The following is a 53,534-nucleotide window of genomic DNA, read 5'->3' as shown; positions in this document are numbered from 1 at the left end:
GTGATCGCCTTCCTCCGCGAACACGGGGACGACCTCGTCCTGTGCGTCAACAACTTCTCCCGGTTCGCACAGCCCACCGAACTGGACCTGCGGGCCTACGAGGGGCGGCACCCCGTCGAACTGATCGGCGGGGTGCGGTTCCCGGCGATCGGAGAGCTGCCGTACCTGCTGACCCTGGCAGGACACGGCTTCTACTGGTTCCGGCTCTCCCGAGTCGCCTCCCGCATCGGCCGGCGCCGTTGACCGCGCCCCGAGGAAAGGACGCGTGACCATGCCGAAGACCGTCACCCTCGCCCCGAGGAACCACGGCCTGGACGGGCCCCTGACCTCGCTGGCGGGACTGCTGCGCGAGTGGCTGCCCCGGCAGCGCTGGTTCGCCGGCAAGGACCGGCCCGTCACCGAGCTGGGCGTGCTGTCGGCGACCGAGCTGTTCCCGGGCTGTCTGCACCTGCTCGTCCACACCGGGCAGCCCGCGGTCCCGGCCCCCGGCGGCGCTCCCCCGAACGGCGACTGCTACCAGCTGCTGCTCGGGGTCGGCGACCACCTCACGCCGCGCCTGGCCCGCTCCCTCATCGGCCGCGCCACCCGGGGACCGCTGGCCGGCAAGGTGGTCTACGACGCCCTTCAGGACCCGCGCTCGGCCACCCTGCTCCTGGAACGGCTGCGCCGTCCCGGCCAGATCGGCCCGCTGCGCTTCGAGGCGGACCCGGCGGCCCGGATCCCCGGCCGGCTCGCCCCGCGGCTGCTGGCCGCCGAACAGTCCAACACCTCGCTGGTGTACGGCGACGCCTTCATCCTCAAGCTGTTCCGCCGCATCCAGCCCGGCGTCAACCCGGACCTCGAGGTCCCCGGCGCACTGGCCGCCCAGGGCTGCGGCCGGGTGCCCGCCCCGGTCGCCTGGTTCAGCACCACGGGACCGCACGGCGGCACCCTGGGCGTCCTCCAGCCCTTCCTGCCCGGCGCCTTCGACGGGTGGACCCTCGCCCTGGAGGCGCTGACCGCCGCCGACGGCTTCACCGGCGCCGCACGCGAGCTCGGCGAGGCCACCGCCGACGTGCACCTCGCACTGGCCACGGCGTTCCCGTCCGGCGGCGCCGCGGAGAACGGGCACACGGCGGTGGCGATGGCCGCCCGGCTGGACGCCGCCGCCCACGCCGTACCGGCACTGCGGCCGTTCGTGCCCCGGCTGCACACCGCCTTCGCCGCGCTCGCCGGCTGCCCGAGCGGACCGCCCGCACAGCGGATCCACGGCGACCTGCACCTCGGGCAGGCGCTGCGGGCCGGGCGCGACTGGTTCGTCATCGACTTCGAGGGCGAACCCTCCCGCCCGCTCACCGAACGGCGCACGCCCCAGTCCCCGGTGCGGGACGTCGCGGGAATGCTGCGCTCCTTCGACTACGCGGCCCGGCACCGCCGCCCGTGGCACCCCGAATGGGCGGCCGGCTGCCGGGAGGCGTACTGCGCGGGCTACGCGGAGCGGGCCGGCTGGGACCCGCGCGAGACACACGCCCTGCTGCGTGCCCATGAGACCGACCGGGCGGTCTACGAGGTCGTCTACGAGGCCAGGAACCGCCCCGACTGGCTTCCCGTACCGATGGCGGCGATCGAACGCCTCGCCGCCCGAGGAGGCTGAACCCATGGCCCTGCGTGACACGTCGCCGCCCGAGGCGGCCGGGCCCGTCCCGGCCGCCGCCCCGCCGCTCACCGCCGACGACCGCGCGCGGCTGCTGTCGGGCGCCCACCACGATCCGCACGCCCTGCTCGGCGCGCACCCGGTGCCCGGCGGCATCGCCTTCCGGACGCTGCGCCCCTTCGCCCGCGCGGTGGACGTCGTCGTCGACGGCGGCCCCACGCCGCTGGTCTCCGAGGGCGACGGCCTGTTCTCGGTGGTCCTGCCGCTCGCCGCGGTCCCGCCGTCCTACACCCTGCGCGTCGCGTACGACGAGGGCGCCCCGCAGGAGACGCACGACCCGTACGGCTTCCTGCCCGCCCTCGGGGAACTGGATCTGCATCTGATCCGCGAGGGACGCCACGAGCAGCTGTGGCGGGCGCTGGGTGCCGAGCCGATGACCCATCAGGGCGTGTCCGGCACCCGGTTCACCGTGTGGGCGCCCAACGCCCGGGGCGTGCGGGTGGCCGGGGACTTCACCTGCTGGGACGGCACGGCGTTCCCGATGCGGTCGATGGGCGCGTCCGGGGTGTGGGAGCTGTTCCTGCCCGGCATCGGCGAGGGCACCCGCTACAAGTTCGAGATCGTCTCCCGGCACGGCGACCGCTTCCTCAAGGCCGACCCGATGGCCCGCCGCACCGAGGTCCCCCCGGACACGGCGTCCGTGGTGACCGCCCCGCACCACGAGTGGGGTGACGCGGAATGGCTCGCGCACCGCGGGGACGTCCCGGTGCACGAGGCGCCGTTCTCGGTCTACGAGGTCCACCTCCCCTCCTGGCGGCCAGGGCTGACGTATCGTCAGCTGGCCGAGGAACTGCCCCCGTACGTCAGGGACCTGGGCTTCACCCATGTCGAGCTGATGCCGGTCGCCGAACACCCCTTCGGCGGCTCCTGGGGTTACCAGGTCACCGGCTTCTACGCGCCGACCTCCCGGCTCGGCCCGCCGGACGACTTCCGGTACCTGGTCGACGCCCTGCACCGGGCGGGCATCGGCGTGATCATGGACTGGGTGCCCGCGCACTTCCCCAAGGACGACTGGGCCCTGGCCCGCTTCGACGGGGAGCCGCTCTACGAGCCGGGCGACGACCGGCGGGCCGAGCATCCCGACTGGGGGACCTACGAGTTCGACCTGGGGCGTACCGAGGTGCGCAACTTCCTGGTGGCCAACGCCGTGTACTGGTGCGAGGAGTTCCACATCGACGGGCTGCGGGTGGACGCCGTCGCCTCGATGCTCTACCTCGACTACTCGCGCGAGGCGGACCGGTGGAGCCCGAACGCGTTCGGCGGGCGGGAGGACCTGGACGCGGTGGCGTTCCTGCAGGAGATGAACGCGACCGTGTACCGCAGGGCGCCGGGCGTGATCACCATCGCCGAGGAGTCCACCGCCTGGGAGGGGGTGACCCGGCCGACGGACAGCGGGGGCCTGGGCTTCGGGCTGAAGTGGAACATGGGCTGGATGCACGACACGTTGCAGTACATGACCCACGAGCCGGTGCACCGCAAGTACCACCACCATGAGATGACCTTCGCCATGGTGTACGCGTACAGCGAGAACTACGTGCTGCCCGTCTCCCACGACGAGGTCGTGCACGGCAAGCAGGCGCTGGTCTCCAAGATGCCCGGCGACTGGTGGCAGCGGCGTGCGGACCACCGCGCCTACCTCGGCTTCATGTGGGCCCACCCCGGCAAGCAACTCCTCTTCATGGGACAGGAGTTCGCCCAGGGCGCCGAGTGGTCCGAGGCGCACGGCCCGGACTGGTGGCTGCTGGAGGCGGCCTACGGCGCCGAGAGCGACCACCGCGGCGTGCGCGACCTGGTCCGCGACCTCAACTCCCTCTACCGCGCGCACCCCTGTCTGTGGCAGCGGGACAGCGACCCGGACGGCTTCCGCTGGGTGGCGTGCCACTCCGCCGACGACAACGTCTTCGCCTTCCTGCGCCACGACGCCGCCGGCAACCCGCTGCTCGCGGTGTCCCACTTCTCCCCCGCGGTCCGCCACGACTACCGGCTGGAGCTCCCCGGCGACATCCCCGCCTGGAACGAGATCCTCAACACCGACGCCGCCCGCTACGGCGGCGGCGACGTCCTCAACCCGGACCCGGTCAAGACGGAGAACGGCGGCATCCGTCTCACCCTGCCGCCGCTCGCCACGGTGTGGCTGACGCCCGACGTACGGTGACGGCGGCCGCCCCGCAGCGACGGAAGGAGATCACGGAACGCTCCCGGATCACCCGTTCACGGCCCCAACTGCCGCCCCCCGGGCTACATTCGAGCACTGCCGACACGGTAACGTTCGGCGGAGTCACACTCCGTACACCACGGGAGCAGTGCATGCGCGACTTCGCCCTCGCTCCGGCAGGCGCCCCTGTGGGCATCCCCGCCCTGACCGGCGGGCTCGCCGACGGCCTCTTCGACCGGGCGGCCCGTGAGCCCGGGCTGCCGCTGGTCGCGCGCCGCACCGGCGACGCGACCGGGTGGGAGAAGGTGACCGCCGCGCAGCTGCGGGACGAGGTCGCCGAGGTGGCCAAGGGACTGGTCGCCTGCGGGGTCACACCCGGCAGCCGCGTGGCGATCATGGCCCGCACCCGCTACGAGTGGACGGTGCTCAGCCACGCGCTGTGGGCGGTGGGCGCCGAGCTCGTCCCGATCCACCCCTCGGCCGCGCGCGACCAGGTCGAGTGGATCCTGCGGGACGCCTGCTGCGTCGCGGTGGTGGTCGAGGACGAGCAGGGCGCCATGACCATCGGCACGGTGTGCGCCCGGCTGCCGCGGCTGCGGCATGTGTGGCAGCTGGACGACGGGGCGCTGGAGCGGCTCGTGGAGCGGGGCAGGTACATACCGCTCACCACCGTCGAATCGCTGCGCCGGATCGTGCTGCCGGACGCCACGGCCGCCGTCGCCTACACCTCCGGCACCTCGGGGCGCGCCATGGGCTGCGCGCTCAGCCACCGCAATCTGGCCGGATCCTGCGACACACTGATCGCGGGCTGGGCGCACACCGCCGCACAGCCGGGCGAGCAGCCGTCCGTGCTGGCGTTCCTGCCGTTCTCCCATGTGTACGGCCTGATGATCCAGGAGCTGTGCGTGCGCGGCGGGCTGCTGATGGCCCATGAGCCGGAGACGACCGAGGAAGCGCTGTCGTCGGCGCTGCGGTCCTTCCGGCCCACCTGTGTCTACGGAGTGCCGTCGCTGTTCGAGCGGGTCTACAAGACGTATCTGCGCGCCGCCCACCGGTCGGGCCGCGGCCCCCTGTTCGAGCGGGCCGCGGAGACCGCCCGGGACTTCGCCGCCGCGCTGGAGCGGCAGCGGCTGGGCCGCGGGTCCGGTCCCGCCCTCGATCTGCGGCTGCAGCACGCGCTGTACGAGCGGACGGTCTACCGGAAGCTGCGCGCGGCGCTGGGCGGCAGGGTGGTCCGCGCCACGTCCGGCGGCTCCCCGCTCAGCCGTGAGCTGTCCCTCTTCTACGAGGGCATCGGCATCTTCGTGCACGACGGCTACGGGCTCACCGAAACCGCCGGCGGCATCACCGCGCAGCCGGTCGGGCGGGAGAAGTCGGGGACCGTGGGCCGGGCGCTGCCGGGCACCGAGATCCAGGTCGCCGGGGACGGGGAGATCCTGGTGCGCGGCCCGTCGGTGTTCCAGGGGTACGTCAACGACGAGGCCGCGACCAGGGCCGTGCTGCACGGCGGCTGGCTGGCCACCGGTGACCTGGGGCGTCTCGACACCGACGGGTATCTGACCATCACCGGCCGCAAGAAGGACGTGATCATCACCAGCACCGGTACGAGTGTGGCTCCGGCGGCGCTGGAGCAGCGGCTGCGGATGCATCCGCTGGTCCATCAGGCGGTCGTCGTCGGTGACGACCGGCCCTGTGTGGGCGCCCTGATCGCACTGGACCCAGACTTCCTCGCGGACTGGCGGGCGACGCTGGCGATGCAGGGCGACACGCCGCTGCGGGAGGCCCGGGAGGAGAACGCGCTGCGGGAGGAGATCGCGCGGGCGGTGACGGCGGCGAACAGCGTGGTGTCGCGGGCCGAGTCGATCCGGGTGTTCCGGGTGCTCACGGAGCCGTTCGCCCCCTCGAACGGGCTGCTGACGCCGTCGCTGAAACTCCGCAGGGACGCCGTGGTGAGGCACTTCGCCGCCGAGATCGACGCGATGTACCAGACCCGGGCCCGCGGCTCCCGGCCGGCGGTGGACGAGTCCGGCGAGTGGGCCGACTGGGACGACTCCGACAACGTGTTCCGCTAGCGGCGTCCGTACCGGCCGGCGCCCCTGCGCGGCGCCGGCGGCGGGCGGCTCACGACGGGGCGGGCCGGTACGCGTAGCTCGCGCGCTGCTGGGAACCTGCTCAGGTGCCGGTGGAACAACCGGCGGCGAGGAGCACCGGCGGAGGACCGGGGCCGGGGAGAGCGCGGCGGAGCGGCGGACGTTCCGGCGCGGAAGGTCAAGGACGGCGGCATGCCCGGCCCTGCCGGGCGGACGTCATGGCACGCGAGCCCCCACGGGACGGAACACACTGGCTTCCGACGGCATTCCGAGCCGCAGCGCGGACTTCGCGGGCGAGTTGCACGACGTGACGGGTGCGCGGCTCGCGGCGGAGGCGTTCCTGCGTGAACTGGCGCCCCTCGCCCCGCCGGCGGCGCCCGAGCACTGGGACGACATCCTGCTGGTGGTGACGGAACTCGCGGCCAACGCCGTGCAGTACGCTCCGGGTCCCTTCGTGCTGCGGCTGCGCCGCACCTTCGACGGAGTGCACGTCGTCCTGCGCGACACCAGCACCGCGCCTCCCGCGCCCCGTCCCTTCCACCCCAGCAGGGGCGGCGGCGGGATCGGCTGGCATCTGATCCAGACCCTGTGCGACCAGGTCAGCGTGGTCACCGACACCGGCGGCAAGGACATCCACGTCTTCCTGCCGTGGTGAGAGCCTTCCGGCCCGTGCCGCTCTCAGCGGGCCGGGCCGGCTCCTCCGGACGGTCGCGGGGCACCGCGGAAGGGCACGAGCACGCTGACGGTCTTGCCGCCGTCGGGGCGCCGGACCACGCTGATCTCCCGGGCCAGCCGGATGACCAGGGGCCAGCCGTAGCCGTTGCCGCGGTGCTCCAGGGGCAGCGCCCCGGATCCGTAGGCCGCCTCGGGGACGACGTCGCTGTTGTCGTGCACGGCCAGCCGCACACCGCCGGGCACGGCCCAGGCCTCGAAGCCGGCGAGCCCCGCGCCGTGCCGGACCGCGTTGGTGACCAGCTCGGAGACGACCAGCTGGAGATCGATGAGATCCTCCTGCCCGGCCCTGTCCAGGACCGGGCCCCAGCGTTCCCGCACCAGGTCGCGCGCGTACTCCCGGGCGAGGGCGGCGGTGGCCACGGTCAGCGGTTCCGGCCGCCCGGCGAGCTCCTGCCGTTCCTGCCGCTCCGGCCCGGCGCCCCGGTCCCCTCGTTCGTCCTGCCTCACCGGTCGGTCATTGCCGCAGGCACCTCCATGGCGGACGCCACGTCGGCGGCGAGGACGAAGAAACCGGCGGTCCCGGTCACGTCGAGCAGTCGTGCCACGCCGTCCTGGAGCGGCCCCGCCAGCACCAGCAGCGCACCGAGGTCGCGGTGCGCCTGCTGGGCACCCAGCAGGACGTGCAGGATGGCCGAGTCGGCGAACGGCACGCGGGACAGGTCGACGACGGTACGCGGCCGCGCGGCACGTGCGGCCGCGTCCAGCACCGTCCTCAGCCGTGGCGCGCTCTCGGCGTCCACGTCACCCGCCACCCGCACCAGATACCCGTGCGGGCGCTCCGACCAGGTGACGGCGGCTTCCCGCTCGTCGGGCATCGGCGTTCTCTCCTTGTTCGACGACCCGGGAACCGCGGGCGGTACATCTGATGCCCCGCCGTCCCCTCTCCACTCCCACCGGGCGGAGAGCACCCCGGAGGCGCTCTCCGCGCACCGGTCCGCCACGCCCGGGACACCGACGCCGGCGTTCATCCCGTGCGCGGGCCCCGCCGGTCACCGGAGCGGTCCCGGTCGGCGGTGAGGAACTTGACGGTACCTGTCACGTCCAGGAGACGGTTCAGCGCGTCGGGCCGTTCGTCCAGGTGCAGCCGGACCCGCGCCTCGTCGGTGCGCCGCCGGATGAGCAGCAGGACGGAGAGCCCGGAGGAGTCGACACTGCCGAGCCGGCCGAGGTCCAGCCGGAGCTCGGCGGCGGCGGACGGTGCCGCGAGCCACCGGTCGATGAGCGGGGCGACGGCGGCCAGCAGCTCGGCACAGGTGTCGTAGTCGAGGTCGCCGGCGACACGCACCACCGCGGACGCGGGAGCGGCCTCGACGGTCAGGGTCAGCGGCGACGGATGCCATGCGGTCATACGGTCTCTCCGGGGCCGCCCTCGTGCGGCGCTTCGTCGACGTGTCCGAGCGTCTCCCGGCCCAGGCGCAGGATGCGTCCGGCCCGGGGGAAGTCCTGCAGCTGCCGGCCCAGCAGGTCGAGTGCCGGGTCCAGGGCTCTCGCGGGGACCCCGCGGGCGGTCAGGACGACCGCGGTCCATTCCAGGAAGCCGCGGAACAGATCCGCGTCGTCGACGTACAGCGCGGTGGCCAGGTGGTCGACGACATGGGCGAGGTCCTCGGCGGTACGGTCCCGCTGCCGGTCGGTGTAGGCCCGTACCGGGGGGAAGAGATCCGCCAGCTGGGTGAGCGTGTCCCTGACGAGTTGCTGCCGGGTGCCGGCGACCAGCGTGTACTCCTGGTCGGCCAGGTGCGGCAGGTCGTCGACGGTCTCGCGGAGGGTCAGCGGATCGGGCCGGCGCACGCCCTGCGCCACCACGGCGGCCTGCCGGGCCTGGGCGGCCCAGCCGTCGGCGCCGAAGGCACGGGCGTACCGGCCGTCCGGCCCGAACGCGGCGCCACCCGTGATCACCGGGACACCGGCCGCCTGGCAGGCCGTGACGGCCGCGTGCGCGAGGGGCAGGTGGGGCGCGAACGAACAGGACAGCGCGACCAGCCCGGGGCCCGTCCGGTGCAGATGCGCTATCAGGTGGGGGGTGGGGACGTGCGCGCCCAGGTAGTCGACCGCCCAGCCCCGGCCGCGCAGCACCTCCGCCAGCAGCCGGGCGGGCAGTGCGTGCCATTCGCCGTCGACGCAGACCACGGTGACGCGCGGCGCCCGCGCGTCGGGGCGCCGTGGGGCACGGCGGTGGGCCAGGGCGGCCAGCACCCGCTCCTGGATCGCCGTGGCGGCGTGTTCCTGGGCGACCGTGATCCGGGCGGCGGCCCATTCGGCGCCGATCCGGGCCTGCAGGGGAGCGACGACGTCGAGCAGCAGCGCCTCGGTGTCCAGGCCCGCGTCCACGGCGTCGAAGGCGGCCCGGACGGCGGCGTACTCGTCGGCGTCGCGCACGGCGGCCCACAGCCGCTCGCGGGCGAGTTCCGCCCCGGCGGACGCGGAGACGGAGGCGGACACGGCAGGCGAGGGGGCGGCGGGGTTCGCGGTCATGCCGTGTACCTGCCCGCGGTGCGGCCGTCCACGGCGCTCAGATGGGCGTGGCGGGGCGCGGTGATCGCGAGCAGGGCCATGTCGTCGTGCCTGCCGCGTTCGGCCCACTGCTCGGCGAGCATCCGGATGTGTTCCACCACCGCCTCGGCCGGCATCCCGGCGCACTGCGCGAGAGCCTCCTCCAGCCTCCGCTGCCCGAACAGCTCACCGCCCAGCGGGCCGCCCCGCGCCTCGGTGACGCCGTCCGTGTAGAGCAGGCACAGTTCGCCCGGGGCGAGTTCGACGTGGGCGGTCGTCGAGGTGATGTCCTCGAAGACGCCCACCAGGGAACCGCGGGTGCGCGCCCTCTCGACGGTCCCGTCGGACCGCAGGATCAGCGGCGCGGGATGCCCCGCGCTGGTGAGGCGCAGCCCCACGGTGCCGCCGCGGCGGGTCACCGACGCCAGGACGAGGGTCACGAAGCGGGTGTGCCGGGAGTTCATCAGGGCGCCGTTGAGCAGACCGAGGAGCCGCTGGTGGTCGTCGGCCATCGGCAGCACGGCCTGCAGCGTGTTGCGGATCTTCCCGGTGAGCACGGCGGCTTCGAGACCCTTGCCGCAGACGTCGCCGAGGACGGCCAGGGTCTCCTGCCCCTCGTCGGCACCGGGATGCACGTCGTAGAAGTCGCCGCCCACGCGGTCGCTCTCGCCCGAGGGCCGGTAGGAGCCCGCGAACTCGACGCCGTGCACGGTGTGCAGGTCCGGGGGCAGCAGCTCCCGCATCAGGGTGCCGGTGATGGCGGTCTGGTCGGCGTACATGCGGGCCGCCGACATGGCGGCTCCCGCCCGGAGCGCGAACTGCCGTACCAGGGTCTCCTCGTCCTCGGTGAAGCAGCGCTGCTCCTCCGGCCGCAGCAGGATGAGGGCGCCGGCCGGCACACCGTGTCCGGGCAGCGGGGTGACCACCACCGAACCGACCTCACCGGGGAAGTCCTCGGGGACGATCCAGGAGGGCATGCCGGCCGGGTCGATCCAGCGGGACGGCACGGGCGGATAGCCGCGCAGGGCGTCGGCCAGGCCCGGTACGTCCTCCGGGCGCGCCCGGACCTGGCGGTGCGCGGGGGCGCCGTCCGCGCCGCAGAAGGTGAGGGGAAGGCCGGGCCCGCGGGCCGGCGCGACGACGACCGCGGCCCGCGCGAGGTGGGTGGCGGCCAGCCGGGCGGTCTCGTCCATGCAGCGTTCCACGTTGAGCGAGGAGAGCAGGACACCGGAGACGAGCGACAGGAAGGCGGCGTGCTGCCGCTGACCGGCCAGCGCCGCCTCCGCGGTCCGGCGGTCGGTCTCGTCGACCAGCCACCACATCACCGTGCCGTCGGCGATCGGCGTGGGGTGCGCCGCGAACATGCGCTCGCCCACCGGTCCGTGGACGGCCCGGTCGGTCTCCGCCGCCCGCGGGCCGTCACCGGGGCGTGCCACGAGCCGGCGGTGGGCCCGGGTGATCCAGGCCGGGGCCACGTCGCCGAGCCGTGCGCCGTCGCCCGCGCCGGACAGCAGGGCGGCGGCCCGCGCGTTGAGCCCGGTCAGCTCCCCGCCCGGGCCGGCGATCAGCACGGGGCAGGGCGCGTCTCGCCACGCGGCCTCCATGGCCACGCCGTACGGTGGGACGGGAGCTTTCTGGGGTGTGTCCACGAACACGGACGCGGCGTACCGCGCCCACCACCTTTCCGGAATGCGGGGAAATCGTTTCCTCGGCCAACCATCTCCCGTCCGGTGGGTCCGCCGCAAGCTTTGCAGGCAGACACGGTCACGGCCGTTCCCGGCCGCCCCTTCCCTGGCCAGGCGGCCGGGAACGGCGGCGAAATATGCACGAGTACCCCGGATCACAAGGGGTATTCCGAGGGAAAACCCGGCCGGTCCGCGGCACTGTCACGGCGGTCATCGGGCCGGAGAGATCCCTTTGTTCACGGATCAACGGATCGGTTAGCCTGCCACGTATTTTCTCGTCCGACCGGACCGTGATCCGCGCGTCGTGCGCCCACGGTGCGGACATTCCTGGGGAGCAGGAAAAGGGTGCGCATGACCAGCGACACGGCGGAAGTCACCGACGCGGTTCCGGGTGACCCGGAGCTGCGGCAACTCCTCGCGGGGCCGGGGCAGCTGCTGTCCTGGCTGAACCTGGTGGCGCACCATCTGACGGGCGAGGTCACCGCGACCGCCGTCTGCGGGCTGTACGAGCCCGCCGGGCGGACGCTGCGCTGGGCGAGGGCGGGACATCTGCCGCCGGTGCTGGTCCGCGGGCCGGAGGCGACCGCGCTGCCGCTGGTCAAGGGTCTGCTGCTCGGTGCGCTGCCGCAGGCGCAGTACGAGGAGGGCGAGGTCCGGCTGGCGGTGGACGACACGCTGCTGATGTACACCGACGGGCTGATCGAGCGCCGGGACCGGTCGGTCGAGGAGTCCCTGGCCCATCTGCTCTCCGCCGCCCGGTCCGCCCCGCGCACCCTGGACCAGCAGCTGGACCGGCTGCTCACCTACAGCAGGTCGGACACCGACGACGACACGTGCATCGTGGGCATCCGGGTCGCGGAAGCCGTTCCCGGGAAGTTCCCCGGAACGGGTGCGCATGGAACGGCGGCGAGGGGGTAATCGGGCCCGGGCGGTGAGCGCACCGCCCGTCGTACCGAAGGAGAGGGTGATCGTCCGTGGCCCATGCCCCGAATCCGTTGACCGTGGAAGTGACGCTGCCCGGGGAGGACGTCGCTCTTCTCGAGGTCGGCGGGTATCTGGACATCGACACCGGGACCGCGCTCAGGCACCACCTGGCCGTTCAGCTCGACCACGGCAGGCGGTACTTCCTGCTCGACCTCTCGGCGGTCCCCTTCATGGACTCGTCCGGGATGAACGTCCTGCTGTGGGCGTACCAGCAGGTGCGCGGCCTCGGGGGCGGTGTCCACGCGGTGGCCCCCACCCCGGCGGTGCGCCGGGTGCTGGAGCTGACCGGCGTCAGTCTGACGGTGCCGGTGTCCGAGACCCTCGACGAGGCGATGGCCCTCGTGGCGGAGCAGCGGGAGGCCCGCACGGAGTCACCGGCCTGACGCTCCGGCCCTGCCGGTGACCTGCCCATGCCCTGCCGGTGCTCCGGCGGGGCCTGTCACTGCGGGCGGTGGGCCACCACCCCGAACATCGTCACCGACATGTGCAGCGCGCCGCGGTCGGCGGCCTGGGACAGCTCGGCGTACGCCGTGTCACGCTGCGGCTCGGTCAGGCTGCCGCGGCGTACCGCGGAGTCGCCGAGCATGCGGATCAGGGGCCACGCCACCGAGGTGTGGTCCTGGAGCAGGGACTGCGAACCGCGGTCGTCGATCACGAACCCGGCGGCCGACAGCAGGCCGACCAGCCGGCGCCCGGAGTAGGGGTTGGCGGCCCCGGTGAGGGCGCCGGAGGCGAGGGCGGCCATGAGGCCGGGGTCGCCGGGGTGCAGGACGGTGGTCGCCCAGTCCGTGTCGATCAGCGCCACCCGTCCGCCGGGCCGCAGCACACGGGCCATCTCGGCGACCGCCCGTTCCGGCTCGGTGAGGTGCTGCAACAGCCGCTCGCACCACACGACGTCCACCGTGCCGTCGGCGGCCGGCAGGGCGAGCGCGTCGCCGTCGGCGAAGCGGGCGGTGCTGCCGACGGCGGCGGCCCGCTCCTCGGCCACGGCCCTGAGCCCGGGGTTGGGTTCCACCCCGAGGGCCGCCCCGGTGCTCCCCACGGCCGCCGCGAGCATCCGGGTCTGCGAGCCGGTGCCGGACCCGATGTCGAGGGCCCGTTCCCCCAGGCCCGGCGCGAGGGCCTCGTAGGACCAGTCGCGCAGCCGCCTCACTCCGTCGTTCGCTTCCTGCAGGTCGAGGGCGGCGACCAGCCGCGGCACGGTCTCGGGGTCGATGTTCCGCTTCTGGAAGCCCGTCAGGGGCTCGGTGTGCGCCATGGCGCGCACTTTACGACGCGCGCTCCCCGGTGCGCGCCCCGTAGCGCTCTCCGGGCGGGGTTTTCCGCCCCCGTCGCGCCCACCCGCCCCGTCCCCCGCCCGCCCCGCCTGTCCGGGCCGTCCGGTCCGCCCGGAGCGCCCCGTCCGCCCGGGGCATCCGGCCTGCCCCGAAGCATCCGGTCCACCCGAGGAGTCCCGTCTGCCCGGAGCGTCCGGCCCGCCGGGGGCCGTCCCGTCTGCCCGGGCCGTTCCGGCCGGCAGGGGGCATCCTGGGCTCAGGCGTGCGTCCGCCCGGCCCTCCCGACCCTCCCGGCTGGCGCGACGGAGCGCGGCACGGTGGGATCGAAGAGGTGCGAGCGGGCGATCGCGGGGCATGCGAACGGCGTCGGACCAGACCGCCCGGAGCCGCAGGAAGGATGGACACCGTGACACGACCGAGGATCCTGGTGGTCGGCGCGGGCTTCGCGGGAGTCGAGTGCGTGCGCCGGCTGGAACGCAGACTCACCCCGGACGAAGCCGACGTCACCCTGGTGACACCCGTCGCCTATCAGCTCTATCTGCCGTTGCTGCCCCAGGTCGCCTCCGGTGTCCTGACCCCGCAGTCGATCGCCGTGTCGCTGCGCCGCAGCAGGCGCTACCGGACCCGGATCCTGCCGGGCGGCGCCATCGGCGTGGACCTGAAGTCGAAGGTCTGTGTGATCCGTACGATCACCGACGAGGTGGTGAACGAGCGCTACGACTACCTCGTGCTGGCCCCGGGCAGCGTGACCCGCACCTTCGACATCCCGGGTCTGACCGAGCACGCCTTCGGCCTGAAGACGCTCGCCGAGGCCGCGTACATCCGCGACCACGTGATCTCCCAGCTCGACCTGGCCGACGCCAGCGACGACCCGGCCGAGCGTGCCGCGCGTCTGCAGTTCGTGGTGGTCGGCGCCGGGTACGCGGGCACCGAGACGGCCGCGTGCCTGCAGAAACTGACGCATGCGGCGGTCAGGCGTTATCCGCGGCTCGACCCGGCGCTCATCAAGTGGCATCTGATCGACATCGCGCCCAAGCTGATGCCCGAGCTGGGCGAGAAGCTGGGCCGCAGCGCGTCGCAGATCCTGCGGCGGCGCGGTGTGGACATCTCGCTCGGGGTCTCCGTCGCCAAGGCCGGGCGGGAGGAGGTCACCTTCACGGACGGCCGGGTGATCCCCACCCACACCCTGATCTGGACGGCCGGAGTGGCGGCGAGCCCGCTGGTCGCGACGCTCGGCGCGGAGACGGTGCGCGGCCGGCTCGCGGTGGACGCCGAGATGCGGCTGCCGGGCCACGACGGCGTGTTCGCGCTCGGCGACGCGGCCGCCGTGCCCGACGAGTCCAAGGACGAGCCGGGCGTGATCTGCCCGCCCACCGCGCAGCACGCCATGCGGCAGGGCCGCAGGGCCGCCGACAACGTCATCGCGACCCTGCGCGGCGAGCCCCTGCGCGGCTACTTCCACGCCGACCTGGGTCTGGTCGTCGACCTCGGCGGCCACGACGCCGTGGCCAAACCGCTCGGCGTCGAACTGCACGGCCTGCCCGCCCAGTTCGCGGCCCGCGGCTACCACTGGGCGGCGATGCGCACCAACGTCGCCAAGATCCGCGTCGCGACGAACTGGACGCTCAACGCGATCGCCGGGGACGACTTCGTCCGCACCGGCTTCCAGGCCCGCAAGTCGGCCCGGCTCAGGGACTTCGAGTTCACCGACGCGTACATGTCCCCCGAACAGGTACGGGAGCACCTGGCCGCCACCGAGCAGGGGAATCCCTAGCCGGCGGGCCGGAGGCCGGTCCGCACGGACCCGGCGCTCCGGGACCGGGGCGGGGCGTGCCATGCTGGCGGGGATCATGACGGACGGCGGGAGAGAGTACGGCGAGTGGGAGAAGCGGCGGCGGCACGACGGCCCGTCCGGGCGGATCTGCCGGACCGGATCGCGGCGTCCGACCCGGGTCTGCTGCGGCTCGCGGCGGGACTGCGCACGGTGTCCGCCATCGCGCTCGCCCTGCTGGTGCTCAGTCTCGCCGGGGCCGACGTACCGCATCTGGTGGCCGGGGCGATGGCCGCCATGGTGGCCACCTTCGCGATCCGGGAGAAGGAACGGTCCCGGCAGGCCGTCACGCTGGCCCTGGGTCTGCCGGTGGCACTGGCGTCGGTCACCCTCGGCGCGCTGCTGCGTCCGCATGTGCTCGCCGGTGACGTCTTCTTCGTCGCGCTGATCTTCGGCGCGGTCTACGGCCGCCGGTTCGGCGACCGGGGCACCGCGCTGGGTCTGATCGGCTTCCAGGTGTACTTCCTGTCGCTGTTCGTCGGCGCGAGCGTGTCCGCGCTGCCCCGGCTGTACGGGGCGATCGCGGTCGCGTTCGCGTGCAGCGCGGTGGCGCGGTTCGTGCTCGTCCCCCAGTCGCCCACGGCCACGCTCGGCCGGCTGCGCCGCGCCTTCCGGGCCCGGTTCGCCCAGTTGCTGGCCGCCCAGTCGGCGCTTCTCGACGCGGGGCCGGAGGACGCCAGGAGCGCGGAGAAGGCTCTGGCGGACGTGCAGACCAGGACCGCACGGCTGCACGAGAGCGCGCTGATGATCCAGGGACGTCTGGAGGACGGTACGTCGGACGAGGCGGTGGCCCGGCTGGTGCAGCGCCGGGTGGCGGACGCGGAGATCGCGGCGGAGCGTCTGGGTCTCCTGCTGCTGAGGTCCCGCAGCGCGGAACGCACCGACACGCTCACCCTGCATCTGCCGGGCGCCGCGGTGCCCGTCGGGGGCGCGCTGCCGTCCGCCGGGGAGGCGGGCGGGACCGTGGAGGCCGTCGCCGTGCTGCGCCGGGACCTGGCCGCGCTGCGGCTGCTGGTGCTGCGGCCGGTGTCCGCGGAGCTGGGCACGGGCCTCGCCCGGGTGCGCAACCGGCTGCTCGGCTACCGCGACGACGAGAACCTGCCCGACGCCCCGCCCGCCGTGCAGGACGTCTTCCGCGGCGTCGGCGAGACCGCGCGCGCCGTCCTCGGCCTGCGGATCGCCCTGGACGGCCCGCAGGACGAGTCCGACGACACGCCGGCGACGGCGCGTTCCCGCGAGGAGCTCGACGCGGAGGACGCCGCCATCGCGGGCGCGCCGGAGAGCGAGCCGGAGGAATCCGGGCCGCGCGGGCTCGAGCGCCCCACCACACGGGCCGCCGTGCAGGTGGCCGCGGGTTCGGCGCTCGCCATCGCGGGCGGTGAGCTGCTGTCCTCGCAGCGCTGGTACTGGGCGGTGCTGACCTGCTGGATCGTCTTCATCAACACCTCGTCCACCGGGGAGATCCTGGTCAAGGGCTACCGGCGGCTGCTGGGGACCGTGCTAGGGGTGGTGGCGGGCCTCGGGCTGGCCGGGCTGGTCGGCCATCACACGGTGACGGCGTTCGCGCTGATGCTGGTGTTCGTGTTCGCGATGTTCTACACGGCGCCGCTGTCGTACACGCTGATGTCGTTCTTCGTCACGGCGGCGCTCGGTCTGCTCTACACGCTCCTCAACACCTACAGCATGTCCGTGCTGGTGCTGCGGATCGAGGAGACGGCGCTGGGCGCGGCCTGCGGGGTGCTCGCGGCGGCGGTGATCCTTCCGGTGCGCACCGACCGCCGTACCGACGAGCTGCTCGCCGAGGTCCTCGCCCGGCTCGCCGACGTCACGGACGCGGCGCTCGACCAGCTGAGCGGGGGCCCGCACCGGGACCTGCTGGACCTCGCCCGTGAGCTGGACCAGGCGCTGGCCGAGCTGCGGGCCTCCACCCAGCCCCTGACCCACCCGATCACCCCGCTGCGGGCCCGCCGCGACACCGCGCGCTACGTCGTGGCGCTCCTGGACACCTGCGCCTACCACGCCCGCTCGCTGGCCGCGACCGCCGAGCTGCTGCCCGGCAGCACCTCCGTCGCCGCCGACCCCCGGCTCGGTGAGGCGGGCCGCCGTATCCGCGGGAACATCGCGGCGGTCACGGCCCAGGTCACGGACGGACGCACCCCGGCGGTGGTGGAGACCGGCCCGAGCATCGCGTCGCTGCTGGGCGCGGGTTCGTACCGCTCCCCGCGCTACGGCAGGGTCACCGACCGCGTCCTGCGGCATCTCCAGCGCCTGGACGAGGCGGTGACCGGCCTGGCGCGTCCGCTGGGCGCGACGGTGCGGACGCGGGAGGGGTGAGGGGCGCGGGGCGCCGATCCGGGCGGGGACCGGACGTCCGTCCCCCGCCCGGGTTCAGAAGTCCGTCGGCATGCCGCTCGCCGCGGCTATGCCCCGCAGCTCGGCGTCGTCCCGGTGCCGGCGGCGCAGGCACTCGGCGATCGCGTCGCGCCGTTCCGGGTCGTGTGCGCTGGTCACGTCGGTGACGACCCGGACCAGGCCGGTCTCCTCGGTGTGGATCTCGATGACCTCGTTGTCGCGGCGCCCGGTGATCGCGGTGGCGACGACCAGGGCGGCGGCGTCCCGGACCTCCTGGGGGACACCGTCGGAGCGCTCGTCGTCGTCCAGTCCGAACCCGGCGTCGTCGAAGCGCTGCTCCCACACGGCCCGCAGCGCCGGACCGAGGAGCTCGAGCAGCAGCGCGTAGTCGTCCGGGTCCATCCGCAGCCGCAGCTGGTCGAGGTGGGCCCGCACTTCATCGTCGTTCGGAGGCATGCTCATCTCGTGGTCGCTCATCCCGGTCGCGTTCCCCGATCGGCGCGTCGTGCACCTGTGACCGCGAACGGCTTCGCCGGTTCGGCCCGGCGATTCCCCCGCCGGCGGTCTCACACCCGGCGCCAGCGGGACAGGGCGAAGGAGAACAGCCCGAACAGCATCAGGCCGGCCGCGACGCAGCCCAGTGCCCAGGGCCCCATCGGCAGGGCGGCGAAGGAGCGGAGCGTGTCGTCGAGGCCCTTCGCCTTGCCGGGCTCGTAGTCGACCGCCGCGCGGACCGCGAAGCAGCCCACGGCGGCGAAGACCAGTCCGCGTGCGACGCCGCCCCCGACGCCCGTCACGTCGACCAGGCGGCGCACCCGGCGGGACATCTCGCCGAGGCGCAGGTCGTCGTGGTGGTCCCGGCGCACGGCACGGACGCCGATCCAGACACCGGCGATCACGACACCGATCCCGGCCGCGCCCACGAGCCACTGACCGGCGGGCAGGCCCAGGGCACGCGCGGTGACGTCGCGCGACTGCTGGTCGCTCGACCGGTTCCCGCCGCCCGAACCGGCGGCGAACGCCAGCACGGAGTACGTGGCGAAGACGTAGACCACGCACCGGGCCAGGGCCAGGAGCCGTTTGCCCGCCTTCCCGCCGTCGGGGCCCGCGGAACCGAAGAACGCCTCGGACAGCCGCCACAGGGCCATACCGGCCAGTCCGGCGCCGAGGGCCCAGAGCAGCACCGCTCCGAACGGGTGGTGCGCGATCTCCTGGACCGCGCCGCTGCGGTCGGCCTGCTTGCTGTGGTCGCCCAGGGCGATGCGCAGGGCGAGCAGCCCGACCAGCAGATAGATCACGCCCCGGGCGGCGAGCCCGGCCCGTGCCGCCCCCTCGGTCACCGGTCCCCGGGCGGCCTCCCGGGCCCGCTGCCGGCCCTCCCCGACCGTCGTACTCATGTCCATTCCGACCTCCTGCGCCTCCGGATGCCCCGTGGCCCCGGAGCCATGCCCTGCCCGGGGCCCGCGGCGGCCGGCCGGCGCGCGGCACCGCGGTCCGCCGCCCGCGGGACGGGGACGCTCCGCACCCGCGCGGTGGTGCGGTCGCGGGGCCCCGGTCACCCCCGCCGGAAGCTGCGCCCCCGGCCGACCTGGCCCAGTACGTGCAGGTACTCCAGCGCGTCGCGGACCACCGTGCGGTCGTACCAGGTGAGCCAGCGGCCCGCCTCCGCGCCCAGGGCGTCCAGAGCCTCGGTCCGGGCCTTCGTCAGGGGCTTCAGACGGTGGCCGGCGTGGGCGGAGACCATGCCGACGCACAGGCCGGTCCGGACGGTCAGCGGGACGCTGTGGCAGGACCGGCTGCCCGCGGCCAGGATGGCCGCGCGGGCCGGCTCGGTGAACACCGGGTCGGACTCCACGTCCCGCACCGTCACCTGCGCGACGTCGCGTGCCGCGAGCGCGCACGACGTGCCCTCCCTCCCGACATGGCCGAAGAAGTCGACGAAGTCGGCGGTGAGGCCGGTGTGGCGCTCCATGCGCAGCCCGCCGGCGGCCCGGTCGGCGAGCTGGACGTTGCCCATCTCCGCGTCCACCACGGCCAGGGTCCGGCTCAGCACGGCAGACAGCACGGCGCTGCGATTGCCGGGCTCGGGACGGGCGAAGCCGAGGGCCGGTTCCGCGGCCCGGACGCGGCGCGGGAACCACAGTCCGCTGCCCGGCTCGGGGCCGGGGACCGTCACGAGGACGCCGGCCAGGGTCCGCAGCTTGACGTTGTAGCGCTGGGAGGCGCGCTGCAGCAGTGCGAAGGCGCTCTCCGCGTCGGGGAGGGCGTACCGCTCCCGGAGGATGCCCTGGGCCTGCGAGATCAGCGGGTACACACGGGCCCGGGCCCGCAGATCGTGCACCTCGGCACGCAGCCGCTCCAGTTCCTCCCGCGCGGCGCGGCCGTCCGCGGCCTCGGGTGCGTCCCGCGCCCCGGCGGTGTCCCGCTCGTCCGTCGGCCGGTACCGCTCCCCTGCCTGCCGGCCCGGTTCCCGGGCGTCCGGCGGGGTCCGGCCCCGGTCCGCCCCGCCGTGTCCCTCCCCCGTTCCCGCGGCCTGTCCGGCCCCGGCCTCCTGCGGCCCCCGCCGGTGTTCCGCCCTGCCGGGCGTCCCGGCGGCGGCACCGTCCGGCACGCTCATCGTCCCGCCGTCACACCGCCGCCGCCGCTGCGAGCCGCAGGCGCGCGGTCTCCAGGGCACCGGCCACGTCGCGGGTCCCGGTCGACACGCACAGCGTGTACGCGAGGTCGCGCAGTCGCGCGGCCCGCTCCGCCGTGGTGCCGCCCGGCTCGGCGCCGCCGCCCGCCTGCAGCGCCTCGTACTCGGCCACGAGCTTGCGCAGGAATTCGGGATGGGGCATCAGCATCGGCATCGGCATGTGCTTCTCCTCGGTCACTGGCGCGGTGGCGGGAGCGCCTGCACGCCCGGCCTGCTGGCGTCTGCCCGGCCCCCTGGGGGCCAAACGTTGCCGTGCGACAATATTTGACCACCTTTGACGTGAAACCGCTCACTCGGGGTGCCCACGGTTTCACACCATGACCGCAAGTGGTTTATCGTTCACGCATACGTGGTCACGGGGTCGACCGGAACCGTCCCCCGCAGGCCACGGCGTACGGCCCTGGCTGGTCTCCCCCGTCCAGCCAGGGCTTTTTCCATGCCCGGACACGTGCCCGGAGCCTCCCGACATGCCCGGCACGCCGCCAGCCGCTGAAATGGGCGTAGGGAAAACACACCACCGCACCCGGACCGACCGCCGGCGAGGAGCCCCGCCCCATGACCAAAGCGATAAAGCTGCTGACCGCCCTCCCCCAGGTGCAGCGCGAACGCCTGATGGAGCTGGCCAAGGAGGTCTCCTTCCCGGAGGACACCCGGATCTTCGAGGCCGGGGGCAACGCCGACCGCTTCTGGGTGATCCGCTCGGGCGCCGTCTCCCTCGACCAGCAGGTGACACCGATCCAGCGGGTGACCGTGGCCGGCCTCGGCGCGGGCGATCTGCTCGGCTGGTCATGGCTGTTCCCGCCGTACGAGTGGGACTTCGGCGCGGTGGCGTTCAGCCCCGTACGCGCCTACGAGTTCGACGCGACGGCGGTGCTCGCCCTGTCCGTGGAGGACCCGCTGCTCGGGCTGTCCCTGGTGCGCACGGTCGCCGAGATCCTCGCCCACCGTCTGGAGGCCACCCGCGTCAAGCTGCTGGACAGCTACGCGTCCCGCCGCCGCAGCATCCCCTGACGCCGCGGCGGTCGGCCCGGGTCCTCGGACGCGGCAGCGGCTCCTCAGACGCGGTAGCGGCGCAGCGCCGGTACCGCCGCGGCCAGGCCGAGCATGACGACGACGACCAGCAGGCCGCCGCCCGTGACGGCCGCGCGGGTGCCGAGGACCGAGCCCGCGGTGCCGTGCAGCACGTCGGCCAGGCGGGGGCCGCCCGCGACGACGACCGTGAAGACGCCCTGCATCCGGCCGCGCATCTCGTCGGTCGCCGCGGACAGCAGGATCGCGCCGCGGAAGACCATGGACACCATGTCGGCGACTCCGGCGGCGGCCAGGAACGCCACCGCGACCCACAGATTGCGGCTCAGCCCGAACGCCGCGACGGCCGCGCCCCAGCCCGTCACCGCGGCGATCACCATCCAGCCGTGCCGCCGGGCCCGTGAGAACGTGCCGGAGAACAGCCCGCCGACGACGGCACCGATCGGGACGCCCGCGAACAGCAGGCCGAGCGCGAAGCCCTCGCCGTAGGAGCCGTAGGTCTGCGCGGCCAGTTCCGGGAACAGGGCGCGGGGCATGCCGAGGACCATGGCGACGATGTCGGCGAGGAAGGACAGCAGCAGCACCTTGTGCAGGGAGATGTAGCGGAACCCGGCCGCGATCTCCCGCACTCCGGCGCGGCGGGCGGCGGTGCCCTCGGCCGGGGGCAGCGCGGGCAGCCGTACGACGGCCCACACGGTGACGCACAGGGCCACCGCGTCGACGAGATACAGCACGGGCAGTCCGGTCACCGGGATCAGGACGCCCGCCAGCATCGGGCCGACGACCAGACCGGTCTGCATGACCGTCGAGCCGAGCGCGTTGGCCGCGGGCAGCTCGTGGGCCGGGACGAGACGGGCTATGGAGGCGTTGCGGGCCGGTGAGTTGAGGCCGAAGAACGCCTGCTGGAGGGCGAGCAGCAGCATCAGGACGGCCACCGAGCCGAGCCCGGCGGCGGCCTGGACCCAGAAGAGCAGCGAGGTCACCGCGATACCGGTGTTGGTGACCAGCAGCAGCTTGCGACGGTCCACACTGTCCGCGACGGCTCCGCCCCACAGCGCGAACACCACCATCGGCACGAGGCCGGCCAGGCTGGCGTAACCGACCCAGGCGGAGGAGCCGGTGATGTCGTAGATCTGCTTCGGGACGGCCACGGCGGTGAGCTGGCTGCCCACGGCGGTGACGATGGTCGAGGACCACAGCCGCCGGTAGGCGGGGCGGCGCAGCGGGCGGGTGTCCATCGCCCAGCGGCGCCAGCCGGTCCGCGGCGCGACCTCGGCGGCAGGGGCGGGGGCGGCGGCCGGGCTCGCCGGGGGCTCCGGACGCGTCCCGTCGGCGGGGTCGTGCTGGGTACTGCTCTCGCTGGTGTCCACACTCTTCCTGGTTGCTCGTTACAACTTTCGAACCAGGGTTCACTATCGCAGCTCGGATCACGCGGGGGTCCGCCGCGTTCCGGTCAGGTGCTCCGCTCCGGCGCCCGGCCGGCCGTCGGCTCGAAATGTTCGTTCGGTCCGGGGGTCGACCGGCGCCCCGGACGCGAGTACACAGATGCAAGGGCGTGAACGACATCGAGCGCAGGTGACGTGATGAGCAACTGGCGAGAGCTGGCCGAATGCCGCTACGAGGACCCCGATCTCTTCTTCCCGATCGGCACGAGCGGCCCCGCGCTGCTGCAGACGCGGCGCGCGCGGGCGGTCTGCGGGCGCTGCCGGGTGCGGGGGCAGTGCCTCGACTTCGCCCTGACGACGGCCCAGCCGGCCGGGGTCTGGGGCGGCGCGACGGAGGACGAACGCCGGGACCTCGGCCGGGCCCGGACCCGGCGACGGCCGTCCTGACGCTCCCGGCCCCGGTCCGCACCGGCCGTGCGCACGGCCGGTGCGCCGCGGCTATGCGTGCGCGGGCCTGCCCGCGGTGTACAGCCAGGTGCGGAACAGCGCGGCCAGGTCCTTGCCGGACTCGTGCTCGGCGAGCCTCACGAAGGCGGCGGTCGTGCCGTGGCCGCCGCGGTGCGCGGTCGCCCAGGTCCGCAGGATCCGCAGGAACACCCGGTCGCCGACGGCCCTGCGCAGTTCGTGCAGGGTCATCGCGCCGCGCGCGTAGACAGGTGTGCCGAAGATGTTCGCGCCGCTGCCGGGGTCGCCGGGCGGGAACGCCCACAGGCCGTCGCTCGCGGGGCGGGCGTAGAGCGCGTCGAAGGTCTGCTGGGCGCTGTCGCCGCCGTGCTGCTCGTTGTAGAGCCATTCGGCGTAGGTGGCGAAGCCCTCGTTGAGCCAGATGTCCTTCCAGGTGGTCAGGGAGACCGAGTCGCCGAACCACTGGTGGGCGTTCTCGTGGACCAGGGTGGAGAGGTCGGGCGCGGCGTCGTAGAGGGGGCGGGTCTGGGTCTCCAGGGCGTAGCCGGCGTCGGCGTGGTCGACGATCGATCCGGCGGCGCGGAACGGGTAGGGGCCGAAGACCCGGCTCTCCCATTTCAGGACGGACGGCAGCTTCTTGAGGACCGGCGCGGCGGCGCTCGCCTCCCGCGGATCGACGGCGTTGTAGACCTGGATGCCGTCGTCCGTCGTGTACCGCTCGATCTCGAACTTCCCGATCGTGGCGGTGGCGAGGTAGGCGGCCATCGGCTCGGACTGCCGCCAGCGGTAGGTGGTGCGGCCGGCCGCGGTGTGCTTGCCGAGGTAGACGCCGTTGGCGACGGCGGCGCGGTCGGCGGGGACGGTGAGGGCGAAGTCGTACGAGGACTTGTCCAGGGGATGGTTATTGGCCGGGAACCAGGTCATGGCGCCCTGCGGCTCCCCGGCGACGAACGCTCCGTCGTCGGTGCGGATCCAGCCGTCGGGCGAGCCGTCCGGGTCGGTGACCTGCTTCGGGGTGCCGTGGTAGGTGACGGCGACGCGGAAGTCCCGGCCCTGCGCGAGGGCCCGGCGCGGGGTGACGATCAGTTCCTGTCCCTCGCGGCGGTAGGCGGCGGCCGCGCGGTCGACGGTGAGGGCGGTGATCGTCAGGCCCTTGAGGTCCAGGTCGAAGCGGCTGAGGTTCCGGGTGGCGCGGGCGGTGAGGACGGCCTGCCCGTCGAGCCGGTGCGAGGCGGGATCGTAACGGAGGGTCAGGCCGTAGTGGCGGACGTGGTAGCCGCCGTTGCCGGCCAGCGGGAAGTACGGGTCCCCCACCCCGGCGCCGCCCGTCGTCGTACCGGCGGAGGCGGGTCCGGCGGCCAGCAGCAGTGCCGCCACCGTGACGGGGACGGTGGCGAGGGTGACGGTGCGTCTGGCGGCAGACGTGCGGGGCGACTTCACATGCGCTCCTTGACTCGGGGGCCGGATCGATCACACGTCCCACAGATTAGGCCGCCGAGTCGCGCGACATCGTTCTCCTTCAGGTCATGTCACGCCGCGTCGGCGATCGCGGGCGGCGGTACGCGGGCGTCGGCGCAGTACGGTCCAGGGACAGCCGCGTCCGCTCTCCCGCAGGAGGCCCGATCGTGTCCGTCCGTGTGCGCCGTGTCTACGAACCGCCCGAGCCGGAGGACGGGGTGCGTGTCCTCGTCGACCGGCTGTGGCCACGCGGTCTCGCCAAGGACGCGGCCCGGGTGGACGAGTGGCCGAAGGGTCTCACGCCGTCGGCCGAGCTGCGCCGCTGGTACCACGCGGGCGAGGGCCCGTACGAGGAGTTCGCGCGCCGCTACGAGGCGGAGCTCGCCGCGCCCGAGGCCGCGGAACTCCTGGCCCGGGTGCGGGAGATGGCGCAGACCGGGCCGGTGACCCTGCTGACCGCCGCCAAGAAGCCCGGCGAGAGCCACACGGCGGTGCTGGCCCGTCTCCTGGCGGACTGAGCGGGCGGAGCGGATGGAGCGGACTACGGTCGGCCGAGTCCGCCCCGGCGGTCTCCGAGGCCGCCGAGGCCGGTGAGGCCGGTGAGGCCGGTGAGGCCGGTGAGGCCGGTGAGGCCGGTGAGGCCGGTGAGGCCGCCGAGGCCGGTGAAGCCGCCGGGAGACGGGCCGTCGGGCGCGGTGGCCGCTCAGGCCGTCTGCCGCGCCGCCGCCCGTCCGGCGGCGCGGCCGGAGAAGAGGCAGCCGCCGAGGAAGGTCCCCTCGAGCGCGTTGTACCCGTGGACCCCGCCGCCGCCGAACCCGGCGACCTCACCCGCGGCGTACAGGCCCTCGACGGGCGCGCCGTCCGCGCCCAGGGCCCGCGAGTCGAGGTCGGTCTGGATGCCGCCGAGGGTCTTGCGGGTGAGGACGTGCAGCTTCACGCCGATCAGCGGACCGGCCTCCGGGTCGAGGATGCGGTGCGGGGTGGCGACCCGGCCGAGGCGGTCGCCGATGTAGCGGCGGGCGTTGCGGATGCCCTGAACCTGGGAGTCCTTGCTGTACGGGTTGGTGATCTGGAGGTCGCGCGCCTCGATCTGCCGGCGCAGTCCCGCGGCGTCGAGCAGCGGTTCGTCCGTCGTCGCGTTCATCTTCTCGACGAGGCGCTCCAGGGTGTCCGCGATCACGAAGTCGGCCCCGTGGCGCAGGAACGCCCGCACGGGTCCGGGGGCGCCCCTGCCGAGCAGCCGGTCGCGCAGCACGGCACGCCTGTCCTTGGCGGTGATGTCCGGGTTCTGCTCGGAGCCCGAGAGCGCGAACTCCTTCTCGACGATCTTCCGGGTGAGGACGAACCAGGAGTGGTCGTGGGCCGCGATGTCGTCGGTGGTGCGCAGATGGCGGAGGGTGCCGAGGGTGTCGTAGCCGGGCAGGCAGGGGTCGGGGAGGCGGCGGCCGAGGGCGTCGAACCACATCGAGGAGGGGCCCGGCAGGATGCGGATGCCGTGGCCCGGCCAGATCGGGTCCCAGTTCCGGAGGCCCTCGGTGTAGTGCCACATACGGTCGCGGTTGACGAGGCGGGCACCGGCCGCGGCGCTGATGCCGAGCATCCGCCCGTCCACGTAGGCCGGGACGCCGGTGACCATCTCGGCGGGCGGGGTGCCGAGCCGCTCGGGCCAGTGCCGGCGCACCAGGTCGTGGTTCGCGCCGATGCCGCCGCTGGTGACGATCACCGCCTGGGCGGTGAGCTCGAACCCGCCCACCGCCTCCCGGCCGGAGGCCACGCCGCGCGGCGTGTCGTCGGGGGCGAGGACCGTGCCGCGTACGCCGGTGGCGGCCCCGCCCTCGACGACCAGTTCGTCGACGCGGTGGCGGTGGTGGAAGGTGAGCAGCCCCTCACGGGCGGCCTGCCGGGCATGGTCGACGAAGGGTTCGACGACACCGGTGCCGGTGCCCCAGGCGATGTGGAAGCGGGGTACGGAGTTGCCGTGCCCGTCGGCGCGCAGGTCGCCGCGCTCGGCCCAGCCGACGGTGGGCAGCAGCGTGATCCCGTGCCCGGCGAGCCAGGAGCGCTTCTCCCCCGCCGCGAACTCGACGTAGGCGCGCGCCCAGCGCACCGCCCAGGAGTCCTCGTCGGCGAGCCGGTCGAACTGCGCGCTGCCCTGCCAGTCGGTCCAGGCCAGGTCGAAGGAGTCCTTGATGCCGAGGCGGCGCTGTTCCGGGGAGTCGACGAGGAACAGCCCGCCGAAGGACCAGTACGCCTGGCCGCCGAGGTCGGCGGCGTTCTCCTGCTCGACCAGGGCGACGCGCCTGCCCCGGCTGGTGAGTTCGTGTGCCGCGACCAGGCCCGCGAGGCCCGCTCCGACGACGATGACGTCCGCGTCCATGGCGTCCGTGTCCTTCCTCGATGCTGATCGGTGTCGGTGCCTGGATCAGGCCGGTGCCGGGGCCGGTGCCGGCGTCAGGCGGGCCGGTCGGTGGGGGCGGGGCCGCCGTCGGTGAGCAGGGCGGTCAGCAGCCGTCCGAGCCAGGCGCGGGCGGCACCGGTGTCCTGGTCGAGCAGCAGTTGCACGGTGACCCCGTCGTAGGCGGCGACCACCGCGGCGGCGGCCTCCTCGGTGCCGCCGAACGCGGCGGGCAGCGCGGTGTGCCCCTGGGCCCGGGCCAGCCGTCCGGCGATCGCCGAGCGCAGCCGTGCCCGGTGTTCCAGCAGGGTGCGGGCGACGGCCGGGTGGCGGGCGGCGTGCACCAGGAAGTCCGTCTTGACCAGGAGCCAGTCCCGGTCGAGCAGCAGCACCTCGGTGACCCGGTCCACCGCGGCCGGTACGTCGAGGCCGGGGCCGTCGAGGGCCAGGGCGCCGGCGACCTGGTCGGCGATGACGTCGGCGCGCTGCCGGTAGAGGGCGAAGAACAGCTCGTCGAGGGTGGCGAAGTTGGAGTAGAAGGCGCCCCGGCTGTAGCCGGCCGCCTCGCAGACCTCCTCGATGGAGACCCGGCCGTACCCCTTGGCGGCGAACACCGCGAACGCGGCGTCGAGCAGCCTGGCCCGGGTACGGCCCCGGCGCCCGGTCACCCGCCCGGCCCCGTCCCCCGTCCCCGTTCCGGCTCCCGTCCCGGCCCCGGCCTCGCGGCCGGTGATGCCCGGTGCCATGTCCGGTCCCTCCGTCCCCCTCGGCCGCCGTCGGATACGGGAATGTATCCGATACACGCATGTATCGAAAGACTCCCGCGCCGCCCCTCACGACGTCCGCCCGGGAACCTCATGGACGCGTGTCCCGGTCAACGGGACGGGACGCACGTCTGATTGGCTGTCCCCCGTCGGACCACTTCGCCGTGCGGGGAGATCATGCGGGCAGATGTACACCAAGTCGCCGACGGCACCTACCTGGTGCACGGCAGCCACACCAACTGGGTCATCCTGAAGGACGGGGACGCCCTCACCCTCGTCGACACCGGGTACCCGGGCGACCGCGAGCAGGTCCTCGCCTCGCTGACCGAGGTCGGCGGATCACCCGAGTCGCTCGCGGCGGTTCTGCTCACCCACGCCCACAACGACCACCTCGGCTCGGCGGAGCGTCTCCGTGCCGCGTACGGCACGCCCGTCTATCTGCACGCCGCCGAAGTCCCGCACGCCCGGAGGGAGTTCCTCCAGCAGGTGAGCGTCGGGGAGGTGCTGCGGAACGCCTGGCGGCCGGGTGTGCTGTCCTGGACGGTGCACGTCCTGCGGGTCGGCGGCACCGAACAGCACCCGGTGGCCTCCCCCGAGGCGTTCCCCGCCGAGGGCCCGCTCGACCTGCCGGGCGCCCCCGTCCCCGTGCACACCCCGGGCCACACGGACGGCCACGCGGTCTTCCATCTGCCGAAGGCCGGCATCGTGATCTCCGGCGACGCGCTGGTCAGCGGACACGCCACCTCACGCATCGCGGGACCGCAGCTGCTGCCCGGCATGTTCCACCACGAACAGGCCCGCGCCCTGGCCTCGTTGGACATCATCGAGGGCCTCGACGCGGACGTCCTGCTGCCCGGCCACGGACAGGTCCACCGCGGTCCCGTCGCCGCGGCGGCCCGGCAGGCCCGTGAACGGGCGGTGTAGCGACGGGCAGGGCGTCCCTCCCGGGGCACCGCGGGATCTACGCTTCGGTCCATGGCCCTGCAGATCAGCGCGACGAACCCCGAGCACCCGGCACTCCTGCTCGAACTGCCGTGGGACGTGCCGCTGGAGCAATGGCCCGGGGAGCACCTCGTGCCGCTGCCCCGCGGCATCTCCCGGCACGTCGTGCGCTACGCCCGCGCCGGCGACGAGGTGATCGCCGTCAAGGAGCTCGCCGAGCGGCCCGCGGTGCGCGAGTACGGGCTGCTGCGGGACCTGGACCGGCTCGGCATCCCCGCGGTGGACGCCCTGGCCGTGGTGACCGGGCGTACCGGCACCGCCGGTGAGCCGCTGGAGCCGGTGCTGGTCACCCGGCATCTGGGCGGCTCGATGCCGTACCGCTCGATGTTCGAGACGACGATGCGCCCGGCGACCATGCACCGGCTGATGGACGCCCTGGCCGTGCTGCTGGTGCGGCTGCATCTCGCGGGGTTCGCCTGGGGCGACTGCTCGCTGTCCAACACCCTGTTCCGGCGCGACGCGGGAGCCTTCGCCGCCTATCTCGTGGACGCCGAGACCGGGGACCTGCATCCCCGGCTGAGCGACGGACAGCGGGAGTACGACCTCGATCTCGCCCGCGTCAACATCAGCGGTGAGCTGCTCGACCTGGAGGCCTCCGGCGCGCTGCACCCGTCCGTGGACGCCGTCGGGTTCGGCATGGAGATCTGCGCCCGCTACCGCGGACTCTGGCAGGAACTGACCCGCGTCTCCGTGTATCCGGCGGGCAAGTACCACTACATAGAACGCCGGATACGCCGCCTCAACGACCTCGGCTTCGACGTGGCCGAGATGCAGATCGAGAGCTCCTCCCACGGCGACACGGTCACCTTCGTGCCGAAGGTCGTCGACGCCGGGCACCACCAGCGGCAGCTGCTGCGGCTGACCGGTCTCGACACCGAGGAGAACCAGGCGCGGCGGCTGCTGAACGACCTGGAGAGCTGGATGGCCACCCAGGACGACCACGCGGCCCGTCCGGAGGTGCTGGCGCACCGCTGGGTGCGGGACGTGTTCCGGCCCACCGTCCGTGCCGTACCACCCGAGCTGCGCGGCCCGATGGACCCGGCGGAGATCTACCACCAGCTGCTGGAGCACCGCTGGTACCTGTCGGAGCGGGCGCAGCACGACATCGGGCTCGACACGGCCGTCGCGGACTACATCGCGAACATCCTGCCCAGGGCGCGCGAGACACCCGCAGCGTCCGACGAGGGCCTGGAGCCTCCGTACCCGGGTGACGCGCGGGCCCGGTGACGCGGGCGTCCCGCCGTCTCAGTCGTGCGGGACGACCGCGACCGGGCAGTGCGCGTGGTGCAGCACGCCGTGGGCCACCGATCCGATGCGGGTGCCCACGGCGGTGCGGTGGGCACGGCGCCCGACGACGAGCAGCTGCGCCCGCGCGGCGGCGTCGAGGAGCACCTGTCCGGCACTGCCCATCTCGACGTGCTCCACCACCGGCACGTCCGGGAAGCGCTCCCGCCACGGTTCGAGCGCCTCGCTCAGCGCGTTCTTCTCGAAGGGTTCGAGCCCGCCGGTCTCGTCGAGCAGTTGCAGCGACCCGGGGCTGTAGGCGAACACCGGGGGCAGCGTCCAGGCCCGTACCGCGCGGAGGGCGGTGCGGCGGGCGGCGGCCGTCACGAACGCGAACCCGAGGACGTCCGCGCTGTCCTCCAACGTGCCCTGCTGGCCGACGACGACCTCCCGGCCCGCGGCCTCGGCGGACGCCCGGTCACCGGAGCGCACCAGCACGACGGGCCGCCGGGCCCCGGCGACGACCTGCTGGCCGACGGAACCGAGGAGGAACCCGACGACGGCCCCGTGCCCGCGCGAGCCGAGCGCCAGCAGCTCCGCGCCGGCCGCGGCGGCGACCAGTGTCTCGGCGGGGGCGCCCTCCGTCACCTCGGTGGACACCTCGAGCCCGGGATGCCGGCCGGTCACGGCCCGTACCGCGTCGGCGACGCCCTGGCGGACCCGGCCGGCCCGGGTGTCCCGGTCACCGGCCGCGCCGAGGCCCTCGCGCGGCTCGTCCTGCCAGGCGTGCACCACGCGCAGCGCGCGGTCGCGCCGGACCGCCTCGCGGGCCGCCCAGGCGAGGGCGGCGAGGCTCTCGTCCGATCCGTCGATGCCTGCCGTGATCGGGCGGCTCATGGGTCCTGCCTCCTCGGGAGAAAGTCGGTGTCCTGCCCGCGACAGTCTTCACCACGCTGCCCGGTACGACCTTGGAAGGGGAGCAAGTGATCGTCGACGTCGACGTGGGACAGGGCGAGGAGAGCTGGGCGGTCCTGGCGGATCCGGAAGGCAACGAGTTCCCTGTGCCGAGTTCCCGGAAGGACTGAGACCGCCGAGCGGACGGGGATGTCCACTCTCCGCGTAGCCGGTCCCCGGGCGCCGCCGGGGACCGGGCCATACGATGGGCGGGACCGCCGCGGCGACCGGGCTCACCCGGGGGTGCGCCGCGGCTCTGCCGACCACTCGGGGTGGAAGACGCATGACACTGGCCGCCGAGACCGCGCGGACCGTCATCATGACCGTGGACGACGACCCGGGAGTGTCCCGTGCCGTCGCCCGTGACCTGCGGCGGCGCTACGGCGAGTCGTACCGGATCGTGCGCGCGGAGTCCGGTGAGTCCGCGCTGGAGGCGCTGCGTGAGCTGAAGCTGCGCGGTGACCTGGTGGCGGTGGTCCTCGCCGACTACCGGATGCCGCGGATGAACGGCATCGAGTTCCTGGAGCAGGCCCTGGACGTGTATCCGGGGGCACGCCGCGTGCTGCTGACCGCGTACGCGGACACCGACGCGGCGATCGACGCGATCAACGTCGTCGATCTCGACCACTATCTGCTCAAGCCGTGGGACCCGCCGGAGGAGAAGCTCTATCCGGTGCTGGACGACCTGCTGGAGGCCTGGCGGCGCAGCGACCACCGGCCGGTGCCCAGCACCAAGGTGGTCGGGCACCGCTGGTCGCCGCGGTCGTCGGAGGTCCGGGAGTTCCTGGCCCGCAACCAGGTGCCCTACCGCTGGTACACCGCGGACGAGCCGGAGGGCCGGCGGCTGCTCGCCGCCGCCGGGCAGGACGGCCGGCGGCTGCCGGTGGTGATCACTCCGGACGGGGAGCCGCTGGTCGAGCCCGAGGCGCCCGATCTCGCGGCCCGGGTGGGGCTCGCGACCACACCGGCGGCGGACTTCTACGACCTCGTGGTGGTCGGCGGCGGCCCGGCGGGGCTCGGCGCGGCGGTCTACGGGGCGTCGGAGGGGCTGCGGACCGTGCTCGTGGAGCGGTCGGCGACCGGCGGGCAGGCCGGGCAGAGCTCCCGCATCGAGAACTACCTGGGCTTTCCCGACGGGGTCTCGGGCGCCCAGCTCACCGACCGGGCGCGGCGGCAGGCGACGCGGTTCGGCGCGGAGATCCTCACCGCGTGCGAGGTGACGGGCCTCGAGGCGCGCGGCGCCGCGCGCGTCGTACGGTTCGCGGACGGTTCGGCGATCGCCGCGCACGCCGTGATCCTCGCGACCGGTGTGCAGTACCGGCAGCTGACGGCGGTCGGCGCCGACGGGTTGCAGGGCCGCGGGGTGTTCTACGGCTCGGCGCTCACCGAGGCCACCTCCTGCCAGGGGCACGACGTGTACATCGTGGGCGGCGCCAACTCGGCGGGGCAGGCGGCGATGTATCTGTCCCGGCACGCCAAGTCGGTGACGCTGCTGGTGCGCGGGCCCGATCTGTCGGCATCGATGTCGTACTACCTGATCCGGCAGATCGAGGAGGCGCCGAACATCTCGGTGCGCTGCCGCACGGCTGTCGAGGCCGCGCACGGCACGGACCGCCTGGAGCAGCTGACCCTGCGTCACACGGAGAGCGGCGGGACCGAACTGGTCGACGCCCAGTGGATGTTCGTGTTCATCGGCGCGGCCCCGCTGACCGGCTGGCTGGACGGCACGGTACTGCGCGACGAGCGCGGGTTCATCCTGGCCGGGCCCGACCTCACCGCGGACGGGCGGCCGCCGGCGGGCTGGGAGCCGGACCGGGCGCCCTACCATCTGGAGACCAGCGTGCCCGGGGTGTTCGTGGCCGGTGACGCGCGGGCGGAGTCCGCCAAGCGCGTCGCGTCCGCCGTGGGCGAGGGGGCGATGGCCGTCATGCTCGTCCACCGTTATCTGGAGCAGTCGTGAGCGGCCGTCCGCTGCCGTGCAGCCCCCGGGAGATCGGCTCGCTGTTCCTGTTCGAGAAGCTCACCGCCGAGCAGCTCGGCAGGCTGTGCAGCGAGGGCCGGGTGGAGGGGTTCGACCCCGGTCCGGTGTACACGGAGGGCGATCCGGCCACCTGTTTCTACGTGATGATCGAGGGCGCCGTCGTGCTGTCGCGCCGGGTCGGCGCCGACGACGTGGAGGTCAACCGCACCTCCCAGCCGGGGGTCTACGCGGGCGCCATGCAGGCGTACCTCGGCGACCGGGTGCGGCAGGTCTACAACAACTCGATGCGGGTGACCGAACCGACACGGTTCTTCGTACTGCCCGCGGCCACCTTCGCCGCGGTGATGACCGAGTGGTTCCCGATGGCGGTGCATCTGCTGGAGGGGCTGTTCTTCGGTTCGAAGAACACGCACGCCGCGATAGGGCAGCGTGAACGGCTCCTGGCGCTGGGCTCGTTGTCGGCCGGGCTCACCCACGAGCTCAACAACCCGGCCGCGGCGGCCGTCCGGGCCACGGCGAGCCTGCGGGAACGGGTGGCGAAGATGCGGCACAAGCTCGCCGTGATCGCCGAAGGCCCCTTCTCCCCCGCGGCACTGGCACAGCTCATCGAGATCCAGGAGCGCACCGCCGAACGCGTCGCCAAGGCACCGGTGCTCAGCCCGCTGGAGGCCAGCGACCGGGAGGACGCGCTCACCGACTGGCTCGACGACCACGGTGTCGAGCAGGGCTGGCGGCTGGCACCGACCTTCGTCCAGGCCGGACTCGACATCGACTGGCTCGAGCAGGTCGCGGCGGCGGTCGGCGACGGGATCCTGCCGGGTGCCGTCGGCTGGCTCAACTACACCGTCGAGACAGAGCTGCTGATGAGCGAGATCGAGGACGCCACCGCCCGCGTCTCGCACCTCGTCGACGCCGCCAAGCAGTACTCGCAGCTCGACCGGGCCCCCTACCAGGTCGCCGATGTGCACCAACTCCTCGACAGCACGCTGCTGATGCTGTCCGGGAAGATCGGCGGCCGGATCAAGGTCGTGAAGGACTACGACCGTTCCCTCCCGAGGGTCCCCGGCTACCCGGCCGAGCTCAACCAGGTGTGGACCAACCTCGTCGACAACGCGGTCTCCGCCATCAGCGGTGCCGGCGGGGAGGGCACGCTGACCGTACGGACGGCGCGCGACCACGGGGAGCGGCTGCTGGTGGAGTTCCGCGACACCGGTCCCGGGGTGCCGCCGGAGATCCGTGACAGGATCTTCGACCCGTTCTTCACCACCAAACCGGTCGGCGAGGGCACCGGGCTCGGACTCGACATCTCCTGGCGGATCGTGGTCGACAAGCACCACGGCACCCTCCGGGTCGAGTCGGAGCCGGGCGACACCCGCTTCCAGGTCCTGCTCCCGCTCAGCACCGCCGCGCCCGCGCCCGTCCCCACCGAGGAGCCCGAATGACCGGAGACGACGCGGGCGGCAGCGGCGACGGCTTCGGCACCGGTATCGATCCGGCCGTCCCGCCGAGCGGTCCCGGCTGTGTGGAGTGCGAGGCGGCGGGCGGCTGGTGGTTCCATCTGCGGCGCTGCGCCCTGTGCGGTCACATCGGCTGCTGCGACGACTCCCCCGCCGGGCATGCCACCGCGCACCACCGGGCCACCGGGCATCCCGTGATCCGCAGCTACGAGCCGGGCGAGGAGTGGTTCTGGGACTACGACACGGAGGAGGTCCGCACCTCGGGGCCGCGGCTCGCGCCGCCGGAGTCCCATCCGGTGGACCAGCCGGTGCCGGGGCCGGCGGGGCGGGTGCCGGAGGACTGGGCGGAGTCGCTTCGCTGAGAGGGGCGGTGTCCCTCCGGGGGTGCGTCGGGGTTTCTCGCGTGGTTCCTCGCGGCCCCTGCGGGGGCTGGGGGCGCTCTTCGGCTGCGGGTGCGTGGTGGCCGGTCGCGCAGTTCCCCGCGCCCCTGGGGGGGGCTGGGGTGGTGTTTCGGCTGCGGGTGCGTCGGGGTTTCTCGCGCGGTTCCCCGCGCCCCGGGCGGGGGCCGGGGTGGTGTTTCGGCTGCGGGTGCGTGGTGTGGGGGCGCGTGGTGGCGTGGGCGCTGTCGGGGGCTTCTTTGCGCCCCCGGGGGTGGTCGGGAGTCGGTGCGGGGGTGGGGTGGGGTCTCCTACGGTTACGGGTCTTGACCGAACGTGCCGTCAGGTCCTAGGAGTTCCGTGAACCACCGCACCACCGCAGGCGTTCTGGCGTCCTGCGCGCTCGTCCTCACCGCCGTGCTCGCCGGATGCGGTGCGCACCCGGACCCGGCGAAGCGGCCCGAGGCCGGGTCGGCGTCCTCGCCGTCCTCTTCGTCCTCGTCCCATCCGTCATCGGCGTCACCGGCGTCATCAGCATCTTCGGCGCCGTCCGGGAAACCGGGCCCGCGGGCCGGCGGTTCCGCGTCCGCGGGCACCGGCGGCGGGCGGCCCCGCGCCGCCGGGTCCGGACTGCCTCCTCGGCCCGATGCCTCCGGTGAGGCCGCCTACGTCCGCGCGCTGACGGCGATCGACCCGGACATCGTCCACGACGACGAGGACGGTGCCGTCGCCCGCGGCCGCGACCAGTGCCGTACGATCCACGACCTGCGCGGCGACCGCGAGGGACAGATCGCCGCCGCCGTAAGGCGTTTCACCTCACCGGGGCATCCGCAGGGCTTCGGGACGGCCAAGGGCGCCCGTATCGTCGACGCCGTGCACACCAACCTCTGCCCGGCTTTCTGAACCGGAGTCGCCGGACCGTGCGTTCGATCTTGGCGGAACGACCCGCTCCGGGACAGGATGCCCGCATGAAGGGTGATCTCTTTTCCAGTCAGCACATGGTCCAGCCCGCCACCGCGCCGGGAATGACCGTCGAGAACGCCAAGTGCATCCGGTACGCGGTGAACGGGGAGATGATGGCCCGGCAGGGTGCCATGATCGCCTTCCGGGGGAATCTGCAGTTCGAGCGCAAGGGCCAGGGCGTGGGCGGCATGCTCAAGCGCGCGGTCACCGGCGAGGGCCTGCCGCTGATGGCGGTGCGCGGTCAGGGCGAGGCGTGGTTCGCGCACGAGGCGCAGAACTGTTTCGTCGTCGAGGTGGATCCCGGTGACGAGTTCACCGTCAACGGCCGCAATGTGCTGTGCTTCGACTCGTCGCTGTCGTACCAGATCAAGACGGTGAAGGGTTCCGGCATCGCGGGCGGGGGCCTGTTCAACAGCGTGTTCACCGGGCAGGGCAAGCTGGGCCTGATGTGTGAGGGCAATCCGCTCGTCATACCGGTCTCGTCGCAGTACCCGGTGTACGTCGACACGGACGCGGTGGTCGGCTGGAGCGCCCATCTCCAGACCTCGCTGCACCGTTCGCAGTCCATCGGCTCGATGCTGCGCGGCGGTTCCGGGGAAGCGGTGCAGCTGATGCTGCAGGGCGAGGGCTTCGTCGTGGTACGGCCGAGCGAGGCGACCCCGCAGGCCCAGCAGCACTGAGGCCCCAGGGTGCGGATTTGACCGGCGCGGCGTCATGGGGTCAGGGTGCGGAGCGGTGCGGCTCCCTGCCCCCGACCGCCGCGCCGGAAGGACGGACGTCGTGATCGGCATCGCGGAGATCGAGGCAGCCGCCGGGCTCATCGCCGGGCATGTGGTGCGCACCCCCACCGTGCCGAGCCCGGGGCTGTCCGGACTGCTCGGGGTGCCGGTCACCGCCAAGCTGGAACTGCTGCAGCGCACCGGCTCGTTCAAGGCGCGCGGGGCGACGGCGAAGCTGCTGTCGCTGAGCGAGGCGGAGCGTGCGGCGGGCGTGGTGGCGGTCAGCGGCGGCAACCACGGGATCGCCCTCGCGGTGATGGCGGCGGCGCTCGACGTCAAGGCGACGGTGGTCATGCCGCGTACCGCTCCCGCACGGTCGATCGAGATCGCGCGCGACGCCGGGGCGAACGTCCGGCTGACCGACGGCATGGGCAGCGCCTTCGAACTGGTCGGTGTCCTGCGCGACGAGGGGCTCACCCTGGTCCATCCGTTCGACGATCCGCTGGTCGTCGCCGGGCAGGGGACCGTGGGCCTCGAACTGGCCGAGGACGCCGGGGAGCTGACCGACGTGCTGGTCAGCATCGGCGGGGGCGGCCTGATCTCGGGGGTGGCGGCGGCCCTGCGGGCGCTGCGGCCCGACGTGCGGGTCTGGGGCGTGGAGCCGGAGGGCGCCCGGTCCATGTCGGAGGCGCTGGCGGCGGGCGGTCCGGTGCCGGTCGCGCTGTCGTCGCTGGTGACCACGCTGAGCGCGCCCTCGGTGTCCCGGCTGACCTACGAGCATGTGGCCGGGCTGGTCACCGAGGTGATCACGGTCCCGGACCGGGAGGCCGTACGGGGCTGCCTCGAGCTCGCCGACCACGCGAAGGTGTGGGCCGAACCGGCCGCCGGCTGTCTGCTGCCCGCGGCCCGGCAGGTGGTGGAGCGGGCCGGTGAGGAGATCCGGCTGGGTCTGGTGGTGTGCGGGGGCAACGCCACGACGGGCGAGGTGACGGCCTGGGCGGAGGGCTTCGGACTGCGCTGACGAACCGGCCGGCGCGCCGGCCGGGGCACGGGTCGCGGCACCGCCCGTTCGATTCCTGATCCCTTCGCGTTGAACAACCATGCGGTCACCCACCGTACTTACGGGAAAGGCGTAGGGCGCGGGATCTCAGCGAGGGATGACCATGGTCAAGGCGCACGTGTCGGCACGCGAGCTGGTCGCCGGGAGATACCTGCCCCTCGAGGTGGTGCACCGTGAGACCAACCGGGTCGTCTGGTACGCCGACGACGCCGTCACCGGCCGCCCCCGCCTGCTGACCCGGGTCGGTCTGCCGGACGGCTCGGGGCAGAACACCGCGCGCCGTTCGACCACCCATGTGGTGCGCACCCACGAGATCATGGGGGTGCTGCGGCCCGGCCGGGTCGCCACCGTCGTCGACGCCGTCGAGGAGAACGGCGTCCTGTGGACGGTGACCGAATGGATCGACGGCATCCCGCTCGGTGAACTCCTCGCCCGCCACGGCCCGATGAACCCCGGGCGGGCCGCGCGGATCGGTCTCGAACTGCTCGACGTGCTGCGGGCCGCGCACGGCGAGGGCATCACGCACGGCGAACTCAGTCCCGGCCAGGTCTTCGTCCCCGAGCGGGGCCCGGTCGTCGTCACCGGCTTCGGGCTCGCGGGGGCCACCCTGTCGCCCCGGGTGACCGCGCCGTCGTACGCCTCCCCCGAGCAGGCACGCGACGAGCGCGTCGGGCCGGCCGCCGATCTGTGGGCGCTCGGCGCGGTCCTCTACACGATGACCGAGGGGCGCCCGCCGTTCCGGGACCGGGGCAGACCCGAGGCCACCCTCAGAGCGGTGGACCGGCTCCCGCTGCGTCCCCCGCTGCGGGCCGGGCCGCTCGCGCGGACCGTGCAGGGGCTGCTGCGCAAGGACTCGCTCGAACGGCTGACGCACCCGGTGGTCCACGAGGCCCTCTCCCGCATCCGCACGGACGACGACACCGCCGACGGCAACGGCACCGGCGCGGGTCGTACGGAGGGCGCGGGCCGGGGCGGGGAGGCGGCGCACCGGCCGTCCGGGAGCGGCGGCCCCGTCCGGCGGCGCGGCTCGTGGGGCGGCCGCGCCATGACCGCGGGTACGGCGCTCGCCGCCGTCTCCGTCGCGGTCGCCCTGCTGGCCACGTCCGGCCGGCTCCCCGGGACGACCGCCGCCACGTCCGCCGGGGCCGCCACCGCGCCCCGGCCCGGAGCCACGCCGGGTGGCCCGTCGGGCGACCGTACGAACGCCCACGGCCCGGGCCCCGACGGCTCGTCCGGCACGTCCGGGGTGCCGGGCGCGTCCGGCTCCTCCGTATCGCCGTCGGCGGCCCGGTCCGCCGCCGCGTCGCCCTCCGCCCCCTCCCCCGCGCCGTCCCGCACCGCGCCGGGCGCCTCGGCACTGCCGGCCGGGTTCCGCCGCTACACCGCTCCGGAGGGCTTCTCCGTGGCCCTGCCCGACGGCTGGCGGCGTCTGGACACCGTCCGCGCCGCCGACGGCGCCTACCGGGTCACGTTCGGCGCGAGCGGCGACCCGCGCACGCTCGCCGTCACCTACAGCGAGCGCGTCGGCCCCGACCCCGTCGCCGTGTGGCTGGAGGACGTCCTGCCGGGACTGCTGCGGCTCGACGGCTTCCGGCTGATCGGCCGCGTCCGGGCCACCGCGTACCGGGACAGCCGGGCCGCCGACATCGAGTGGTTCGCGGGGCGGGGCAAGGACCGTACGCGCACCTTCGGCCGGGGTTTCCTGCTCGGCGGCGGCCACGGCTTCTCCCTGCGCTGGACGACACCCGCCGCAGACGGCACCCGTACCGCGGCCGACGGACTCGCGCTGCGCACCTTCCTCGCCACGTTCCGCCCGGCACCCGGCTGACAGCGGCGCCGGACACCGCCCGACACGTGTCACCCGTCTCCCCGCCCGACAGGAAACGCCTCACCCCGCAGGGCATGACTCGCCCAGCGGGGGTACCAGAGGCCACGATGTCCGTTCCCCCCGGAGGCCCGCCCGTGAACCCCCTCGTCCACAGCACCCTGGTGGTGCAGCTCCAGGCTGACGGCACGGAACGCTGCCCCGTGCTCGCCCATCTGTCGTACGACGTCCGCGACCCGTTCGCCGTCACCGCGGTGTTCAGCCACGACGGCCGGGTCCTCGCGCGCTGGCGGCTGGACCGGGACATGCTCACCGAGGGGCTGCGCGGGCCGGTGGGCGTGGGCGACGTGCGCTTCCGGCCGTCGACGACCGGGATGTGGGAGGAGCTGCGCATGGAGTTCCTCGGCGATCCCCAGCCCGGCGGCGGCCGGCGGCACGCGGTGGTGTTCGCCTGGGCTCCGGCCATGGCGGCCTTCCTGCGGCAGACCCGCAACGCCGTACCGCCGGGCAGCGAGGAGGTCCACGTCGACGGCTTCCTGGCCGAGGTGCTCGCCAGGGGCTGACAGCGGGGGACCCCGGTGCCGTACCCCCTCCGGGATGAGTAGCGGTACTCATGCCGCCGTACCGGCGCCGCCGCCACGATGAGGGCTCCGGTCACGCTCCCACGGCAGGGAGCGTCCCTACGGCGAGGAGTCCGCCCATGTCCGCCCCGTCCCTGCCCTCCCCGGCCCCGTCCGCCCCGGCACCCGGGGCGGCGTGGCGGGTCCCGCCCGCCCTGCTCGCCGGGATCGTGGTGGCCGGGATGCTCGTGTCGGGCTGGGCCCCGCACGACCGCGTCACCTGGCTGCTGGAGACGTTCTGGGTCGTCATCGGGCTGCCGCTGGTCGTCCTGGCCCGGCGGCGCTTCCCCCTCACCGACCTGCTGTGCTGTCTGCTCGCCGTGCACGCGCTGGTCCTGGCCGTCGGCGGCCACTACACCTACGCGCAGGTGCCGCTGGGCGACTGGATCAGGGACACCTTCGGCCTCGACCGCAACCCCTACGACCGGATCGGCCATCTGATGCAGGGTTTCGTGCCCGCGGTGCTCGTCCGGGAGGTACTGAGCCGGACCTCCCCGTTGCGCGGCAGCCGCTGGCTGGCACCGCTCACGGTGAGCGCGTGTCTCGCGTTCAGCGCGCTCTTCGAGCTGTTCGAGTGGGCGGCGGCCGTGATCGGCGGGCACGGCGCGGACGCCTTCCTGGCCACCCAGGGCGATGTGTGGGACACCCAGTGGGACATGTTCTGCGCGCTGATCGGGGCCACCGTCTCGGTACTGGTCCTCGGCCGTCTGCACGACCGGCGGATGGCGGCGCTGGAGGCCGCGCCGCGCTGACGACCGGCCGACTGCCCGGCTACGGCGTCAACTGCCGCGCCTGCTGCGGCTGCTGCGCCTACTACGGCTGCTGCGTGGGGGCGGGGCGGCCACGGGCGTGGTGGCCCGGGTCAGCGTCCGGCACGGTGCCGTGCCCACATCGGCAGGACGAACCAGCACAGCAGGTACCAGCCCGCCACCGGGGCGACCAGCCAGGCGATCGCGCTGTCGCCGGACGCCACCCGCAGGATCAGCAGCAGCGACGAGGTCATCGTGGCGAGCAGCAGGATCAGCCCGGTCACCGTCATCCGGGACGCCCAGCGCACGGCCTGCGGTTTGATCCGGTGCCCGGCCGTCATACGGTGCAGGGACACGGGGCCGACCAGAGCCCCCGTCGTGCAGGCGCCGAGCACGACGGTGGTGAGGTAGATGACCTGGTCCGTATCGGGCAGCTTGCCGTACTTGGGCGTGAAGACGACGGTGAGCAGGAAACCGAACAGGATCTGCACACCGGTCTGGGCGATACGGAGCTCCTGGAGGAGCTCGCCCCACATCCGGTCGGCCCGTTCCTCCTCGGTCTCGTCGCGACCGGGGTCCCGTCCCGCTGTCTGGGTCATGGGACGCGGGTTACCGCCCGGCCCGCCCCCCAAACCGGGCGGCGCCGGGCGGCGACCCGCTCACCGGGCGCCTACCAGCGGTTCTCGACCTGCTCCTTGATCCGGCGGTCGTAGAGCTCGCGGATCGCGGTGAGCGTCGGCGTGTCCAGCGCGGGCAGCTCGGCGGCGGCCGCGTTGGCGCGGGCCTGCTCGGGTGTACGGGCGCCGGGGATGACGGTGGTGACGCCCGGCTGGTCGATGATCCAGCGCAGGGCGAGCTGGGCGGGGGTGTATCCGCCGGGGGCGAGTCCGGTGAACTCGGCGGCGGCCCTGACGCCGGTCGCGTAGTCGACGCCGGAGAAGGTCTCGCCCTGGTCGAAGGCCTCGCCGTGCCGGTTGTAGGTGCGGTGGTCGTTCGCCGCGAAGACGGTGTCCTCGGTGTACCGGCCGGACAGCAGTCCGGAGGCCAGCGGCACGCGCGCGATGATGCCGACGCCCGCCGCCCGGGCCGCGGGGAGCACCTCGGCGAGGGGCTTCATGCGGAACGGGTTGAGGATGATCTGCACACTGGTCACGTTCGGCCGGGCGATCGCGGCGAGCGCCTCGGCGCAGGTCTCCACGCTGACGCCGTAACGGGCGATGCGGCCCTCCTCGACCAGGGTGTCGAGGGCGTCGTAGACCTCGTCGGAGGAGTAGACGGGCGTGGGCGGGCAGTGCAGCTGCACCAGGTCGATCCGGTCGACCTGGAGGTTGCGGCGGGAACGGTCGTTCCAGGCGCGGAAGTTGTCCAGGACGTAGTTCTCCGGGAGCTGTTCCAGGCGGCGGCCCATCTTGGTGGCCACGAACACGTCGAGATCGGGCCTGCCGCGCAGGAAGGTGGCGATGGTCTGCTCGCTGCGTCCGTCGCCGTAGACGTCGGCGGTGTCGAAGAAGGTCACCCCCGACTCGGCCGCCGCCTCCAGCACCGCCAGGGCGTCCTTCTCGTCCACGTCGCCCCAGTCGGCGCCCAGCTGCCATGTGCCGAGGCCCACCACGGATGCGTGCTGACCGGACCTGTCGAATTCGCGCTCGTCCATGGCGTCAGTCTGTCATCCGGCCCGGGGCCGGGCGGGCCCGGGGGCAGGGGCCGGGCGGGGCCGGGCAAAGCGGGGCGGTCAAGGAGTCAGCAGGGCCTGGACGACGGGGCCGTAGCGGGCCGTGATGTCGTCGATCGTGCCGGCGCGCAGCCGCTCACCGCGGGCGATGCCGTACATCACGCCGAGCCCGACCAGGGCGCCGACGGCGAGTTCCGCGCGCAGTGCGGCGTCGGGTCCGGTGAGACGCGCGGCAAGGCGTTCGGTCACCTGGGCCCGGAAGTTGGCGCGCAGCACGTCGCCGTGCTCGCCCTGCAACGGGGCGAACACGATCCGTACGACGGGGTCGGCGCCGCGCTCGCGCTGGCCGACCAGCACCTGGCGCACCATGTGCGGGCCGAGATCGGCGAGCGGTGCGGCGAGCAGGCCGGCGGCGTCGGTCTCGAAGGACATCACCCGGGCCAGCAGGGCGTCCTTGTTGCCGAAGTACTTCAGGACCAGCGGCGGGCTGACCCCGGCGCGTTCGGCGACGGCCTTGAGGGTGATGTCGGCGTGCGGGTGCCGGGCCAGGAAGTGCCGGGCGGCCCGGAGGATGGCGGCCTTGGTCGCCTCGGCGTCCCTGCGCCCCGGGGCGGGCCGGACTCCCCCGGCCTCCCCGTTCTCCTCGGCCTTCCCGGCGGCGGGGCCGCCGGTCGGGGGCGCGGTGGAGCTCGGTGCGGCGGAGTCCGGGCCGGTCGTCGCCGGGCCGGTCGTCGCCGGGCCGGTGGGCTCCTGGGTGCCGGGCGTGCGGGGTGGGGTGCTCACGCCCCTCATGCTCCCTCCAGCGCCCCGGCCTCGTCGGGAGCCCCCTTGACGCGGGCCCCCTTGGTACGGACGAACCGGCTGCCGCCGCCCGGGTCGCCCGGGTCGCCCGGGATGGTCAGGGCGGCCGCGCAGGCGGCGAGGGCGACGGCGCCCGCCATCGCGAAGGCCAGCAGATATCCGTGCAGCGTGGGCACCAGGGCGCTGCCCAGCGGAGCGCTGTGGTGGACGAGGACGGCGGCGACGGCGGCGCTGGAGGTGGCCTGGCCGATGGTGCGCATCAGCACGTTGACGCCGTTGGCCGACGCGGTCTGCCCGGCGGGTACGGCGCGCAGGATGAGGGTCGGCAGGGCGGAGTAGGCCAGGGTGGTGCCGGTCGCGACGACGGTGGCGCCGACGATGATCATCCACAGGTCGCGGCTGTCGGCGATGCGCAGGGCGTAGCCGCAGGCGATGACGGCCGCGCCGAGCGCGAGGGTGACGCGGGGGCCGCGGGAGGCCGAGATACGGGCCGACATGGGTGAGAAGAGCAGCATGGTGATGCCGCCGGGCAGCAGGCACAGGCCGGTGGCGACGATGGACAGGCCGAGGCCGTAGCCGGTGGCCTTCGGGGCCTGTACCAGTTGCGCGGTCACCAGGGAGTTGGCGTAGAAGGCGAACCCGGTCAGCAGGGCGGCGACGTGGGAGAGGCCGACCCGGGGCCGGGTGACCAGCTTCAGGTCGACGAGCGGGCTGCGGGCGTGCCGCTGCTGCCACCACCACAGGGCGAGGACGACGACCGCGGCGAGGAACAGTCCGAGGACCCGGGGACTGCCCCAGCCCCATGTGCCGCCCTGGGACACGCCGAGCAGCAGGCAGGTGAGACCGGCGGCGATGCCCAGCGCGCCGAGCACGTCGAAGCGGCCGGGCTCGCGCACCGGTGACTCGTCGACGGCCCACCACACGGCGGTGACGCCCGCCGCGCCGAGGACGCTGGTCAGCCAGAACATGGTGTGCCAGTCGGCGTACTGCACGACTGTCGCGGCGAGCGGCAGGCCGAGGGCGGCACCGATGCCGACGGTGGAGCTCATCAGGGCGACGGCCGAGCCGCGCCGCTCGGGCGGCAGTTCGTCGCGCAGGATGCTGATCGACAGCGGTACGACGGAGGCGGCGGCGCCCTGCAGGGCGCGGGCCGCGATGAGGACGCCGATGTCGGAGGACAGGGCGCACATCACCGAGCCGACGGTCATCAGGGCGAGGGCGCCCGTGAGGACCCGTCGCTTGCCGTACATGTCCCCGGCCCGGCCGAGCACCGGTGTGAGGACGGCCCCGGCCAGCAGGGTCGCGGTGACCATCCAGGAGACCGCGCCCGGCGAGGACCCGGTCAGCCGGGGCAGGTCGGGCAGCAGCGGTACGACCACGGTCTGCATGACGGCCATGAGGATGCCGCCGAACGCCAGCACCGGAACGGTCGGCCGGTTCCCGGGTCGGGTGCCGACCGGGCCGGGTGTCGGGCCGGGGCGGGCGGGGGATATCGGCGCGGGCTGATCCATCGGCACTCCGTGGCAGGGCAGGCAGGCAGGCAGGGTGGGCAGGAAAGCGGGTGAATAGAAATTCACCTTATCGGTGAATAGGCATTCACCCAAGCCGGTTCCGGCTACCGGCCGCCCGCCGAGGCCCGCTCCTGCACCGTCCGGGCCACCTTCGGACCCAGCCACCGCTTGAGTCTGCGCAGGGTCTCCAGCCGGTCCACGGCCTGGTCGATGCCGTAGTAGAGCCGCGGCGGGACGTACGGCAGCAGGGGCGAGTGGCGCTGGCCGAGGAGGGCGAACATGCGGTGCGGGGGCAGGCCGATGTAGCGCGGCAGGTTCTCGTACCACTGCGCGCTGTGCCGGGCGGCGCTCTGCGCGGGCAGCAGCGCGGCCCTGCGCTCCCGTTCGTAGGCGGCGAGGGCCTGCGGGAGCGCGGCGTGCCCGCCGAGGGCGCCGGCGAGGGCGATGGCGTCCTCCAGGGCGAGGGTGGTGCCCGCGCCGATCGAGTAGTGGGTGGTGTGGGCGGCGTCGCCGAGCAGGACCAGGCCGCCGTGGTGCCAGGTGCGGTTGGTGAGGGTGCGGAAGGTGAGCCACTGGGCGCCGCCGGTGGTGTCACCGAGGAGACGGTGGCCGTCGAGGACACCGGCGAAGAGTTCCTCCAGCAGGGGGAGGCTCCCGCCCGCGCCGGTACGGCCGAGGCCGAGGCCGTGCCAGGTCCCGGGGGCGCATTCGACGACGACGGTGCTGCGCCGCGCGCTGTAGGGGTAGCCGTAGCACCAGATCCAGCCTTGCGCGGTGCGGACGAAGGCGAAGGTGAAGGAGTCCAGGACCTTGGTGGTGCCGAGCCAGATGTAGCGGTTGCGCCCCGGCGTCAGCTCGGACCCGAAGTGCCCGGGGTACTGGCCGCGCAGAGCGCTGTGCACTCCGTCGGCGGCCACCACGAGGTCGGCGGCCGGCAGACTGCGCGGGGTGACACCGTGCTCGAACTCCAGCCGCACACCGAGGGAGCGGGCCCGCGCGGCGAGGATGCCGAGCAGCCGGTGACGGCCGATCCCGAAGCCGGTGTCACCCGGCCGGCACACCGTCACGTCCCCCACCCGGGCGACCCCCCGGTTCCAGGACACCGAGTCCCGCTCGATCGCGCGCGCCGACTCCGGGTCGTGGGAACGGAGCCGGTCGAGCAGGCCCTGCCAGTAGGTGACGCCCCAGCCGTAGGTCGACCCTTCCGGGTCGCGTTCGTGGACGGTGACGTCGTGGGAGGGGTCCTGCCGCTTCAGCAGGACGGACAGATACAGTCCGGCGGGCCCGCCGCCGACGCACACTACCTTCACGCGCCCCCCTGGGTCTCGCTCGGGACATCGTCCGAGACGTCACTCACGGTGTCCCAACGAGCCCGGAGGGCGGCAGGATGCGGGCGTACCGGGGCGTCTGCCGGCGCGGCGCGGCGCGGACGTCCCGGCCGGGCGCCCCTGGCCGGCCGGCCGTCGGACGGCCGTCAGCCGGCTGCGGCCGTGCGGCACTCCGGGTGGCCCCAGCCCTGGGTGTTCTTGGCGATGGGCTCACCGGCCGCGTAGGGGCGACCGCACGCGCAGCGGCCGGGGAACTTCGCCTTGAGGGTGCGGGAGGAGGAGCCTCCGGAGCGCGCCGCCGCGCCACCACCACCGCCGCCGCTCTTGCGGCCGCCGGACGCCTTGCGGCGCGGCGCCGCGCCCGCCGGGGTGTCCGGGGCGGCCGGGGGTTCGGGCGAGCCCAGCGCGCTGCCCGCGGCCCGCTGGACGACGGCCGCCTGGCTGGCGGCACGGTCGGCGAAGTCGTTGAGGGGGTCGCCGTCGACCTGGTGCGCGGGAACGTAGCGGAAGTCGACCGAGCGGCCCGCGAGCAACTCGTCGATACGGACGACGAGTTCCTGGTTGGCGACCGGTTTGCCCGCCGCCGTGCGCCAGCCGTTGCGCTTCCAGCCGGGCAGCCAGGTGGTCACGGCCTTCATCGCGTACTGCGAGTCCATCCGGATCTCGAGCGGCACATGGGGGTCGGTCGCCGACAGCAGCCTTTCCAGCGCGGTCAGTTCGGCCACGTTGTTGGTCGCCGTGCCCAGCGGCCCCGCCTCCCAGCGGTCCGGGGTCCGCGCTGCGCCGGCCACCACCCAGGCCCAGGCCGCCGGGCCCGGGTTTCCCTTCGAAGCCCCGTCGCACGCGGCCACCAGTCGTTCACCCATGCGCCCGATCATGCCACGGTACGGCCGGGGCCCCTTTCCCGGTCCGGGGTGCGCCGTGCCGCGGAGCTCGCCGGTCCGGGGCTCGCCGGTTCAGGGCACGCCGGTGATCTCCGGCACCTCGCCCTCGGTCGTGGCGACGTCGATCACCGAGAAGACCGCGCCCTGCGGATCGGCGAGCGCGGCGAACCTGCCGAACGGGCTGTCCATCGGGCCGAACTTGAGCGTCCCGCCCAGCTCGACCGCCCTGGCGACGGCGGCGTCGACGTCGGGCACGTCGAAGTAGACGTTGATGTAGGGCGGCACCTCGGCGGGGAACTCGTCGGTCATCGTCATCCGGCCGAGAAGGGAGTCGCCGCCGATGTCGTAGGCCCGGAAGTCGATGGTGTCGTCCTGGATCTGCTTGACGCCGTAGGGGAAGACGGCGGGGAAGAAGGCGTCCGACTTCTCCGGCTCCCGGGTGTAGATCTCGGCCCAGCTGTAGGCACCGGGCACGCCGACGGCCTCGAAGCCCTCATGGACGCCGGCCTGCCAGACGCCGAAGACGACCCCGCCCGGGTCGCGGGCCAGGCACATGGTGCCGAAGTCGCCGACCTGTAGGGGCTCCAGGAGCACGTCACCGCCGTTGGCCCTGATCCGCGCGGCGGTCGCGGCGGCGTCGGTGGCGGCGAGGTAGAGGCACCACTGCGACTCGCCCTCCTGGCCGGGCACGGGCGGGACGACCGCCGCGACCGCCTTGCCGTCCGCGTAGGCCTGGGTGTAACTGCCGTACTCGGACGACGCGTTGCCGAAGGTCCAGCCCAGGACCTCGCCGTAGAAGCTCTTCGCCGCCTCGACATCGGTGAACATCGCATCGGCCCAACAGGGGGTTCCCTCTGGTCGTACCGCCATGGCTGCGGCCCTCTCCGGTTCGGCGGACTGTCCCCGTCCTCACGCTAGTCATCCGCCTCGGGGCACGCGCGCCGAGCGCCGGCGGCCCCGGCGGCTTCTCCCGACCGGCACGCGGGGTCCGGCCGGTGTCACCCGCGGGGGGTGAGGACACCGGCCCGTCGGCGCGCGAGTCTCGGGATGGACGGCGGTACCGGGTGAATGCGGACGGGGGCTCCGGTACCGGCCCCACGGGGGAACGGGTTCGTCCGGCCGGGTGCCGGATTCGCCCGTACGGCTCTCTCGGCGTGCCGCCGCCCCGGTGCGCGGCGGGAATGGGGGCAGCGGACACCCGAGAGAGCCGGAGACCTCATGCGCGCCCCGAAGCAGCCAGCACACCCCGACAGCATCGGCGCGGGCGACGGGGGCGGCGACGGTCACGGTGCGGCCCGGCGGCCGGCCCGGAGTGCCGCGTCGGCGGTGCTGATCGTGCTGACCTGTCTGCTGGTGCCGGTCGCACTGCTGACCGTGTGGGTGCACGACATCGTCCTGGACACCGACCGCTACGTCAGCACGGTCGCCCCGCTGGCCCGGGACGCCGCTGTCCAGGACGCGGTCGTCCACCGCGTCACCGAGGCGGTGGACGTACGGGTGGACGGCAAGCAGGCCGCCGCGGACATCTCGGACTGGCTCAGGTCCCAGGGCCTGCCGCCCAGGGCCGCGGGCGCGGTGCGGCTGCTGGGGCCGCAGCTCGACGCCGCCGTGAACAGCGCGGTCACCAGGATCGCCCAGCGGTTCGTGCGCAGCGAGGCCTTCGCCCGGCTCTGGACACAGGCCAACCGCACCGGTCACCAGGGAGTCGTGCACGCCCTCACCGGAGAGGGGCGCGGGGCGGTCGGGGTGAGCGGGGGCACGGTCACCCTCGATGTCGGGACCGTCGTCGACGAGGCCAAGCAGCGGCTGGTCGACGCGGGGCTGTCCCCGGCCTCGAAGATCCCCTCGGTGAACAAGCAACTGGTGCTGTTCCAGTCCGATCAGCTGAAGAAGGCCCGCTCGCTCGCGCATCTGCTCGACGTGCTCGGCAACTGGCTGCCCGTGGTGGTCGTGCTGATCGGCGCCGGGGGCGTCCTGCTGGCCCGGCGGCGGCGCCGGGCGCTGGCCCGCACCGCCCTGGGAGCGGCGTTCGCCTGCCTGGTCGTCGCGATCGCCCTGGTCGTGGCGCGCCGCTACCTCCTCGACCATCTGCCGCCGCAGGTGCAGTCCCCGGCGGCCGCGGCGGTGATCTTCGACACGCTGGTCCGGTTCCTGCGGTCCGCGCTGCGCACGGCGATCGTGCTGGGGGTGATCGTCGCGCTCGGTGCGTATCTGATCGGGCCGGGCAGGCTGCCGGTCGCCGCGCGCGGCCTGAGCGAGCGCACCGCGGACTCGGCGGCGTCCTGGGCGTACGCCCACGAGATCCGCACCGGGCGGGCCGGGGTGTGGACCGAGCGCAACCGCCACTGGATCGCGCTCGGCGCGCTGCTCGTCGTGTCGCTGGTGTTCGCGCTGTGGAACCACCCCACGGTGGCGACGGTCGTCGTGCTGGTGCTGGTGCTGCTCGTGCTCCTCGCGCTGCTGGCGCTGCTCGCCGCGTCCGGCAGGGTCACCGGGGCGGCCGCGGCGGACGGGCCGGACGCCGGGACGGGCCGGGACCGGAAGCCGGGTGAACCGTAGACACCGTGGGCAGGGCCACCCGTGCGGGGTGATCCCGGGCGGTGCGGGACCGGGCAGGGTGGGACACGTCGGGGCCGCTCCCCGCCGGGGCAGCGCCGCGGCGGGCCGGCGACCGGGGGACCGGACCGGATTCCTTACGACCGGGGGTGAGGCGTCGGCATGCAGTACGAGATCCGTGTGGACGGACAGATGTCGGAGACGATGACCCAGGCGTTTCCGGAGCTGGACAGTTTCGTGGTGCCCCATCAGACGGTGCTGTTCGGCTCGGTGACCGACGAGGCCCAGCTGTACGGGCTGCTGGCCCGCTGCCAGTCGCTGGGCCTGCACGTGGTGGAGATGCGGCAACTTCCCGACTGAGCGTGACCCACCACAGCGTGCCACCGGGAGCGGGCCGCCCGGCGCGAGCCGACGGGAGCGGGCCGCCTGGGGCCGAGGAGCCGCCTGGAACAGACCACCCGGGGCCCAGCCGGCGAAAGCGGGCCACCCGGGTGTCGACGCCCCACGCGAGCCCCCGGAACGAGCCGCCAGGGCAAGCCACCCGCAGCAGACCACCCAGGGGCAAGCCACCAGGAGTGAGCCGTCAAGGCGGGCCACCGGGCAGCTCAGCAGGGCGGATCAGCCGGGCGGGCCGCCGGAGGGGCCCGTCGGGGTCACAGCAGGTGGAGGTCCCTGGCCCGGCGGACGGCCTCTCCGCGGCGGCTGGCGCCGAGTTTGCGGTAGACGCTCTTGAGGTGGGTCTTGACGGTGTTGACCGACAGATAGAGATCGGCCGCGATCTCCTCCGTCGACAGCAGTTGCGCGAGCCGCTGGAGGACCTCCCGCTCACGTTCGCTGAGTGCTTCGACGACCGTCGGGGGCGCCCCGCCGGCCGGCGCCGCCGGCGCGGGGCGGGCGGCGAAGGCGGCGGGCAGCCAGGTGTGGCCGCGGGTGAGGTGCGGCGCCGCGCGCAGCAGCCGCCGCAGCCAGGGGCCCGCCTCCAGCAGGGGGCGGCGCAGCCGGTCGGGGCGGGCCAGCCGCAGGGCCCGGGAGACGAGGCGCTGGGCCGTGACGGTGTCGCCGAGCGCGTCGGCGGCGGCGGCGCGGGTCAGCAGCGTCCGTACCGTGATCGCGGGGCCCTCCCCGCCGACCCCGGGCAGTTCGTCGAGCAGGTCGAGGGCGGCCCGGGGCGAGCCGCAGGCCAGGTGGGCGCGGGCCAGGGCGGTCCGGCTCGCGACGGTGCCGGGGGGCCGCTCCTCGAAGACGCGCAGCGCGGCCTCCGGGCGGCCCGCGGCGAGGTGCGCGGCGCAGCCGGTGAGGGCGGCGTGCTCGCGCACCCACGGTGAGGGCTCGAGCGCCGGGGACGGCTTCTCCAGGCCCTCGAGTTCGGCGAGGGCGGCCTCCGGCGCGCCCTCGGCGAGCCGGAGCCTGGCGCGCAGCAGGACGAGTCCGGCGGCCACGACAGGATCGTGGGGCGTGGTGGAGGCGGAGGCGGCGGCCTGTTCGAGGTGCCCGTGCGCCACGCCGAGTTCGTCGCGTTCGACGGCGACGGCGGCGAGCACCAGGCGGGGCGCCGGGGCGCAGGAGCCGGGCGGCAGTCCGGCGCCCTCCGCCTCGTCGAGTGCGCGGCGGGCGTGGGCCCGGGCAGGTCCGGGGCGGCCGCGCAGGATGTCGGCGAAGGCCAGCCTGCCCAGGCAGTCGTGCCGCAGGTACGCGGTGGACGGCGTGTCGTCGGCCTCGGCCGCGGCCGTCAGCGTGGCCCGGGCCGCGTCGAGGCGGCCTGCCCAGAGCTGGGCGGAGCCGAGGTTCCCGAGGATCAGCGCGGGCAGTTCCGGATGCGCGGCGAGCCGTTCGGGGGCCAGCGCCAGCCGGGCCGCCTCCGCCTCCAGGGCGGCGGTCTCGGCCAGGTCGGCGGCGCCGGTGGTGCGGGCGGCGAGGACCCGCAGCAGGGCGCAGCTCAGCCGTAGCGCGTCGGAGGCGGGGGCGCCCTCGCGGTGCAGTGCGGCGGCGGCCCGGTACAGCTCGGCGAGACCGCGGTCGGCGTCGTGGCGGCCCAGGTCGCGGGCGGCGCGCACCAGGTCCGCGGCGGGTCCGGGGACGTCGGGCGGCATCCGGGCGAACAGGGTGTCGAGGCGTTCGGCGTCGAGGCCGGTCAGCAGCCGTGCGATGCCGAGGTCCTCGACGAGGAGGCCGGCGGCGAACGCCCAGTCGCCGGCGGCGGCGGCGTGCGGGAGGGCCTCGGCGAGCAGGCCGGCCTCGGCGAGCCGGTGGGCGGCGGTGCGGTGCAGCTCGGGCTCGCGGCCGGGTTCGCGGACGCGCAGATGGACACGGAGGATCTCGGCGAACAGCGGGTGGAGCCGGTACCAGGAGTGTCCCGTGGCGTCGAGGAAGGCGTTGGCGCGCTGCAGCCCGGCGAGCACGGTCGCGGCGTCCCGGCGGCCGGTGAGCGCGTCGGCGAGGTCGGGGTGGATGCGTTCGAGGACGCTGCAGCGCAGCAGCAGTTCCTGGGTGGCGCGGGGCTGGGCGTCGAGGACCTCGGCCAGCAGGTAGTCGGCGAGCGTGCTGCGGCCCGCCTCGAACTCCTTGAGGAAGGTCTCCGGGTCCTCGGCCCGCTGGGCGGCCAGGACGCACAGGCGCAGCCCGGCGGCCCAGCCCCCGGTGCGCTCGGTGAGGGCGTGGATCCCGGCGCCGGACAGGGTCATGCCGTGCCGGTCCAGCAGGGCGGCGGTCTCGTCGGGGCGGAAGGCCAGGTCCGCGCCGCGGATGTCGGTGACCTCGCCCGCGGCGCGGTAGCGGTGCAGCGGCAGGAGGGGTTCGGTGCGGCTGACGACGATCAGGCGCAGTCCGCCGCCGGAGTGCCGGAGCACGAACTGGAGCTCGTCGGCGAGCTCGGCGCAGCCGGCGACGCGGTCGAACTCGTCGAGCACCAGGACCAGCGGTCCGGCGCCGTCGCTGAGGCGGGCGGCGAGCCGGGCGAGCAGCGAGCGGTCGACCTCGCCGGGGCGGACGGGGGTGCCGATGCCGTCGTGGCCGCGCGGGTCGCCGGGACCGCCGGACGCCCCGGGACGGCCGGTCCCGCCGGGGTTCCCGGGGCCGGCGGGAGCGGTGAGTCCGTGGGCGCGCAGGGCGGCCAGGACGTAGGTCCAGAACACGCCGGGCGCGTGGTCCTCGGGTTCCACGGTGAGCCAGGCGGTACGGTCCGCGGCGCCCGCCGTCCGCGCCCAGTCGGCGACCAGCAGCGTCTTGCCCGCCCCGGCCGCCCCGGCGACCAGCGTCAGCGGCCCCCGTACGCCCTGGGCGAGCCGCTCGGTCAGCCGGGGCCGCCGTACGTAGGTGCCGGGCACCACGGGCAGGCTGAACCGCGTGGCCAGCAGCGGGTCACCGCCTGGTGCCTGCGGTCCGGGAAAGGGATCCCTGGATGTGCCCACGCCTTGATCCTCGCCCGGCTCCCCCCGGCCCGCAACGGCGGGCCGCCGCTCACTCCCCGGCGTGGGCCCTGCGTACCGCGGCGAGGTCGAGTTTCCCCATGGCGAGCATCGCCTCGGTGGCGCGGGCGGCCTTCCGCGGGTCGGGGTCGGAGATCAGCTCGATCATCCCCTCGGGGATGATCTGCCAGGACACGCCGTACCTGTCCTTGAGCCAGCCGCAGGGGCCCGGCGAGCCGCCGTTCTCGGTGAGGACGGACCAGTAGTGGTCGACCTCCTCCTGGTCGTCGCAGTAGAGCTGGAAGGAGATCGCCTCGTTGAAGGTGAACTGCGGGCCTCCGTTCAGGGCGACGAACTTCTGCCCGTTGGCGGTGAACTCCACGACGAGCACCGAGCCCGCCGGGCCGGGTCCGGCCTCGGAGTAGCGGCCGATGCGCCCGATGCCGGAGTTCTTGAAGACGGAGACGTAGAACAGCGCGGCCTCCTCGGCCCGGCCGTCGAACCAGAGGCAGGTGGTGAATCCGTCGGTGGTCATGGGTTCCTCCGTGGGTCGGCAGGCGGCCTGTCGTGGACGACGTCACGTGCACGACGACATCACGTGTACTGCGTGTACTGACCGTTCCCGGGCCCGGAACTCATCGGCCGTACGGGTGAAAGCCGCGGGCCGGCACCGGCCGGGGCCGAGGCGGTGGGGCACCGCTGCGCCGGAGGGCCGCGCGCCACCGGTTCCGGTCGGCGGCCCGCGGGGATCCCGCGGCCCGTCCGGCCGGGCCGGTCCCGGCGGCGGTCGCCCGTGGCGGACCGGCCGCCGCTGCCCGCGGGCCGCTCTGCCCGTGGCGAATCTGCCACGGGCAGAGAAACCGGCCGCACCGCCCGCGCCCGGTCGAAGGTGGAGTCGTCGGCGCACGGCCGGTCCACGACGAGGAGAACCGATGACACCCCTGCCCCCGCTCGCCCTGTC

General features: G+C 74.2%; 49 protein-coding genes and 1 pseudogene (1 of these 50 running past the window's edge). 26 read left to right on the top strand and 24 right to left on the bottom strand.

The annotated features are described in order from the left end of the window. From ABZ862_RS31725 to ABZ862_RS31705, 5 genes are all read left to right on the top strand, one after another. The coding region (locus tag ABZ862_RS31725; protein WP_360965658.1) for an alpha-glucosidase C-terminal domain-containing protein at positions 1 to 243 on the top strand (243 nt) is incomplete at its 5' end. Between the two features lie 28 nt (positions 244 to 271). After that, positions 272 to 1,633: a maltokinase gene (locus ABZ862_RS31720; protein WP_360965675.1), complete on the top strand. Its 1,362-nt coding sequence runs from the start codon at positions 272 to 274 to the stop codon at positions 1,631 to 1,633. Between the two features lie 4 nt (positions 1,634 to 1,637). Continuing rightward, positions 1,638 to 3,848: a 1,4-alpha-glucan branching enzyme gene (gene glgB, locus ABZ862_RS31715; protein ID WP_360965655.1), complete on the top strand. Its 2,211-nt coding sequence runs from the start codon at positions 1,638 to 1,640 to the stop codon at positions 3,846 to 3,848. A gap of 152 nt (positions 3,849 to 4,000) precedes the next feature. Next, entirely contained in the window at positions 4,001 to 5,920 is a 1,920-nt protein-coding gene (locus ABZ862_RS31710; RefSeq protein ID WP_360965652.1) for an AMP-dependent synthetase/ligase, read from the top strand. 268 nt (positions 5,921 to 6,188) lie between these two features. Then, positions 6,189 to 6,593: an ATP-binding protein gene (locus ABZ862_RS31705; protein WP_360965672.1), complete on the top strand. Its 405-nt coding sequence runs from the start codon at positions 6,189 to 6,191 to the stop codon at positions 6,591 to 6,593. Between the two features lie 23 nt (positions 6,594 to 6,616). Here ABZ862_RS31705 and ABZ862_RS31700 read toward each other — a convergent pair whose 3' ends face one another. The 5 genes from ABZ862_RS31700 to ABZ862_RS31680 form a co-directional block, all read right to left on the bottom strand. Then, a complete protein-coding gene (locus ABZ862_RS31700; protein WP_360965649.1) occupies positions 6,617 to 7,120 on the bottom strand; it encodes an ATP-binding protein in 504 nt (167 codons plus the stop codon). Beyond that, a complete protein-coding gene (locus ABZ862_RS31695; RefSeq protein ID WP_360965646.1) occupies positions 7,117 to 7,488 on the bottom strand; it encodes an STAS domain-containing protein in 372 nt (123 codons plus the stop codon). Before ABZ862_RS31695 ends, ABZ862_RS31700 begins: the two co-directional genes overlap by 4 nt. A 149-nt stretch (positions 7,489 to 7,637) precedes the next feature. Further along, entirely contained in the window at positions 7,638 to 8,021 is a 384-nt protein-coding gene (locus tag ABZ862_RS31690; RefSeq protein WP_360965643.1) for an STAS domain-containing protein, read from the bottom strand. Then, positions 8,018 to 9,148 (bottom strand): cobalamin-dependent protein, encoded by a 1,131-nt coding sequence (locus ABZ862_RS31685; protein WP_360965640.1) that lies wholly within the window; start codon positions 9,146 to 9,148, stop codon positions 8,018 to 8,020. Before ABZ862_RS31685 ends, ABZ862_RS31690 begins: the two co-directional genes overlap by 4 nt. Next, entirely contained in the window at positions 9,145 to 10,770 is a 1,626-nt protein-coding gene (locus tag ABZ862_RS31680; RefSeq protein WP_360965638.1) for a SpoIIE family protein phosphatase, read from the bottom strand. The genes ABZ862_RS31685 and ABZ862_RS31680 overlap by 4 nt, the downstream gene beginning before the upstream one ends. Before the next feature lie 498 nt (positions 10,771 to 11,268). On the opposite strand from ABZ862_RS31680, the pseudogene ABZ862_RS31675 reads away from it, so the two are divergent. Both ABZ862_RS31675 and ABZ862_RS31670 read left to right on the top strand, forming a co-directional pair. Next, positions 11,269 to 11,706: pseudogene (locus tag ABZ862_RS31675) on the top strand (PP2C family protein-serine/threonine phosphatase); the annotation flags it as partial. A gap of 119 nt (positions 11,707 to 11,825) precedes the next feature. Then, entirely contained in the window at positions 11,826 to 12,218 is a 393-nt protein-coding gene (locus ABZ862_RS31670) for an STAS domain-containing protein (RefSeq protein WP_360965635.1), read from the top strand. 56 nt (positions 12,219 to 12,274) lie between these two features. Here ABZ862_RS31670 and ABZ862_RS31665 read toward each other — a convergent pair whose 3' ends face one another. Then, positions 12,275 to 13,093 carry a methyltransferase domain-containing protein gene (locus tag ABZ862_RS31665; protein ID WP_360965632.1) on the bottom strand — a complete coding sequence of 273 codons (819 nt, stop codon included), beginning with the start codon at positions 13,091 to 13,093 and terminating at the stop codon, positions 12,275 to 12,277. Between the two features lie 416 nt (positions 13,094 to 13,509). Here ABZ862_RS31665 and ABZ862_RS31660 point away from each other — a divergent pair, with 416 nt between their 5' ends. Together ABZ862_RS31660 and ABZ862_RS31655 are read left to right on the top strand one after the other, a co-directional pair. Beyond that, the gene (locus ABZ862_RS31660) at positions 13,510 to 14,886 is read left to right on the top strand and encodes an NAD(P)/FAD-dependent oxidoreductase (RefSeq protein WP_360965629.1); all 1,377 of its coding nucleotides are present in this window, start codon (positions 13,510 to 13,512) and stop codon (positions 14,884 to 14,886) included. A gap of 147 nt (positions 14,887 to 15,033) precedes the next feature. Beyond that, positions 15,034 to 17,277 (top strand): FUSC family protein, encoded by a 2,244-nt coding sequence (locus tag ABZ862_RS31655; RefSeq protein WP_360965670.1) that lies wholly within the window; start codon positions 15,034 to 15,036, stop codon positions 17,275 to 17,277. Between the two features lie 54 nt (positions 17,278 to 17,331). Here the strand turns inward: ABZ862_RS31655 and ABZ862_RS31650 are convergent, their stop codons facing one another. From ABZ862_RS31650 to ABZ862_RS31635, 4 genes are all read right to left on the bottom strand, one after another. Next, positions 17,332 to 17,772, bottom strand: a complete 441-nt coding sequence (locus tag ABZ862_RS31650) for a hypothetical protein (RefSeq protein WP_360965626.1) — start codon at positions 17,770 to 17,772, stop codon at positions 17,332 to 17,334. An 89-nt stretch (positions 17,773 to 17,861) separates the two neighbouring features. Next, positions 17,862 to 18,692: a DUF1206 domain-containing protein gene (locus tag ABZ862_RS31645; RefSeq protein ID WP_360965623.1), complete on the bottom strand. Its 831-nt coding sequence runs from the start codon at positions 18,690 to 18,692 to the stop codon at positions 17,862 to 17,864. Positions 18,693 to 18,850: 158 nt separating this feature from the next. Then, entirely contained in the window at positions 18,851 to 19,912 is a 1,062-nt protein-coding gene (locus ABZ862_RS31640) for an ANTAR domain-containing protein (protein WP_360965621.1), read from the bottom strand. A 10-nt stretch (positions 19,913 to 19,922) separates the two neighbouring features. Further along, positions 19,923 to 20,138 carry a DUF5133 domain-containing protein gene (locus ABZ862_RS31635; RefSeq protein WP_360965667.1) on the bottom strand — a complete coding sequence of 72 codons (216 nt, stop codon included), beginning with the start codon at positions 20,136 to 20,138 and terminating at the stop codon, positions 19,923 to 19,925. A gap of 407 nt (positions 20,139 to 20,545) precedes the next feature. Here ABZ862_RS31635 and ABZ862_RS31630 point away from each other — a divergent pair, with 407 nt between their 5' ends. Beyond that, complete coding sequence (locus tag ABZ862_RS31630) at positions 20,546 to 21,001, top strand: cyclic nucleotide-binding domain-containing protein (RefSeq protein ID WP_360965618.1); 456 nt, start codon at positions 20,546 to 20,548, stop codon at positions 20,999 to 21,001. Between the two features lie 44 nt (positions 21,002 to 21,045). Here ABZ862_RS31630 and ABZ862_RS31625 read toward each other — a convergent pair whose 3' ends face one another. Beyond that, positions 21,046 to 22,389 (bottom strand): MFS transporter, encoded by a 1,344-nt coding sequence (locus ABZ862_RS31625; RefSeq protein WP_360965616.1) that lies wholly within the window; start codon positions 22,387 to 22,389, stop codon positions 21,046 to 21,048. Positions 22,390 to 22,602: 213 nt separating this feature from the next. Between ABZ862_RS31625 and ABZ862_RS31620 the strand changes: the two genes are divergently transcribed. Continuing rightward, positions 22,603 to 22,851, top strand: a complete 249-nt coding sequence (locus tag ABZ862_RS31620; RefSeq protein WP_360965613.1) for a WhiB family transcriptional regulator — start codon at positions 22,603 to 22,605, stop codon at positions 22,849 to 22,851. A 51-nt stretch (positions 22,852 to 22,902) separates the two neighbouring features. Here the strand turns inward: ABZ862_RS31620 and ABZ862_RS31615 are convergent, their stop codons facing one another. Beyond that, complete coding sequence (locus tag ABZ862_RS31615; RefSeq protein WP_360965610.1) at positions 22,903 to 24,309, bottom strand: M1 family metallopeptidase; 1,407 nt, start codon at positions 24,307 to 24,309, stop codon at positions 22,903 to 22,905. 185 nt (positions 24,310 to 24,494) lie between these two features. On the opposite strand from ABZ862_RS31615, the gene ABZ862_RS31610 reads away from it, so the two are divergent. After that, entirely contained in the window at positions 24,495 to 24,845 is a 351-nt protein-coding gene (locus ABZ862_RS31610) for a DUF488 family protein (RefSeq protein ID WP_360965608.1), read from the top strand. 185 nt (positions 24,846 to 25,030) lie between these two features. Here the strand turns inward: ABZ862_RS31610 and ABZ862_RS31605 are convergent, their stop codons facing one another. Continuing rightward, positions 25,031 to 26,704, bottom strand: a complete 1,674-nt coding sequence (locus ABZ862_RS31605) for an FAD-binding dehydrogenase (RefSeq protein WP_360965605.1) — start codon at positions 26,702 to 26,704, stop codon at positions 25,031 to 25,033. Between the two features lie 74 nt (positions 26,705 to 26,778). Continuing rightward, positions 26,779 to 27,468 (bottom strand): TetR/AcrR family transcriptional regulator, encoded by a 690-nt coding sequence (locus ABZ862_RS31600; protein WP_360965602.1) that lies wholly within the window; start codon positions 27,466 to 27,468, stop codon positions 26,779 to 26,781. 195 nt (positions 27,469 to 27,663) lie between these two features. Between ABZ862_RS31600 and ABZ862_RS31595 the strand changes: the two genes are divergently transcribed. After that, positions 27,664 to 28,410 carry an MBL fold metallo-hydrolase gene (locus tag ABZ862_RS31595; RefSeq protein WP_360965600.1) on the top strand — a complete coding sequence of 249 codons (747 nt, stop codon included), beginning with the start codon at positions 27,664 to 27,666 and terminating at the stop codon, positions 28,408 to 28,410. Between the two features lie 51 nt (positions 28,411 to 28,461). Continuing rightward, positions 28,462 to 29,715: a DUF4032 domain-containing protein gene (locus ABZ862_RS31590; protein ID WP_360965597.1), complete on the top strand. Its 1,254-nt coding sequence runs from the start codon at positions 28,462 to 28,464 to the stop codon at positions 29,713 to 29,715. A gap of 18 nt (positions 29,716 to 29,733) precedes the next feature. Here ABZ862_RS31590 and ABZ862_RS31585 read toward each other — a convergent pair whose 3' ends face one another. Then, positions 29,734 to 30,609: a universal stress protein gene (locus ABZ862_RS31585; protein WP_360965595.1), complete on the bottom strand. Its 876-nt coding sequence runs from the start codon at positions 30,607 to 30,609 to the stop codon at positions 29,734 to 29,736. Between the two features lie 340 nt (positions 30,610 to 30,949). On the opposite strand from ABZ862_RS31585, the gene ABZ862_RS31580 reads away from it, so the two are divergent. The 9 genes from ABZ862_RS31580 to ABZ862_RS31540 all read left to right on the top strand — a co-directional run bounded on the left by ABZ862_RS31580 (position 30,950) and on the right by ABZ862_RS31540 (position 40,420). Then, positions 30,950 to 32,626 (top strand): FAD-dependent oxidoreductase, encoded by a 1,677-nt coding sequence (locus tag ABZ862_RS31580; protein WP_360965593.1) that lies wholly within the window; start codon positions 30,950 to 30,952, stop codon positions 32,624 to 32,626. Next, the gene (locus ABZ862_RS31575) at positions 32,623 to 34,089 is read left to right on the top strand and encodes an ATP-binding protein (RefSeq protein ID WP_360965590.1); all 1,467 of its coding nucleotides are present in this window, start codon (positions 32,623 to 32,625) and stop codon (positions 34,087 to 34,089) included. Before ABZ862_RS31580 ends, ABZ862_RS31575 begins: the two co-directional genes overlap by 4 nt. Next, positions 34,086 to 34,466, top strand: a complete 381-nt coding sequence (locus tag ABZ862_RS31570; RefSeq protein ID WP_360965587.1) for a UBP-type zinc finger domain-containing protein — start codon at positions 34,086 to 34,088, stop codon at positions 34,464 to 34,466. Before ABZ862_RS31575 ends, ABZ862_RS31570 begins: the two co-directional genes overlap by 4 nt. Before the next feature lie 375 nt (positions 34,467 to 34,841). Further along, positions 34,842 to 35,384 (top strand): hypothetical protein, encoded by a 543-nt coding sequence (locus tag ABZ862_RS31565; protein ID WP_360965584.1) that lies wholly within the window; start codon positions 34,842 to 34,844, stop codon positions 35,382 to 35,384. Positions 35,385 to 35,449: 65 nt separating this feature from the next. Then, positions 35,450 to 36,124 carry an AIM24 family protein gene (locus tag ABZ862_RS31560; protein ID WP_360965581.1) on the top strand — a complete coding sequence of 225 codons (675 nt, stop codon included), beginning with the start codon at positions 35,450 to 35,452 and terminating at the stop codon, positions 36,122 to 36,124. A 100-nt stretch (positions 36,125 to 36,224) separates the two neighbouring features. Continuing rightward, complete coding sequence (locus ABZ862_RS31555; RefSeq protein ID WP_360965578.1) at positions 36,225 to 37,184, top strand: threonine/serine dehydratase; 960 nt, start codon at positions 36,225 to 36,227, stop codon at positions 37,182 to 37,184. Between the two features lie 136 nt (positions 37,185 to 37,320). Further along, positions 37,321 to 39,051 (top strand): serine/threonine-protein kinase, encoded by a 1,731-nt coding sequence (locus ABZ862_RS31550; protein ID WP_360965575.1) that lies wholly within the window; start codon positions 37,321 to 37,323, stop codon positions 39,049 to 39,051. A 134-nt stretch (positions 39,052 to 39,185) separates the two neighbouring features. Then, on the top strand, positions 39,186 to 39,611 hold the full coding sequence (locus tag ABZ862_RS31545) for an SsgA family sporulation/cell division regulator (RefSeq protein ID WP_360965572.1): 426 nt from the start codon (positions 39,186 to 39,188) through the stop codon (positions 39,609 to 39,611). A gap of 137 nt (positions 39,612 to 39,748) precedes the next feature. After that, positions 39,749 to 40,420: a DUF2238 domain-containing protein gene (locus tag ABZ862_RS31540; protein ID WP_360965569.1), complete on the top strand. Its 672-nt coding sequence runs from the start codon at positions 39,749 to 39,751 to the stop codon at positions 40,418 to 40,420. Positions 40,421 to 40,530: 110 nt separating this feature from the next. Here ABZ862_RS31540 and ABZ862_RS31535 read toward each other — a convergent pair whose 3' ends face one another. The 7 genes from ABZ862_RS31535 to ABZ862_RS31505 form a co-directional block, all read right to left on the bottom strand. Continuing rightward, on the bottom strand, positions 40,531 to 41,016 hold the full coding sequence (locus ABZ862_RS31535) for a DUF6328 family protein (protein ID WP_360965567.1): 486 nt from the start codon (positions 41,014 to 41,016) through the stop codon (positions 40,531 to 40,533). A 71-nt stretch (positions 41,017 to 41,087) separates the two neighbouring features. Beyond that, the gene (locus ABZ862_RS31530) at positions 41,088 to 42,071 is read right to left on the bottom strand and encodes an aldo/keto reductase (RefSeq protein WP_360965564.1); all 984 of its coding nucleotides are present in this window, start codon (positions 42,069 to 42,071) and stop codon (positions 41,088 to 41,090) included. Between the two features lie 78 nt (positions 42,072 to 42,149). Beyond that, the gene (locus ABZ862_RS31525; protein ID WP_360965562.1) at positions 42,150 to 42,872 is read right to left on the bottom strand and encodes a TetR family transcriptional regulator; all 723 of its coding nucleotides are present in this window, start codon (positions 42,870 to 42,872) and stop codon (positions 42,150 to 42,152) included. Positions 42,873 to 42,877: 5 nt separating this feature from the next. Then, entirely contained in the window at positions 42,878 to 44,401 is a 1,524-nt protein-coding gene (locus ABZ862_RS31520; protein ID WP_360965559.1) for an MDR family MFS transporter, read from the bottom strand. Positions 44,402 to 44,505: 104 nt separating this feature from the next. Next, complete coding sequence (locus ABZ862_RS31515; protein WP_360965556.1) at positions 44,506 to 45,711, bottom strand: FAD-dependent monooxygenase; 1,206 nt, start codon at positions 45,709 to 45,711, stop codon at positions 44,506 to 44,508. Positions 45,712 to 45,875: 164 nt separating this feature from the next. Further along, the gene (locus ABZ862_RS31510; RefSeq protein ID WP_360965554.1) at positions 45,876 to 46,607 is read right to left on the bottom strand and encodes a ribonuclease H; all 732 of its coding nucleotides are present in this window, start codon (positions 46,605 to 46,607) and stop codon (positions 45,876 to 45,878) included. 78 nt (positions 46,608 to 46,685) lie between these two features. Next, positions 46,686 to 47,483 (bottom strand): VOC family protein, encoded by a 798-nt coding sequence (locus ABZ862_RS31505; RefSeq protein WP_360965551.1) that lies wholly within the window; start codon positions 47,481 to 47,483, stop codon positions 46,686 to 46,688. Between the two features lie 348 nt (positions 47,484 to 47,831). On the opposite strand from ABZ862_RS31505, the gene ABZ862_RS31500 reads away from it, so the two are divergent. Together ABZ862_RS31500 and ABZ862_RS31495 are read left to right on the top strand one after the other, a co-directional pair. Further along, positions 47,832 to 49,172: a hypothetical protein gene (locus ABZ862_RS31500; protein WP_360965549.1), complete on the top strand. Its 1,341-nt coding sequence runs from the start codon at positions 47,832 to 47,834 to the stop codon at positions 49,170 to 49,172. Positions 49,173 to 49,331: 159 nt separating this feature from the next. Beyond that, complete coding sequence (locus tag ABZ862_RS31495; protein ID WP_360965546.1) at positions 49,332 to 49,529, top strand: hypothetical protein; 198 nt, start codon at positions 49,332 to 49,334, stop codon at positions 49,527 to 49,529. Between the two features lie 293 nt (positions 49,530 to 49,822). Here ABZ862_RS31495 and ABZ862_RS31490 read toward each other — a convergent pair whose 3' ends face one another. Together ABZ862_RS31490 and ABZ862_RS31485 are read right to left on the bottom strand one after the other, a co-directional pair. Next, positions 49,823 to 52,576 carry a LuxR C-terminal-related transcriptional regulator gene (locus ABZ862_RS31490; protein ID WP_360965543.1) on the bottom strand — a complete coding sequence of 918 codons (2,754 nt, stop codon included), beginning with the start codon at positions 52,574 to 52,576 and terminating at the stop codon, positions 49,823 to 49,825. A 49-nt stretch (positions 52,577 to 52,625) separates the two neighbouring features. Further along, a complete protein-coding gene (locus ABZ862_RS31485; RefSeq protein WP_360965540.1) occupies positions 52,626 to 53,108 on the bottom strand; it encodes a VOC family protein in 483 nt (160 codons plus the stop codon). 397 nt (positions 53,109 to 53,505) lie between these two features. Between ABZ862_RS31485 and ABZ862_RS31480 the strand changes: the two genes are divergently transcribed. Further along, positions 53,506 to 53,534: the 5' end (the start) of an ATP-dependent Clp protease proteolytic subunit gene (locus tag ABZ862_RS31480; protein WP_360965538.1), read on the top strand. Its footprint extends 619 nt past the window's final position; only the first 29 of its 648 coding nucleotides appear in the window; its start codon is at positions 53,506 to 53,508; the stop codon falls past the right edge of the window.

The organism is Streptomyces sp. NPDC047000 (assembly GCF_040644295.1).
In the GTDB taxonomy this organism is placed as follows: domain Bacteria; phylum Actinomycetota; class Actinomycetes; order Streptomycetales; family Streptomycetaceae; genus Streptomyces.
Note: the sequence above shows the minus strand (reverse complement) of the source record. Positions and strands in the feature narration are given on the sequence as shown.

What these genes read in the sequence shown, in the direction of transcription:
- ABZ862_RS31695 (WP_360965646.1), bottom strand. Translation starts at nt 7,488, where the DNA reads ATGCCCGACGAGCGGGAAGCCGCCGTCACCTGGTCGGAGCGCCCGCAC.
- ABZ862_RS31535 (WP_360965567.1), bottom strand. Translation starts at nt 41,016, where the DNA reads ATGACCCAGACAGCGGGACGGGACCCCGGTCGCGACGAGACCGAGGAG.
- ABZ862_RS31635 (WP_360965667.1), bottom strand. Translation starts at nt 20,138, where the DNA reads ATGCTGATGCCCCATCCCGAATTCCTGCGCAAGCTCGTGGCCGAGTAC.
- ABZ862_RS31505 (WP_360965551.1), bottom strand. Translation starts at nt 47,483, where the DNA reads ATGGCGGTACGACCAGAGGGAACCCCCTGTTGGGCCGATGCGATGTTC.
- ABZ862_RS31720 (WP_360965675.1), top strand. Translation starts at nt 272, where the DNA reads ATGCCGAAGACCGTCACCCTCGCCCCGAGGAACCACGGCCTGGACGGG.
- ABZ862_RS31550 (WP_360965575.1), top strand. Translation starts at nt 37,321, where the DNA reads ATGACCATGGTCAAGGCGCACGTGTCGGCACGCGAGCTGGTCGCCGGG.
- glgB (WP_360965655.1), top strand. Translation starts at nt 1,638, where the DNA reads ATGGCCCTGCGTGACACGTCGCCGCCCGAGGCGGCCGGGCCCGTCCCG.
- ABZ862_RS31485 (WP_360965540.1), bottom strand. Translation starts at nt 53,108, where the DNA reads ATGACCACCGACGGATTCACCACCTGCCTCTGGTTCGACGGCCGGGCC.
- ABZ862_RS31650 (WP_360965626.1), bottom strand. Translation starts at nt 17,772, where the DNA reads ATGAGCGACCACGAGATGAGCATGCCTCCGAACGACGATGAAGTGCGG.
- ABZ862_RS31560 (WP_360965581.1), top strand. Translation starts at nt 35,450, where the DNA reads ATGAAGGGTGATCTCTTTTCCAGTCAGCACATGGTCCAGCCCGCCACC.
- ABZ862_RS31495 (WP_360965546.1), top strand. Translation starts at nt 49,332, where the DNA reads ATGCAGTACGAGATCCGTGTGGACGGACAGATGTCGGAGACGATGACC.
- ABZ862_RS31605 (WP_360965605.1), bottom strand. Translation starts at nt 26,704, where the DNA reads ATGGACGCGGACGTCATCGTCGTCGGAGCGGGCCTCGCGGGCCTGGTC.
- ABZ862_RS31685 (WP_360965640.1), bottom strand. Translation starts at nt 9,148, where the DNA reads ATGACCGCGAACCCCGCCGCCCCCTCGCCTGCCGTGTCCGCCTCCGTC.
- ABZ862_RS31580 (WP_360965593.1), top strand. Translation starts at nt 30,950, where the DNA reads ATGACACTGGCCGCCGAGACCGCGCGGACCGTCATCATGACCGTGGAC.
- ABZ862_RS31510 (WP_360965554.1), bottom strand. Translation starts at nt 46,607, where the DNA reads ATGATCGGGCGCATGGGTGAACGACTGGTGGCCGCGTGCGACGGGGCT.
- ABZ862_RS31680 (WP_360965638.1), bottom strand. Translation starts at nt 10,770, where the DNA reads ATGGAGGCCGCGTGGCGAGACGCGCCCTGCCCCGTGCTGATCGCCGGC.
- ABZ862_RS31690 (WP_360965643.1), bottom strand. Translation starts at nt 8,021, where the DNA reads ATGACCGCATGGCATCCGTCGCCGCTGACCCTGACCGTCGAGGCCGCT.
- ABZ862_RS31630 (WP_360965618.1), top strand. Translation starts at nt 20,546, where the DNA reads ATGACCAAAGCGATAAAGCTGCTGACCGCCCTCCCCCAGGTGCAGCGC.
- ABZ862_RS31540 (WP_360965569.1), top strand. Translation starts at nt 39,749, where the DNA reads ATGTCCGCCCCGTCCCTGCCCTCCCCGGCCCCGTCCGCCCCGGCACCC.
- ABZ862_RS31590 (WP_360965597.1), top strand. Translation starts at nt 28,462, where the DNA reads ATGGCCCTGCAGATCAGCGCGACGAACCCCGAGCACCCGGCACTCCTG.
- ABZ862_RS31570 (WP_360965587.1), top strand. Translation starts at nt 34,086, where the DNA reads ATGACCGGAGACGACGCGGGCGGCAGCGGCGACGGCTTCGGCACCGGT.
- ABZ862_RS31520 (WP_360965559.1), bottom strand. Translation starts at nt 44,401, where the DNA reads ATGGATCAGCCCGCGCCGATATCCCCCGCCCGCCCCGGCCCGACACCC.
- ABZ862_RS31530 (WP_360965564.1), bottom strand. Translation starts at nt 42,071, where the DNA reads ATGGACGAGCGCGAATTCGACAGGTCCGGTCAGCACGCATCCGTGGTG.
- ABZ862_RS31645 (WP_360965623.1), bottom strand. Translation starts at nt 18,692, where the DNA reads ATGAGTACGACGGTCGGGGAGGGCCGGCAGCGGGCCCGGGAGGCCGCC.
- ABZ862_RS31665 (WP_360965632.1), bottom strand. Translation starts at nt 13,093, where the DNA reads ATGGCGCACACCGAGCCCCTGACGGGCTTCCAGAAGCGGAACATCGAC.
- ABZ862_RS31640 (WP_360965621.1), bottom strand. Translation starts at nt 19,912, where the DNA reads ATGAGCGTGCCGGACGGTGCCGCCGCCGGGACGCCCGGCAGGGCGGAA.
- ABZ862_RS31710 (WP_360965652.1), top strand. Translation starts at nt 4,001, where the DNA reads ATGCGCGACTTCGCCCTCGCTCCGGCAGGCGCCCCTGTGGGCATCCCC.
- ABZ862_RS31600 (WP_360965602.1), bottom strand. Translation starts at nt 27,468, where the DNA reads ATGGCACCGGGCATCACCGGCCGCGAGGCCGGGGCCGGGACGGGAGCC.
- ABZ862_RS31500 (WP_360965549.1), top strand. Translation starts at nt 47,832, where the DNA reads ATGCGCGCCCCGAAGCAGCCAGCACACCCCGACAGCATCGGCGCGGGC.
- ABZ862_RS31620 (WP_360965613.1), top strand. Translation starts at nt 22,603, where the DNA reads ATGAGCAACTGGCGAGAGCTGGCCGAATGCCGCTACGAGGACCCCGAT.
- ABZ862_RS31585 (WP_360965595.1), bottom strand. Translation starts at nt 30,609, where the DNA reads ATGAGCCGCCCGATCACGGCAGGCATCGACGGATCGGACGAGAGCCTC.
- ABZ862_RS31660 (WP_360965629.1), top strand. Translation starts at nt 13,510, where the DNA reads ATGGACACCGTGACACGACCGAGGATCCTGGTGGTCGGCGCGGGCTTC.
- ABZ862_RS31595 (WP_360965600.1), top strand. Translation starts at nt 27,664, where the DNA reads ATGCGGGCAGATGTACACCAAGTCGCCGACGGCACCTACCTGGTGCAC.